Annotated in this window: 35 protein-coding genes (1 of these 35 only partly in view); 11 read left to right on the forward strand and 24 right to left on the reverse strand. The window is 43.7% G+C overall.

The genetic code is table 11. From position 1 onward, the window contains the following. The 4 genes in view from OH460_RS16885 to OH460_RS16900 are tightly spaced (at most 14 nt apart) and all read left to right on the forward strand, a layout consistent with a single transcriptional unit that may run on beyond the window. Positions 1-9: the 3' end of a substrate-binding domain-containing protein gene (locus OH460_RS16885; protein WP_269998857.1), read on the forward strand. 789 nt of this gene lie to the left of the window's left edge; only the last 9 of its 798 coding nucleotides appear in the window; its start codon lies beyond the left edge, outside the window; the stop codon is at positions 7-9. A 14-nt stretch (positions 10-23) separates the two neighbouring features. Further along, entirely contained in the window at positions 24-731 is a 708-nt protein-coding gene (locus tag OH460_RS16890) for a hypothetical protein (RefSeq protein WP_269998858.1), read from the forward strand. Positions 732-741: 10 nt separating this feature from the next. Continuing rightward, on the forward strand, positions 742-1,263 hold the full coding sequence (locus OH460_RS16895) for an RNA polymerase sigma factor (protein ID WP_269998860.1): 522 nt from the start codon (positions 742-744) through the stop codon (positions 1,261-1,263). After that, positions 1,248-2,009 carry a hypothetical protein gene (locus tag OH460_RS16900; protein WP_333482711.1) on the forward strand — a complete coding sequence of 254 codons (762 nt, stop codon included), beginning with the start codon at positions 1,248-1,250 and terminating at the stop codon, positions 2,007-2,009. The genes OH460_RS16895 and OH460_RS16900 overlap by 16 nt, the downstream gene beginning before the upstream one ends. 192 nt (positions 2,010-2,201) lie before the next feature. On the opposite strand, the gene OH460_RS16905 is transcribed toward OH460_RS16900, so the two are convergent. The 5 genes from OH460_RS16905 to OH460_RS16925 form a co-directional block, all read right to left on the reverse strand. After that, complete coding sequence (locus tag OH460_RS16905) at positions 2,202-3,194, reverse strand: hypothetical protein (RefSeq protein ID WP_269998865.1); 993 nt, start codon at positions 3,192-3,194, stop codon at positions 2,202-2,204. Between the two features lie 531 nt (positions 3,195-3,725). Continuing rightward, entirely contained in the window at positions 3,726-4,193 is a 468-nt protein-coding gene (gene cap3, locus OH460_RS16910; RefSeq protein WP_269998866.1) for a CBASS system CD-NTase/cGAS isopeptidase Cap3, read from the reverse strand. Beyond that, positions 4,183-5,961 (reverse strand): ThiF family adenylyltransferase, encoded by a 1,779-nt coding sequence (locus tag OH460_RS16915; protein WP_269998868.1) that lies wholly within the window; start codon positions 5,959-5,961, stop codon positions 4,183-4,185. Before OH460_RS16915 ends, cap3 begins: the two co-directional genes overlap by 11 nt. A gap of 5 nt (positions 5,962-5,966) precedes the next feature. Continuing rightward, positions 5,967-7,292, reverse strand: coding sequence for a CBASS cGAMP synthase (locus OH460_RS16920; RefSeq protein WP_269998870.1), 1,326 nt, complete (start codon positions 7,290-7,292; stop codon positions 5,967-5,969). A gap of 14 nt (positions 7,293-7,306) precedes the next feature. Then, entirely contained in the window at positions 7,307-8,383 is a 1,077-nt protein-coding gene (locus OH460_RS16925; RefSeq protein ID WP_269998872.1) for a CBASS cGAMP-activated phospholipase, read from the reverse strand. Between the two features lie 1,202 nt (positions 8,384-9,585). On the opposite strand from OH460_RS16925, the gene OH460_RS16930 reads away from it, so the two are divergent. Then, positions 9,586-9,972: a hypothetical protein gene (locus tag OH460_RS16930; RefSeq protein WP_269998874.1), complete on the forward strand. Its 387-nt coding sequence runs from the start codon at positions 9,586-9,588 to the stop codon at positions 9,970-9,972. A 382-nt stretch (positions 9,973-10,354) separates the two neighbouring features. Here the strand turns inward: OH460_RS16930 and OH460_RS16935 are convergent, their stop codons facing one another. From OH460_RS16935 to ftnA, 9 genes are all read right to left on the reverse strand, one after another. Next, entirely contained in the window at positions 10,355-13,873 is a 3,519-nt protein-coding gene (locus OH460_RS16935; protein ID WP_269998876.1) for an AAA domain-containing protein, read from the reverse strand. Positions 13,874-14,456: 583 nt separating this feature from the next. After that, positions 14,457-14,756 (reverse strand): hypothetical protein, encoded by a 300-nt coding sequence (locus OH460_RS16940; protein WP_269998878.1) that lies wholly within the window; start codon positions 14,754-14,756, stop codon positions 14,457-14,459. 409 nt (positions 14,757-15,165) lie between these two features. Beyond that, entirely contained in the window at positions 15,166-16,566 is a 1,401-nt protein-coding gene (locus tag OH460_RS16945; protein WP_269998880.1) for a TnsD family Tn7-like transposition protein, read from the reverse strand. Between the two features lie 34 nt (positions 16,567-16,600). Continuing rightward, positions 16,601-18,052 (reverse strand): ATP-binding protein, encoded by a 1,452-nt coding sequence (locus tag OH460_RS16950; protein ID WP_269998881.1) that lies wholly within the window; start codon positions 18,050-18,052, stop codon positions 16,601-16,603. After that, entirely contained in the window at positions 18,042-20,222 is a 2,181-nt protein-coding gene (locus OH460_RS16955; RefSeq protein WP_269998883.1) for a transposase, read from the reverse strand. The genes OH460_RS16950 and OH460_RS16955 overlap by 11 nt, the downstream gene beginning before the upstream one ends. Continuing rightward, positions 20,191-21,018, reverse strand: coding sequence for a TnsA endonuclease N-terminal domain-containing protein (locus tag OH460_RS16960; RefSeq protein ID WP_269998885.1), 828 nt, complete (start codon positions 21,016-21,018; stop codon positions 20,191-20,193). Before OH460_RS16960 ends, OH460_RS16955 begins: the two co-directional genes overlap by 32 nt. Positions 21,019-21,143: 125 nt before the next feature. After that, positions 21,144-22,337 carry an NAD(P)/FAD-dependent oxidoreductase gene (locus tag OH460_RS16965; protein WP_269998888.1) on the reverse strand — a complete coding sequence of 398 codons (1,194 nt, stop codon included), beginning with the start codon at positions 22,335-22,337 and terminating at the stop codon, positions 21,144-21,146. A gap of 246 nt (positions 22,338-22,583) precedes the next feature. Next, positions 22,584-22,907, reverse strand: a complete 324-nt coding sequence (uspB, locus tag OH460_RS16970) for a universal stress protein UspB (RefSeq protein ID WP_061033090.1) — start codon at positions 22,905-22,907, stop codon at positions 22,584-22,586. A gap of 68 nt (positions 22,908-22,975) precedes the next feature. After that, positions 22,976-23,503 (reverse strand): non-heme ferritin, encoded by a 528-nt coding sequence (gene ftnA, locus OH460_RS16975; protein ID WP_008218572.1) that lies wholly within the window; start codon positions 23,501-23,503, stop codon positions 22,976-22,978. 189 nt (positions 23,504-23,692) lie between these two features. Here ftnA and uspA point away from each other — a divergent pair, with 189 nt between their 5' ends. Further along, positions 23,693-24,127, forward strand: coding sequence for a universal stress protein UspA (gene uspA / locus OH460_RS16980; protein ID WP_061033089.1), 435 nt, complete (start codon positions 23,693-23,695; stop codon positions 24,125-24,127). A 52-nt stretch (positions 24,128-24,179) separates the two neighbouring features. Beyond that, positions 24,180-25,058 carry a carboxylate/amino acid/amine transporter gene (locus tag OH460_RS16985; RefSeq protein ID WP_269998892.1) on the forward strand — a complete coding sequence of 293 codons (879 nt, stop codon included), beginning with the start codon at positions 24,180-24,182 and terminating at the stop codon, positions 25,056-25,058. A gap of 116 nt (positions 25,059-25,174) precedes the next feature. Here OH460_RS16985 and OH460_RS16990 read toward each other — a convergent pair whose 3' ends face one another. From OH460_RS16990 to OH460_RS17000, 3 genes are all read right to left on the reverse strand, one after another. Beyond that, positions 25,175-25,741 carry a hypothetical protein gene (locus OH460_RS16990; protein WP_186171420.1) on the reverse strand — a complete coding sequence of 189 codons (567 nt, stop codon included), beginning with the start codon at positions 25,739-25,741 and terminating at the stop codon, positions 25,175-25,177. 141 nt (positions 25,742-25,882) lie between these two features. Further along, positions 25,883-26,662: a class I SAM-dependent methyltransferase gene (locus OH460_RS16995; RefSeq protein ID WP_061033086.1), complete on the reverse strand. Its 780-nt coding sequence runs from the start codon at positions 26,660-26,662 to the stop codon at positions 25,883-25,885. Positions 26,663-26,802: 140 nt separating this feature from the next. Next, entirely contained in the window at positions 26,803-29,925 is a 3,123-nt protein-coding gene (locus OH460_RS17000; RefSeq protein WP_269998925.1) for a bifunctional diguanylate cyclase/phosphodiesterase, read from the reverse strand. A 125-nt stretch (positions 29,926-30,050) separates the two neighbouring features. Here OH460_RS17000 and asnC point away from each other — a divergent pair, with 125 nt between their 5' ends. Then, on the forward strand, positions 30,051-30,515 hold the full coding sequence (gene asnC / locus OH460_RS17005; RefSeq protein ID WP_008218581.1) for a transcriptional regulator AsnC: 465 nt from the start codon (positions 30,051-30,053) through the stop codon (positions 30,513-30,515). A 68-nt stretch (positions 30,516-30,583) separates the two neighbouring features. Here asnC and prlC read toward each other — a convergent pair whose 3' ends face one another. Beyond that, complete coding sequence (gene prlC / locus OH460_RS17010) at positions 30,584-32,626, reverse strand: oligopeptidase A (RefSeq protein ID WP_269998899.1); 2,043 nt, start codon at positions 32,624-32,626, stop codon at positions 30,584-30,586. A gap of 278 nt (positions 32,627-32,904) precedes the next feature. Between prlC and OH460_RS17015 the strand changes: the two genes are divergently transcribed. The 3 genes from OH460_RS17015 (at position 32,905) to OH460_RS17025 (ending at position 35,665) form a co-directional block, all read left to right on the forward strand. Then, a complete protein-coding gene (locus OH460_RS17015; RefSeq protein ID WP_004740945.1) occupies positions 32,905-33,744 on the forward strand; it encodes a 23S rRNA (adenine(2030)-N(6))-methyltransferase RlmJ in 840 nt (279 codons plus the stop codon). A 186-nt stretch (positions 33,745-33,930) separates the two neighbouring features. Continuing rightward, positions 33,931-35,286, forward strand: coding sequence for a glutathione-disulfide reductase (gene gorA, locus OH460_RS17020; protein ID WP_269998902.1), 1,356 nt, complete (start codon positions 33,931-33,933; stop codon positions 35,284-35,286). Between the two features lie 115 nt (positions 35,287-35,401). After that, complete coding sequence (locus OH460_RS17025) at positions 35,402-35,665, forward strand: DUF6482 family protein (protein ID WP_008218593.1); 264 nt, start codon at positions 35,402-35,404, stop codon at positions 35,663-35,665. A gap of 65 nt (positions 35,666-35,730) precedes the next feature. On the opposite strand, the gene OH460_RS17030 is transcribed toward OH460_RS17025, so the two are convergent. From OH460_RS17030 to OH460_RS17055, 6 genes are all read right to left on the reverse strand, one after another. Next, the gene (locus tag OH460_RS17030) at positions 35,731-36,972 is read right to left on the reverse strand and encodes an NADH:ubiquinone reductase (Na(+)-transporting) subunit B (RefSeq protein WP_269998905.1); all 1,242 of its coding nucleotides are present in this window, start codon (positions 36,970-36,972) and stop codon (positions 35,731-35,733) included. A gap of 217 nt (positions 36,973-37,189) precedes the next feature. Continuing rightward, positions 37,190-38,161: an SPOR domain-containing protein gene (locus OH460_RS17035; RefSeq protein ID WP_269998907.1), complete on the reverse strand. Its 972-nt coding sequence runs from the start codon at positions 38,159-38,161 to the stop codon at positions 37,190-37,192. Positions 38,162-38,348: 187 nt separating this feature from the next. Then, complete coding sequence (locus OH460_RS17040; RefSeq protein WP_269998909.1) at positions 38,349-39,287, reverse strand: ABC transporter permease; 939 nt, start codon at positions 39,285-39,287, stop codon at positions 38,349-38,351. Positions 39,288-39,289: 2 nt separating this feature from the next. Continuing rightward, the gene (locus OH460_RS17045) at positions 39,290-40,267 is read right to left on the reverse strand and encodes an ABC transporter permease (RefSeq protein WP_239829185.1); all 978 of its coding nucleotides are present in this window, start codon (positions 40,265-40,267) and stop codon (positions 39,290-39,292) included. 177 nt (positions 40,268-40,444) lie between these two features. Beyond that, entirely contained in the window at positions 40,445-41,998 is a 1,554-nt protein-coding gene (locus OH460_RS17050; protein ID WP_102425727.1) for an ABC transporter substrate-binding protein, read from the reverse strand. A 94-nt stretch (positions 41,999-42,092) separates the two neighbouring features. Beyond that, entirely contained in the window at positions 42,093-43,820 is a 1,728-nt protein-coding gene (locus tag OH460_RS17055; RefSeq protein WP_061033079.1) for a dipeptide ABC transporter ATP-binding protein, read from the reverse strand. Between the last annotated feature and the right edge of the window lie 354 nt (positions 43,821-44,174).

Below are 44,174 nucleotides of genomic sequence, written 5' to 3' on the forward strand. Positions count from 1 at the left end.
ACTCGTTAATAAGGAAAACGACTGTGAATAAACTACTATTTTCGGCATTACTGGTCACCTCAACTAGCTTTGCTACGCCAACAACAACTACGTCAGTTGGAGAGGTGTACACCGATGCCTCAGGAAAATCACTTTACACCTTTAGCAAAGATACAGTTGGAAAATCTGTATGTACTGACCAATGTGAGAAGTTATGGCCACCTGTTCTAGTAACCGCACAATCCAGCGAGCACTTCGGTACGCAAGCAGACTTCAGCCAAATAACAAGAGAAGACGGCAACAAACAATGGGCTTTGAACGGAAAACCACTTTATCGCTGGCTTAAAGACTCTCAGAAAGGAGAGATCACAGGTGCAGGCATCAAAGGCGTTTGGCCGCTAGCCCGAGCGGATGATGTCACCATCAGACTGTTCAATGGTGGTAAGCAACGTTATCTGGTCGATAGCCATAATCAGACCCTTTATACCTTTGATAAAGATAAGTCTAACCAATCCGTTTGCTACGATGATTGCGCCTCTAAGTGGCCACCTGCTCTTGTGGATACAGAGATAACTCAAAAGGGGATAGAAAATATAAAGCTGACGGGAAGATTTGGGGTGACTCAGCGCAACGACGACTCATATCAATGGACATATCACAACAAACCACTTTATCGTTGGATAAAAGACCAAAAGCCCGGCGACACTAGCGGCAATGGCGTAAAACAAGTCTGGCACATTGTAGAACAATAATGAGGAAAGCGTGAACACCGATAAACATAAGATAGGTTTACTGCTTTCCCAAGTAGCGCTTCGAGATCAAGCTGCGTTCGAAGCGCTATACCAGTTGACCAGTACCCGGCTTTTCAACGTTATCCTCGGCGTCGTTAAAGACGAACACGTTGCAGCAGATATACTCCAAGAGGGGTTTGTAAAGCTCTGGTACAACAACCAGCAATATCCAGTAAATCACCCTTGGGCTTGGTTATGCCAAAGTATGAGAAACCTCGCTATAGATGAAATTAGAAAGCGGAACAATCGAGGGGAAGAACAACTGGTAAAGCCACCAGAAGAGGTCGCGCTCGAAGTAACATCTGACTCAGGAACCAACTTATCATATTGCCTAAACTCGCTCGCTGAAGAAAAAAGGAATGCGATTATCTTGGCCTATCAGCACGGGATGAGTCATCAAGAGATCGTCCACCATGTGAGCACTCCACTTGGTACAGTGAAATCGTGGATTCGCCGAGGTTTACAGGAGCTAAAACGATGCCTAACCAATTAAAAAACGCACGTTATCAAAATCAAGAGCTAAGGGATAAACTCGCCGGCGAATACGTTCTGGGAACATTAACGCCACTCGTACGAAAGAGATTGGAAACGCTCATGCGATCAGATCCCACTTGGTGGGAACACATCGACCTTTGGCATCAGCATTTGTCTAACTTAAACCCAGCAGTCGACATGGCACATTCTGAAGGCAACTTGAAATCTCCGCCACGCCAAGTATGGAAAAACATCGCATCCCAAACAATCAAACAATCGAAGCAGACTCAAACTATGCGTTGGTGGTGGCTCCCTATTAGCATGGCTTTTTCTCTGCTCATAGGGTTGTCGCTACAACCTTTTGTATCACCAACCTCGCAACCAACAGAAATCGCACAGGTGCGCCCTATTAGTTACTTAGCCATGATGTCTTCTGAGAGCCAAAAAGACCATTTTGCTTTGGTCGCCTATCAAGGAGAAAAGCCCGGGCAATCAAGTATCCGCATGCAGCGAAATCGCGCGATGGCGAAAGTACCTATGGATAGAGCAATGGTGTGGATGAGAGATGGAAATACCGGTGAGCTCAAACTCATTGATAGCCTAGAAAATGTAAATAACGTCCGCTATATGTCGCCAACTGAGTGGCAAACGCTTAAAAACAGTTCTGAACTGCTAGTGACCGCTAATCGCAACCCAAACAGTGAGATTTTATATCGAGGGCGTTGTGTTGAACTAAGCAACCCACCAACAAGCAAAGCATCATAAGCCCTTAGCTTTCGGCAAAGTCTAATACGGTATTAAACAGCAGCGATGGTCGTCATTATGAGTCCATCGCTGTTGCGTATAAATTGTTAGCTGTTTAGGCACAATATAGTTTGTACACTAAATTAGTTTTGGAACAATAAAATTTGTACACTATCTTATCCAATGCCGAGCTTTCTAATCAGGTAAACTACACTAGCAAGGAACAAGCATCTTCACGTCAAAATCATGGATAGCCTTATCCCATAAGACTTTGGAGTTGAAAATCTTTACTTGAGTTCTCTTCTTAATGTATTTGTCAAATGACTTAAAATCATCGTCAAATACAAGCCTCGCACAGTCCCAAAAAGCCTCCAAAGGCACAAAATCCGACTTCCCATAATAATAATTTCGAAGCGCTGTCCTATTTTGAGCATAAGGCGTTAGTTGTCCAAAAGGCGTTTTTGATGCTTTATCTAAATACTCTGTTGAGGATATGTTTAGCGCACATGCAATAATTTTCACTATTAAATCTTTAGAAAACATAGGATAGCCTTTCATAAACAATTCATACTCTGTAACAAAAGGCTTTTTCCAACTGTCTTCATAGCTCACCATATCGCTAAATGAACCTTCCTCTAACATGCTGGCGTTACAAAGCTGACACTTTCCATTGAAAGTCGAATATAACATTTGAATTGTTTTATAGTGCTTTGCACCACATCGATTACAGAAAAGCCTTTTCATAGGAACCTGGTGAGTTCTGCATACATCATAACCACCTAACATCCATACTGTATCGAACCAAAAGAAGCCATGTTCAACAAGTCTATCTTTTAAACATTTATAGCAAAACTTAAAACGACCAGATCCAGAAAAAACAGAGTGAAACTTCCTAGGTAAAACCTTATGAGTATGCTCAATATTAGCCCCGTAGCAATTATCTAGAACTCTCACATATAGCTCTATAGGAAATGTTGGAGAGTATGCCCATAAGGGGGTATGTCGAAAGTAAATATCATCCAAAGATTCATTATGTTGTGAGAAAGATTTCGCCTCATCGACACCGAAAAATGGAAGTAATCGCCACTCTAACGTAAGCCTATGCATAACTTTCTCATGGTCTTTGTTAGTCAGCGGGATCCCTAAAACTATTTTTCTTCGCAGGTAAAAGCTCGACAATAGCTCGCCTTTCATAATGAGCAACATTTAGCCCTCCACAATGAGAAATAACCAATGCCTTGACACATTTCTGGACAAAGATGAGTCAGATAAGATAAAGGCTAGCTAGCTTAAAATAGTGTCAGAAGACAATATAGTTTGAACGAGTCCAACAAAATCTGTTCATTTACAATACAGTTTGTCGCTTTTCCTCTGTCACTCCACTTGGCAGAGGTGATGCGAACCGACTATAGCAAACACGCCTTTGCCCCAATATGTGTTTAGAGCGCAAGAAACCATCATGAGATTTATTTGTGAAACAATCTGTTTCGTGAATCACCTCTGCTCCAACCTAGTTCTGATCTCGTGGCTTTGGCAATAGAACTAACTAATGTGCAAAATATGCACATTGCTTATCAAGCAACTATCGAGGATTCCTCGGTAGTTGAACTGTTGCAATTTTAGCAATAGTTGCCCGAGCAACGAGAAAGCTCAGTGATTGCAGATTCTGCAACAACTCATATCTGCCCCAATCCAAGTTTCAGTACCTTGTAAGATCTATAAACAAAACTCATTCGATTACCTGCGAGAGGAAAGTTTTGATAATCTAGTCTCTTTCATCTTTCCGATCCAAAAATCTTTTATCCCGACAATGAGAACTATCTTAGGTGCCCCACCTTTGAGGTGTGCTGACCATGATGACCTATCTTGTTGCGATGGTTGAGGAAGGTCCTCGGGGTGAGTATGCCACTCTCCGATATAATTAACCGTTCCCCCAGACAACTGGAAACAATTATCTACTTTCTGTTGATGGTGTTTGCCTCGCCTATCCACTAGGTTTCTCTGTCTAAGATCACCAAATCCGGGCTCAGACAGATCAGTAATAACTATATGCTGGCCTCTTTCTTCACCAAGTAGCACACCTGCTGCTTCAGTATCTTGCATTTCAGTTTGTCTATATTTTTCTAGAACGGCTAAAACATGTTCAGTTATTACGACGAGGTGTCCATTGCTATCTTGATACGTAAGCTCTCTCTCAAACTTCATTGCATACCACGCATTGCATTTGAGGCTGCAGTACCTTTCTCTTTCCGGTACGATGGCGAGGGTCTAAGATAAACTCACTGTAAGTCCAAGGTGTGCTTGCATTAAGAGTATTTAGTACGGCCTCCAGCGCCATAGCTGCAGAAATCTGGCTTACTCCAGCGTCATAAACTGTATAAGTACTTCCACAGCTGACTTTTTTTTCTTTAGACAGGTCTAGGTCTTTAAAGCGCATGTCGATATGGTCTTGGTGGATGCTCTTATCAACCGTCATACACCCATAGCAACTCAGACTGTCATCAACTAAAACCTTAGCTGCTCTACCATTACCATCATTGAACACATGAACGATAGTAGGCCGTTTGACTGATATCTGACGAACAACACATGCTAGCCTCTTTGATACAGGGGGACGACCAGTTGCATCAATAACAATATCGTACTTACTAAGCGTTCTTTCATTGATAGGAAAATTACTATCAAATCCAGAAATATTTTTAGCTAAGTGTGTTGAGTTCTTAAGCTTTTTAGCTAGTGCTGAGGCTTTATTGCTCCCAAAGTCTGATACAGAAAGTGTATGCCGAGAAAAGTTATGAGGCTTTAGAGTATCTCTATCGTAGAGATGTAAGCATTTCGCATCTAAGCCAGCTCCATTTCGAACGAGCAACTCTGCTAAATATCCCCCGATTGTACCGCACCCAATTAGAGCTATGCTTTTTGAGCTTAACTCAAACTCCCTCTGTTGATTACGGCTTAATATGGCAGACTTATCCGCTCTAGTAATTGACAACCGAGCGAACTTGGAGCAAAAACCTTTTCTAGACAAAATTCCGATCAGATTTTTGAAAGACGTCTGCTTCCTCTTTCTTCGGGTTTTCCGCGAACTAAACTGGCACTCAATACTATTGACATCTATCTCTAGATAAAGGGAAACCGGATCTTGCTTCTCAATATCAAGCACTACAATATTTCTTTTTGCTTTTGAGTTAGATAGGCATCGAACAAGATGATCTCTTGCGCTGAAATCAACTAGCTCAAGCCAAGATAGCACCTCTTTAAGTTCTTGAGGCGGCCACTCTACACCGGATAACCGACTTGGACGAACCCAGACATAATGAGTTTTTATCGAGGGACTCTCAGGACGAACCAACTCTAAGCCTCTTTGATTTAGCCAGCTTTGTAAGTACTGATTGGTCCGTAAGTCATGCTCTTTCTTGTCAACCTCTACGGTAATATACTCACTTGACCGTAGCTTTTCTTTACCTGTTGCTCTTGCTAACACGGATGTGTAAGTGGAGTGTCTTCGAAGTTCGCTAAGTGAATATAATTCGGCACTAGAAGACCAGTAAGATACAAACTCATCATCAAGCTCCTCGTCCCCCTTAACTTCATTGTCCATAGCATTTACTGCAATATCCAATGTTGTCTTTATCTGAAGATCTATAGTTTTATATAGTTCAACTAAATTATTTGGATTCCAGTCAGCTTCCATTTGTTCGACGTAACACAGGTAGCCTTCATGAGATATATGAGGTATTAGCCGCCCTTGTAGAGCTAGGGGCATATCAATTACAAAGACAGTTGGAAGCTCAATATGTGGGTCGCTCGCTTGTATCATTGCAACTTCAAAAGCACCATACTTGGTATCGTGTCTTTTTATATAAACCCCACCTAAAATGGAGAATTTCTGTAAAAAGGACTCTTTTTTTAAACGGTTTATAGGTCTGTAACTATAACCGAGCTTAAGTAGAGCCTGATGAGTAAGACTCACTATGATTATCCACTCACCATTGAAGAACTGATTTGTGTAGAAGAGTTTACTTTGGTTGGTTCCTGACTAAATGCAGGAGCGGCAGCCTTGTGCTTAATAAGTTCTCTGTCAAAAACTCGCTCTCCGAAAACTAAAGACAACTTAGATAGAGCATCGTTTTTTGATTCAGCTCTTTCTGCTTCTCGTAGTTGTTCAGGTAATAACCTCAACTTACCAACAATGTCTCGCTCCCTATTGGTATGCTGACTTTCTGGCGGAAACAATGGTCTTTCATCAGTATCATCTGGACTTTCAACCCCTTTAAGAAACTCTTGGTACAAGTTGTCAGCAACAACCTTCATTGTCTCTCCCATATCTTGAGAGTCAACAAAGTTTTGCTGCAAAACTTCAACCGTTGCAGCCATCAAACTGATGGATGATGGACCACCTACTTGCCACTGTGCATCACGCCAAGCTTTCATATACCTGCATACTTTTCGCAAATGTTTACCTATACGGCGGCACTCACCTTCAAACCAATCTTCAACAATCTTTGGGTCGCTATTCATCCACTTAGCGCTCCCAGCTTCCCCATCTCTAAGGGCAAGGTTTACATTTTCAGAGTCTAACTTTTCATACTCGAGATCATCTGCCGAATCTTGTATAGAGCCATATAATTCAGTCCCCACTGACTCATACATTCCGCGACGATTAAAAGCCTTAAGTACAGCGACTTCTTTTTCCAAGAACTGCTCTTTTGGGATAGCATACATTGGAACATCAATGTGTGTACGTTCTTGAGGGATTTTTATACGGGCACAAGTTCGTTTGCTATCGAACTCCCAACCAACATTTTCTTCGACTAATGACATGAGGGATGAGTCAACTAGCAGAGTTAAAAGTTGGTGGCCAATCTTTGGCTCTGATTCAAAGAAAGTCATTGGAAGATAAGTCCCATCATCAATGTCCATTTCTTGGCTTGGATGAAAAGGGCGGTTTAAAGTTCTATATTTGAAGCTACCTTGAGTCCAAAATCTAGGCTTTAAGGCGGAAAGTTCCCTTAAAGTATCTTTGTCCATTTGACTCAACAAACTACTTGCTTCAATAATTTTTGGTTGGGTAAGATATTTAAGGTTTGTCTTTAATAAACGAGAGTACAGGTAGTCACTATTTTGGCTAAACACAGCCTGCTCTTTGGCGATAGCCCCAACTTCCTCAAAAACACGTGTAATACGCTTCCGAACTGTATTTCGAAGGTACAATAGCTTTTCATCTTCTTCTTTATTGAGAAGAAGTTTGCCCATTAAGCCGTCTGTTCGATTAGTGTAGTAGTGGTGTAAATTCCAATTCATGCTAATGTTCCCTTTTAATTGGAGGTATCATATCTCGCTTTAAATTTAAATGGTTCAGCTGGTTTAGAAAAAATCAATTCTAGCCGTTTATCTTTTGCAAACTCTTCATTCGCCAACTGCTTGCCTCTAGAAGCCAAATTGTCTAGTGCTTCAATACTAGAGTTATCTAATGTAATATCTCCTGCCGCTTCATTTGGGACTCGGCTATCTAAGCTAATATAATTGCTAATGGCACCATGAACACTCAACTCTCTTGATAGCATAAACTGATGTAAAATCTGATTAGCGGTCATAGTAGTAAGAACTAATCGCTCTCCTAACCCCCACATCCCTAGATAACCCCTTTTTGCCCTCAATAGCTTCGGACTAAGCGCATACTCTTCCCCCATAGTCCCAACATTCAGAACATGAATGTCTGAGTATGAAGCACCTGGAAAATCACTTTTCATATCGCCAAAAACCTCATGCAAACCAACAAAGCTAGGGTTGTTTGCAACTAGCCCCCCATCAGCAAAGTAAGCTTTAAGATCTTCGCAAAAGTATGGTTCAAAATAAGTAGGAGCAGCAGACGTGGCTAGAGCAGCATCCACCAATTTCAAAGGTCCATCACGAGTGAAATCTGGGTTATGTGGGGTCTTAAAAAACTGAGGGCGCCCCGTTGATAAGTTGACGGTAGGAATCATTACACGCCTATCAAGGTCGTTAAATGTTGTACTTTCCCCAATCATTTCAATAATGGCTTCTTTCAGTGGCCCAGTTTTATAAGTGGCACCAAACGCTTTCTTGATTGTTTTTAGTGGATTATTGAACCATTTATACTGAGGAAATATCTTATCGCTTTTACTATAAAAAACGTTTTTTAACTCTCGTGCAGATTTTCCCTCGGCCAATCCTAAAGCGAGAAGTCCTCCAATGGATGTACCTGTGATCAGATCAAAGTAGTCACCAATCTTAATTGTCTTCTCGTTTGAAGACTCTTCAAGGATCCGCTCTAATTCAGCTAACACGCTAATAGTAAAAAGGCCTCGGACGCCCCCGCCATTGAGGCTTAAGACTCGGACTGCATTTGAGGGAAGGAGGTTGTCGCTCATTTCTTTTCCTTTGATTTGATGTTACTTGAATGATTTATAAATGCTATCTGCATTTATAGCATTCATTCCATATATTGACACCCAAACAGCAACTAAACACAATATATGGGACCAAAAGGCATTTTTCAATAGTTTGAAAAGGATAAAATGAACGATAATTCCAAAGAGGGCTCTTTCTTGTTAGCGTCTGCTAACCCTAGGCCGTAGGAGATACATTCTGTTGATATATACAGTGAGCATATTTGTGCATTAATTATCTGAGAATAATTTTGTATTGAATTTATTTAGGACGCTGACGAACCTCATGGATCATCAGGCTTGGTTAGAATTGCATAGACACGATTGTGTGCTTTTCGGTACCAAAAGTTATCCGCACTGCTCTAATTTAGCAAATTCCATAACACAAAGATGTCCAGAACTTTTACAGTTGGCACTTCGTAACTCAGATGTGCCCCTAAACGTGTTTAGATTATAAGAAACTATCAATAGAATAATTGGTGTGTAAGCCTACTGCACCAGTTTTTTAAGTCCCAGATACGACAAAGCCACAGGTAATGCCTATGGCTTTGTAAACAGCTACAGAATGTTTATCATTCAAATCGAAGAGGGAACCGGCGCCGGGTGTTTTATCACCAGAGTATATAGGAGGGAAAGCACCTAGACTTATCATATGTCCTCGGTGGTCTGCTTTGCAATTAAACCAAGTTCAATTCGATACAATTACTTCTGGCCAGACAGTAAATAGTAACTCCAAGAAAAAGCAGGGATACCCGAGGCTCTCAAAGTTAGTTTAAAGCTAAGAACCGTATGTGGCAAGCTTACTTCTGCCCCAAGATGTGTTTAGAGCGCAAGAAACCATCATGAGATTTATTTGTGAAACAAGCTGTTTCCCAATTGTCCAACAGGTTGTTTCGTTAATCACCTCTACTCCAACCCGGTTCTGATCTCGTGGCTTTGCAATAGAACTAGCTAATGTGCAAAATATGCACATTGCTTATCAAGCAACTATCGAGGATTCCTCAGTAGTTGAACTATTGCAATTTTAGCAATAGTTGCCCGTGCAACGAGAAAGCTCAGTGATTGCAGATTCTGCAACAACTCATATCTGCCCCAAAGTTTGTTTCAGCGCATTCGTTCTAACGGCAGTCTAGCTGATTTTGCTATACTGCAACTAATCTAAATATCCTGTCAGGTTGTATGCGATGAGCAAGAAAAAGTTGACCGAAAAAGAGCTGCTAGAAGGGATGACTCCTTATAATACCCACTGTGATTTGCTTGCAAAGAGCGAAACAAAACCTTCGCCGACGGGGGGAGAACGGGTTACAGATGATTTCATGGCTAACCAAAATGAGGTTAGTCATGAACCTAGTTCAGATTTTCTGAACCCTAATATTTTTCTTTCAAACCTCAAGTTAGCACTTGATAGCCTTCCAGATGGTGATATTGAATTTTGTGACTTGGGCAATGAAATTGGTCGAGTCATTGCTAATTTGAACTCATCAAATAAGGCACTCTTACGTGAAGTAATTTATGGTGTTGAACATGGTTTTGACATGATTAGCAAAGAAAGAGGAACTTCGAATGAGTAAGCTTGATGAATGGGTCGACAACAATATGACATTAACCAGTATCATCATAATGATTATGGGCTTAACACTCGGATACATCCTTTTCTAGTATCAATTACTAAGGTTTCGAGGAAAACCTCAGTTGTTGCAAATTCTGCAATAACTCCAATCTTCTAATTGTGCAACAGGCTGTTGCACAAATCAGCCAAAATAAAAAATGCCTCATTGTCATTTTTTTGCTCATAAAATCGCTTGCTCTTCTGGCTTCAAATTTCCCCCATTGAAAGGCATGCGACTCACTTCGTAATTGCTAATTAAAAGAGAATAATTAGCAATTAACTGTCTGAGAGTATGCTGAAAATGATTTTGAGCCACTTCGGGACAAAAGAATGACGCTTTGTATCTACGTCACGGGCTGTTTGTTTGTGTTGCAGCATCGGCTATTTAAGAAGTCGAGTTGAGTTTTGCTCTCCTTCTCTAACTCACCGACATAGATTAATGATGTCTCGATATTGGCGTATTTTCCGCTTCTGCTTGCACTAAACCAATTGAATGACCCCACCGCCATATACCGATCATCAGCAAAAACGCTTTTACTATGGACACCATTTATCACATTGATAACGATACCAAGCTGTTCCAAGATCGCGCAGCAATGTCGAAACGCTTTTATTTTATTGGTATCCGGGTGGTTTGCGACCGTGGTATTGAAATGTCTGTCGGTGTGTATGGTTATCTGGACACCTTTGTGCAGTGCTGTTTTTAGTAGTTCTAACTGCCCTGTTGATTGCAGTTTGTCTAGCTGTAACCAAGGCGAGACGATATCTATTTTTCGTTGTACTTCCCTCAGCAGTTTTGATAAGAACGCATCGTGTTCTTCGGCATTGGTTAGCAGTTTCGGATGACCGCATATTTGTAATAAATCGGGGCGTTGACCAACACTAAACTCCAGCTCATTTCGCTCGTCAGTAAAGAGATACTTGGCGAGTAATCCTCGTGGAGAAGATGATGGCGCAGCTTCAATGATATCCAAATCACCAAAGACCAAAAATGCATCTTTGGCTCGAGAGACAGCGACGTTGAGCATTGACGGATCCATATCGATAAACCCGCCATCGTTGTGTCTGGTATACACTTGGGAAAAAATAATGATTTTGCGTTCAGCTCCTTGAAGAGAGTGAACGGTACCAACGGTTAGTTGGTCATCCCCCTTGCCTGCTTTGATCTCGAACTCACTACATGCGGTCTTGATCTGGTTCACTTGGGCTGAAAATGGAGTAATTATACCCACACACTTGGCCAGTGGTTCGCCGTAGTAACTCTCTATTTCAACCTTATTGGCATGTAACCATGCAGCGATAGTTTCTGCTTCTAACTTATTGCGTCGGCTACCGCTAAATGATTCCGCGATACCGTCGACGTGCAAATGACTGAAAGGAGAGTAGAGGCTATCTTCGGTCGCTTTTCCTCTCTTGGGGATCAGGATACCTTGATAGCAAAGGTCATTGCAGTATGAGATTAACTCATCGTAGCAGCGTCTATGTTCTTGCAAAAACATTCCAGACTCAACTTCCGGCATATAATGAAAGCGGCTTGCTTGTTGCGCTACATGCATCACACTGCCAGTAACTACACTTCGGCCTTGCTCTTGAATGACTGTGTATTCATCATCAGAGCTGATAATTTTATGCTGCCTTAAATTACCCCGGTCAATTGATGAGCACACATTTCTAATCGGCGGGATTTGGTAAATATCACCGATCACCAACGCTTTTTTGGCTAGTGAGAACGAGGCCGCGGCAACTTCTGGAGCTACTTGGCCCGCTTCATCAACGATCAAAAGGTCGATTTCATTAAGCAGATAATCAGTTTCAAATTCTTTATTCCCAACGTGAGACTGGTAAGTCATATGAGAAGGCAGAGAATGGAACGTTGATACAATGCAAGGAGTGAGCATCATTCGACGTTTCCAGCGAGGACGAACTGTTTTCAAACCTGTTTTCCGGGCCTGCTTGTTCAGCTCTTGACCCAAATCTCGGCAACTGAGTAGCCAGCATGCTTCCCAGTAATGGACAGCTAAGCGGAACATTCGAAAACGGATCGTGATATCTAAAACCGAATCGATGTCGGTCAATTGTGGAATAGTTTGTTCTGGAGAGTCTTCAGTAAAGTTATTGATAGAATCAAGCCAATTCAGTTGTGATTGCTCAAACTCTTGATACTGCTCTAACCAAGATTGATACCGATTTTTTTGTTCATCAAAATCATCTTTTTTACTAGAAAACATTTGCTTGAGTAGGTTCTCAAATCGGTCTGATGACAGGTTTTCAATTTGCTCTTCATCGTGCTCAATAAGGTTAAACATGAAGCTCCTACGCTGGAGCTCAAGTTTATTCTTGATTGGCGGTAACCACTTAAACAGAGTTAACCATGTAGATTCATTGCCGAGGTAGCCTCGCCACGCAGTTAACTGTTCTTTGGCGTTATCTTTCAATGCTTGCGCATTAGAAACGGCTTGTTGTTGATCTGCCAATGTTTGTTGGGGGTTGTGCCCCAGCCGAGAATGGATGTTAGTCAGTTGGCGGTTGTAGTGATGCCAATTGTTTTGGATGTAATCTAACTGGTTTTGATGTTGGCACAATTCGGCAAGGAGATGCGCTTTAACTTGCGTTACATCAGCAAAATTCTGTTGTGAAAACGCCTGTTTTGCTCTATCCAAATAATGCGCTTGGGCTTGTTCGACAAAATCCAACTGCTCGACTTTTTCATAGAAATGCTTAGTTTGGTAACTTTTAGCAGCTTCCATTTCTCCATACGCCGATGGCAGGTAGCCACCATAGCTAAAAATGTCAGGTAACCATCGGCCCGATAGTTCGTCGTCGCCTTCATCGAAGTCTTTACCAAAAGCATCAATGATGTTGGTTACTGCTTGATTATTAGTCGATGCTGCAATGATTAATGGCGGCTGACTCTCTTTTAACGCAGATTCGATCCACAGTGACGCGACTACAGATAGAACAAACGTTGTTTTACCCGTGCCAGGAGGACCATTTACCGCAAGAATATCGCCTTCTTGCATAGCTAAGGTATGGGCCAAAGCATCGCATTGCGCTTTAGCTAGCGGGAATTGACTATTTGAGTGGCCAAAACGCGAATTCACTGTATGAGATACATCAATACATTCATCGTGGTTGGTTACTGTTTTTACCGCGTAAGTATCAAGCAGAGGCAAGGTTGTGCTTGAGTTGCTTAGGTTATCGTACAGTTTTAAAATATGTCTTGAAGTACCCGAGCACTCGTTGGTTTTGTTGACTAAGCCACGACTTTCAATGTTTTCGTAGAACTGCTCGATTCGGTTTCTATCGCAGTAATCGGCAAATAGTTTTTGAGTAAGTCCGTAGTAGTTGTGCCAATCTTTTTGATGGTTTTGATACTGTTCTTCTTGTTCGAATTTGGCTGGAATACTTTCATTAGACAGCGCTGGAATTTCACTTGTTGTCAGGAATTCATCGATCTTATCAACGTCAGCGATAGTAAATATGTCATTTCCTTGAGGAGCAAGCAAATCACGAGGTATGAATGGCGCTGTGTGAGGAAATAGTAGCCCTTCACGATTGACCCATAAAGAGCAGACAATCGGTGTCAGTACACCAGGCATACTACCACTGTAATCTTTGCCATGAACTTTCCGAAGATAATAGGTGATTGGTCGATGATGAATTTGTACGGCGGTTAGGGTATCTGGTTCATTGCGAAACAGATCTTCTAGCAATGTAGAATCAGGTTTAAGCTTACCTTCTTTGAACTCGTCGGTTGTCGCTCGCACATAATTCTTCAAATCTTGTTTTTTTAATGCACCTTTCGCGCTGTCGGCATCGGCAAGAGAATTACGCCAATAGTGAATCCAGCCCTGATTATTCATACCCGGTCCTTGAAATTTTCGCGTTAAGCGTGTGATTTTAGTCGAATATTCTATTACCCGTGGAGTATTTTTTGTTAGAACTTTGAGCAATTTCTTACTCGGCGACCTTTGAGCCATGCGGATGATGACTATTTGAGCAGTCTAATAATTGAAGCTGGGGTATTAAAGTCTATTTTCCCAATGTCATATGATTTCAATGATTAATTCTGTGAATATTTGGCTACTGGTGACTTATGGATGGGTAAACAACTTTTAAGCTGTATTAGTGGTTTCTGAAATATATCGCAAACATCACGTTTGTTGGGCAAGTCAAATCCAGAGCGTTGCTGCGTAATTAGTGCGTGAGGTACACGCTTGTCTGTTCTAAACAACTAAATCAGAAAACTTTCACATTTATATTCATCTTAGACTTAAGTAATTGATGAAACTGCAATAAAAAACTAATGTGTTTGTCGTTATTTTTAGCTGCAGATCAAAGTAATCTCTGTCCAAAACCTTGCTAGAGATTCATAACAGACTTTATTGTCATTTCCATCGTGTTTCGGGTAGCAATGCACCTTAAAAATGATCAAACTTTAGCTTTTTATAGCTTACGGATCGCTTGAAAAGGCACGTTTCCGATCAAATTTTGTCTTCCGACAAATGTGAAGTGCTCTTCTTCGTACGCTTCAATCCAAGTCATTAACTTTTCAAGTTCGTCACCTTCGGATGTGCCTGGTTCAGCCACATCAAACAAGGCTTCAATTCTCTTCAAAATGGCTTTATAGTCGCCTTCTGAGGATTCTAGCCCCATTTCATCCCATGAAACTGTTGCAAATTCATCAGCGTTGTCTGGTGTAATGCCCTTAAGCAGTTCTTTTTCTGATAACCTTTTCTTGCTCATAAGTCGTTTCTCGATTCAAAAATGAGTTTAGACAATTTATAGCATAATGGGCTACTAGCCGTAATGTAGAACCTTATTCGAAGCGCACTATGGACATTTTGATTCTGACTGTTCTGTGCAACAGGCTGTTGCACACTTGGAGTCGGTGGTAGCTGTTGTGATTTAGCAACAACTGAACACTCTCCTCGCTCAGGCAAATATTGCAGACCCTCTTGCAACATTGAGTACTAGAATTTGTTTATCGTGATCGGCTCTGGCACACCTCTGGACATTTTCGAGCTACGATGGAACGACAACTGTCAAAATTTTAGATAACCTATAATAGGTTAAACACGCAAATTATTGGCTAGACTAGCTTAGCCACTACACTGAGCTCGGTGTAACCGATAGCGCAAGATTCAGAAGAGGGTCATTTCTGCTTAGTCCGAGGATTCGGATGTGGTTGAGAAGGCTTAGGTAGTACTGACTCAAGCCATTCTGGTTCATGAAGATATAGCCAGTAAAACGCTGCATTACAATCTCGCTTTATCTCTTTTCTAATCTTTAACGGGTCATTGTGTCGGTATCGAAGTATCTGAGATTTGTAGCGTCGCCGTTTCGATTCATGCTTACACTGCCGTCTCCACTTAACCAACCCATTTACGCTAGAAATCAACATTTCGACACTTCCTGTTGATACAGATACACATTTGGCGATCACAGAACGATGGAAACCTTTCCATGCAAGAGCAATAACTTGCTCTCTGACGGATGCTTTTAACTTAATAGGCTCAAACAAATCTTCCATATCCGACGAGTAAGCGACCGACTTCACATAAGTTCTACTCTTGCCAGTTTGCTTACTTATTGAAGAAATTGGTAATCCTTCTTTTAACAACGACAAACATTCTTGTTCTACGCTAGAGATACTAACGACACGACCTTCACTACGTACTTCTGGTGTTGTTTTAGCCCTTATCTTCTGCTTTGATAACCAGTATTCAAATATCAAATACTTAAAAATATGCTGTGAATACTGGTTATACAGCAAATTGGTAATGTACTTATAATCCGATTCGGATGATGGTAGAACGTCTGAAGATAGAAAATGTAATTGGCTTGTAAAAGAATAAAAATCAGAGAGTAACTTTACCCTGCGAATTCGACCACCCTTGGTCACATAGCCAAGATTCGATAATTTTTCTGAGTAACTAGCCGACCTAAATGTAGAAATATTATTTGATTGTTCTCGAAGTACTTGCCGAGAAAACTGCGCCAAACGAAAACTTTCATCGCTACTTTCGTGATACTCGGTTTCAAAAGAAGAAGGATACCCAACTGCTAACTTTAATCGTTTAGGAAGGCGAACATGCACTAGTTGCTGCTGATGATCACAACAAGATCCGATAGCAGGTATTTGATGAACTCGATGCCAATAAGCCACTCCAAATTGTCTGATATCTTCTTGAATGCAGACTGGGCACAGTTTGAGAGTTAATTCGCTATGTTCTCTCACGCACGAGAGCTGGCTTAAACGAATCGCCGAATAATTATCCGTTGAGAATATAGCTTCTGATAATTTGGCTTTGTATTGCGGGTAATAATGCATAAACAATGGAGCAAGTGTTTGCCCCATTAGCAGGTCATTCTTGTTCTCATTGTACAGACTTGAAAGCGAACTTAAACCTGCAGTAAGTATTGGGTTAATACTTGCTCTATGGTCTCCGTATACGCTTTTGAGAAATTCAGATATGGGAACCGCACCTACATTGCAATATCTAATCATTCGACTAAACAGTAGCTCATCAGGTAATGCATCAGGTAAACGCATATCACCTCCGATAGGTTCGCCATACAGCTAAATTCTAACTAAACGTCTCCAATGGGTCGTCACACAAAACACCCGAAGCCCTTAGGCTTTCAAGTGGGTCACTATCCTGAGAAGCCCTCTGGATCAGATTAGTATCTAATATCCGACCACTCAAACCCTCTGAAAAAACAAGTTCCGTTAGTTCGCCAATGAATTCAGGATGATGTGGACGAGTCAAGTCTCCTGGTATCGTTACCGTTTTAGATTTGGTATTGATTACTTCTTTCGTTGAAACATCTTCACGCCGATGGCTGTTCGGTTCAGTATGACCATCTTTTCGATTTCTTTTTAGGATAGAAATCGCGTGTTTCTTTCTCATTTCTTCTGTGAGATTTTTCGTTGCCCGTATAGCAATACTTGCTCCAAGATCAAGAACCTCTTCAGTAATCCTCTCATCTGAAGAACCAATAATTGCCTTTTGAGCTGAATAATAAACTCGAACAGCCAAATCCATATTACCAGCAGACAGTGAGTATAGTTTATTGTTCAAACTTGGGGACAACGGCGTTTCAACATTCGTCCACTGTAAACACCAAAGTTCATCCACGAACAATTCCCACTCTTCATCATTCGTCATTAGTTCTACATCGAAATAGCCACTACTTTCCGCTCGTCGCGCTGATTTAAAACTCTTGCTGAGAAGTTCATCGAACGGAGGATTTGCACAGAAAAGTATCGGAATACCTAAATTGTTAACTAAGTTATGCAAAAAGCCTAAAAGTCGATCGGCACCGCCTGCTTTAGCAAGGTTTAGGTTTTGCATTTCATCAATAACCAAAATCCCGAGGAAATTTGACTTCATTTTTGATTCAATTTGTTGAAGTAAAAGAGCTATCGTCCCCGCAGGTTTTGTTGGAGGGTGTCCTAGTTTTTGATCTATTTGCTCTAAGATGCGATGGCAGAGTCCCTTCACACTTGAGTCATCAGGACAATCTACTTTAATCCAAACAACTTGCGGAATTGCTAATACTTTATTCTGGTAATATCGGTGTTCGATGACATCTGGAAAGCAATTGAGCACTTGTTCAAGCATGCATGTCTTTCCTACACCGCTTTCACCGATGATTGTTATACCGCTGCCCTTCGGTTTAAAAAAACCTGTTCTCGGTTCAACATCAGGGCGGCTATCAGATGAGTAATGAAGATAATTCATCGTCGTTGGTGACAATGGGTTTTTTGCTGAATATCCCTCCTTAATCGCCATTTCAATAGCCCTAAAGACATCCAAATAGAGTGGAAGAGGCTGCCTCAGCTCTTTCAATCGAGTAAGGTACTCTAACCTTTCAATCTCTTCTAATTTCGTTTCATCAAGGTTTCTGTCAGGATAATTACTCAACTTTATAACTAATTCAGAATCACCCACTTTGGGTGGTAACGCTTCGATTAAAGGGTTACCTCGGTGCTCTGGCAAAATGGCTTCATGGTAGCTAGCGTTTTCACATCTCATTATCATTAACCTTTTTTCGCTTTAGCATCGATATTACTTTTTTCTTTTTATTATCAATATACTCACCCGATGAGCCAGATTCCATATTCTGCTCTGTCAGACTAGATTGAGTGTCACCATCCTCAAGTCTTTGTGCGAGAATCGCTTCCCGCCTTCTCGCTTTCATTCCCTTTGTTCTCTCAGATTTTGAGCTAAGTGATGGAGCTAATGCTGCTTCCTCTTTTGCATTTTGGATAGTCTGATTTCTTCTCTGGTGACGCTCTATCGACTTCGCTGTTGGTCTGGCTTTTTTCTGCTCTAATTTAATCCAATCTTCAAAATACAAAATATCTGCTTGGTGCCTATGGGAAAAGTTAGCTGATTCCTTCATCAACTTACACCGTGTAAAACCGCTTTCTTCTTCAAGCCTGACATATATAAAGCTAGAGTTGTCATGATCAATCAGTGCATCGAGAGGCCATGACCCATGATTTCTAGCAATGACCTTCCAATTATCAAAACTAGGATGACCCGAGTCATAGTACATTTGGTCATTGAGTCTAATACCTTTACCCGTCATGGTTACTTTAGTTGCAGGTAAAAGGCGAGCGCGAACATGCGCTTCATCTGCTCTACTCAAAGCATGCTTATGCGCTTTCACATGTAGATTCCAATAATTAAAGGGGGTTGGAGGAAGTCCTGATTCTATAAGTAACGTGCTCTGCTTGGCCAAGTCTTTAAATATTGAGCTGTTATGCTCCAATACTGCATCAATAAGTAGCTTAGTTACGTCCCTAAGTGTTAATGCAGCATCTAATCTCGGGTCCCTATCACCTCTAATGTAGTGTCGTCCCTTAGTTGTCCCCAACAGCTCATGAACCAACTTTTCATTCAAAATATTGAAACGATGCTCAACTATCCCTTTCAACTCAGCTCGGTAAGGCGGCGCAATACTCAAGTGACCAATCAGTGGTACCGCGAGGTTCTCGGCACCTTTGCAAATGAACTCACCTCGATCACAAAGCAGCCGCTGAGGGATGTGATGACAAGGCCAATCAGTTTCATCTATTTCAATACCAAACTCAGCACAATACCCCTTCTTTGAAGTAAAACTGTTAATTAAAGCCTGTCGTCCCGCTCTCCATGAAGCGTACTCCATTGAAACATGAAGCCCAACAATCATCCGGCTCTCTTTATCCACCACACAGTAAACTGTTGGTCTACCTAAAACATGATTCCTCTGAAAGTCCGAAACAATATGAACATCTAAAACCGTTGCATCAAGTTCAAAGCAACTACCAGGAACTTCTGTGTGATCAGTCGCAGCCCCCTTCAAACTACGTCTATTTCGTTCAAAATCCCCCTGATTCGTCTGCTTACGAATTAATGTATGTGCTGGGATTAGTTTCTTAACCCAATAAACAAATGCTCTATAATTTGGCACTCTTGCATCTCTAGACTCAGATTCCGAAACGATTAATTCATCTGCATAGTATTCTTTGAGCATTTTGTCATAGACTCGGCTGTATCGGATTTTTTCTCCTTTGAGACCGAACCGCTTCATTGCTTTTAGAAACAAAGCCTTATCAGCTTCGGTAGTATTCACACCTATAGGAGCATCGATACTAGGAGTTGATAACTGTACTGGTGAGCCACGTTTTACCTTACCAGCAGCCCTAGCTTTCCCTCTCCCTCCTGAGTTCTTGTAGCTTGGTAGAAGTGCATTTCTCTCTTGGCCATACTTCCAGTAGAGATTCAGTGCTCTATATATATTCTGCACATATGTATTGTTCGCCTTTGCGTGCTGAGAAACCAAGGTGCTGCGAGGTTGGTCAACTAGATTGAGCAAAAAATCAGAAGAAGAAACTAAGTCTACGATCAGTGAGTATTTCTCATTTCTTTTGGCGAGATGACTCTCTGAAATATCATCTTCAGATTGCAATTGGTAATAAGGCAATTCATATAGACTTTGCAGAGCTTTACCAAGTTTGATTGCCTCACTAAAAAGATCAAAAGCTAGTTTGATTGGCCGTTGCAAAGCCTTTGATTCGACCAACGGAAACAAGATGATAATACGACCCACGGTATACTGCTGTAAGACTCGGTATAGGCCATCATTGAGACCATCCAAGCTTTCAATTTGCCAAACACTATTTAACTCAACTTGCTGCATGTTGCTTTGAAGTTCCATCTATCTTGATTTCCATGATTTCAATCATCCCTGATAGGACGATAGGGCGAGACAGGTCAACTGTTACTTCTTTGTCAGCCAACAGAGACTTTAACAACATCAATGCATCATCTTGCGAAATGCCAATTTCATGAGAAAATGTTTCACAGATTTCATCCAATTGCATAGTTCCCATCGTCAACAGACGTTTAGCCATATATCTAAATTCATTCGGTGTTGATGGGTACTTCTTGCGTTTAGCGTCTGTAATCCATTGAATATTCTTGGACTTAATCTGATTAAGCTCCGATAGGTAAAATATGTGAAAAGGGACGCCAAGCAACTCCCACCACACACGCTCTATATCTAGTTTTTCGGCTGTTCTTGTGTCTGACAGTTTTTCTCTTGGTTTAACACATACAGCTTCATACCAAACCCTTTGACCATCACTACAGGTTAAAAGGAAGTCGGAGGTCATGATGATCGGATCTTTGGTGACAGGGTGTTTAGGGTGCTCAATACCAAGTGATTGAGCGATTTTTAATGAGAGGGAGAGAGGAAGCAAAGGAAATTGCTCCCGAATATCTATAACTGAATCCGAAAACTCAGCCAAGTAGAAAAAACACGATTCTTGTTCCGATAGGGTATGGTGACTTCGCCCTGATTTTATTCCTTCAATCTTACCGCTATGACCATGAGATTTAACATCTTGAACTCTTATCCAAGGCGTATAAGTGGCTCCCTCACCTAAACCATAATTCTGTTTCAAAGCTCGCTTGAAGTCGGCAAGCTTCTCAAGTTTTCTTCGTCCAGCCACAACATATACTCAATCCAATTCGATACAATATATTATAGCCGAGTGTACAAACTTTATTATTCCAAAATGGAGCTTTGTACAAACTTTATCGACAGTGTACAAACTTTATTGTTCCAAAACATTAGCTACACCCACTGACCAGCAGTAAAGCCTGAACTCCAACACCATTGGAAGTTGTAACCACCAAGCCAGCCAGTTACATCCATCACTTCGCCAATGAAGAACAAGCCTTTGATGTTCTTACATTCCATGGTTTTGGATGACAGGTGATCGGTATCAACACCACCGAGCGTAACTTCCGCAGTACGATAGCCTTCAGTACCATTGGGGGCGATTTTCCAGTTCTCTAGGTGCTCAACAATGCCATTAAGCTGCTTTTCGTTGAACTGCTTAAGCGGTTTGTCTTCCAGCTCTTTACGGTCAATCAATACCTCAACAAAACGCTTAGGTAATACTTTTGCCAATGTGTTCTTTAAGCTCTGATTTGGATGCTTCTCACGAGAGTTCGCCAACAACTCAGTCACATCCGCTTCTGGTGCTAGATTAATCGAAACCGACTGACCCGCTTTCCAGAATGAAGAGATTTGCAGTACAGAAGGGCCAGATAGACCGCGGTGCGTAAACAGCAGCGCTTCTTTAAACAAAGTACCATCTTGCGCCGTGATCTCCGCAGGAATCGCGATACCAGAAAGCTCAGCGAAATCTTCTTTGTCTTCTTTATGTAGCGTGAACGGTACTAAGCCTGCCGTAGTTGGCATCACAGACAAACCAAACTGCTCGGCAATCTTGTAGCCAAATGGCGTGGCGCCCAGTTTAGGCATCGACAAACCACCGGTCGCCACCACTAATGAGTCACACTCAACTTGATCGGTATTGAGGTGCATTTTGAAGCCAGAATCGGTCTTTTCGATGGAATGAACATCGCATCGGTAGCGCTGTTCGACTTTCGCTTGCTGACACTCTTCAAGCAGCATGCTGACGATGTCTTTTGCGGTATGGTCATTCACACAGAACAGCTGCCCATGATCACGCTCTTCGAACTCAATGCCGTACTTACTCACCATAGAGATGAAATCCCAGTTGGTGTATTGAGACAAAGCCGACTTTACGAAGTGAGGGTTATTACACAGGAAGTTGTTCGCTGATACATCGTAATTAGTGAAGTTACAGCGGCCACCACCTGAGATTAAAATTTTTCTGCCTGGCTTTTTCGCATGATCAACCACCAGCACTCGTCGGCCGCGTTTACCAGCTTCCGCGGCACACATTAAGCCTGCGGCGCCCGCACCAATCACGATTACATCAAATTTTTCACTCATTGTGGCTCTGCTTTCTTCACTTTGCATTCCGAGTACGCCCTGTTCTCAAAATGCCATCAATAAAAAAGGATGTGCGTTAACAGCACATCCTTACTAATTGCTCGCTATTTTAGCGGCAATTTTAAACTTTGCAATTGGTGTTCAATCGTACAAATCTCAGCCAGCTGCTATTGCGCGAGAAGCTTGTCTAACATTGCTAAGCTCGCCAAACGAACAACCTACGCTCTAATCACACGTATCGCCCACCTAAACGATAAACGCAGACAATAACGTCACACCCAGCAGAGCAGAAGAGAGTATGAACAACTGTCTTACACGATCACACTTGGAAGTGAACACTTCGTCGTGGTGATGGTGGTACTCTTTGCTTTTGATGTAACTAAACAAGCGAACTTGTTTGGTCATATTGCCATGAGTTGTGAAGAACCCACCTCCGTCTACTTGTTGATAAAGTAGAGGATGTGCTTCTCGCATAATATAGATGAGTGTTCTTAGCGCAGTAAAATAACGCGCCCAGTTCACACAAGTCACAACCATTAGTGCAAATAGAATAGTGTCGCCGCTGATCATCCTTTCCTCCCTACATCTTCAAAGGAAAACTCAAAAGAAAAAGATAATCAGAGTCTTTTTCTTACAGCCTAGACTGCAGGAGCATCCATGATTGAAGATGAACCATCTTTTGCCAATTGCGCTAAGTCTTTATCAATAAAGAACAGTGCTTTACCGTCTTCACCAACAAGCTCTAGCTTATCCAATACACCTTTAAACAACTTCTCTTCTTCGTGTTGCTCTGCAACGTACCATTGCAGGAAGTTAAAGGTTGAGTAGTCTTGTGTGCTGAAAGCAACGTGAGCCAGCTTATTGATCTTTTCAGTAATCATCTGCTCGTGTTCGTAGGTTTCACGGAATACTGCGCCAAGGCTTTCAAATTCATGTTTTGGTGCTTCAATCGCACCCAGAATTGGCATTGCACCTGTTTCACTTACGTAAGTAAAAAGACGCTGCATGTGTTCCATTTCTTCTACCGCATGAGCACGCAGAAACTCTGCTGCACCTTCAAATCCTTTGTCTTCACACCAAGCACTCATTTGTAAGTATAGATTGGATGAGAAAAATTCTAGATTAATTTGATCGTTCAGTTGCTCAACCATAGTTTTTGACAGCATTTAAGACTCCTAAGTACATCCTCAATTTTCTTTACTATATCACTATTTTATTAATATCTCGCTGACCATTAGTTAACCGATATTTCGAACCTTCACTACGCAAGACGATGGATATGAGATCACTTCAGCAAAAAAAGGCATCGCATAGTGCTAATCTTTAATCAGACAATGAATAAAGGAGGTAGCGATATGAGTTACAAACATATTTTGGTCGCGGTCGATTTATCAGATGACAGCAAATTAATTGTGGATAAAGCGGTAGCATTGGCAAAGCCATTAGAAGCCAAAGTCTCTTTTATCCATATCGATATTAACTATGCCGAGCTCTATACCGGGCTGATTGACATCAACATGGCAGAGACCCAACACAACGCGATGGAAGCGTCTCGTATTCAGCTACAAAACTTTGCAGAGCATGCTCAATACCCGATCACTCACACGCTTGTGGGTAGCGGCGATTTGAGCCATGAGTTGTGCGATACCATCACCGAATACAACGTTGATTTAGTGGTGTGTGGGCACCATCAAGATTTTTGGAGCAAGCTGCTCTCTTCAACACGACAACTGATCAACGCCTCTCCGGTGGATATGCTGGTCGTGCCTCTAAGAGATTCAGAAGACTAATGATTTAAGGTTAGGTAACATACAGCTCATATCTTATTAACGAAGTTTTACTATGAGCTATTTAGCTGGTGTTACCCTCCTATGGGCCTTCTCTTTTAGCCTGATCGGCGTCTACCTTGCTGGTCAGGTTGATTCTTGGTTCTCTGTTCTGATGCGTGTTGCTCTGGCAGGTATCGTGTTTCTTCCTTTCCTGAAATTCCGTGGTATCCCTGGGAAATTGATCGGTAAATTGATGGCAATTGGTGGTATTCAGCTTGGCCTGATGTACTGCTTCTATTACCAATCTTTCTTGCTACTATCCGTACCGGAAGTGCTGCTATTTACCGTCTTTACTCCAATCTATGTCACGCTGATTTATGACTTCCTCAAAGGGCAATTCTCACCTTGGTACTTAGTCACGGCTGCGATTGCGGTATTAGGCGCGGTATTCATTAAGTTCGCCGGCATCAACGACAACTTTTTAGTGGGCTTCCTAGTCGTACAAGGCGCAAACCTCTGCTTTGCGATTGGTCAGGTGGGCTACAAAGTGGTGATGGAGAAGGAATCAACAGAGCTTCCTCAACATACGGTATTTGACTATTTCTACCTCGGCGCTCTGTGCGTTGCTTCGGTTGCGTTCATGCTTCTAGGCAACCCTGAAAAACTACCAACCACTTCACTTCAATGGGGAATCCTTATCTACCTAGGCTTAATTGCTTCTGGGTTGGGTTACTTTATGTGGAACAAAGGTGCATGCATGGTAAACGCAGGTGCACTTGCCGTAATGAATAACGTGTTGGTGCCTGCTGGTTTGGTGGTGAACATCCTGATCTGGAACCGAGACGTTGATTTGGTACGACTATCGATTGGCGGCGGGGTTATCTTGCTTTCTCTCATCGTGAATGAGACGTGGGTGAAAAAGCGTGTCGCGAGATCGGCGGCCAACGCCTAACAATTTTTATGCGCCAGCGCGGCCAAGTGCTCTTCGGAGACAAAAAGCAAAAGAGCGACCTAAGGTCGCTCTTTTTAGATCTGGCTAACATGTTGAATAATGTTCAACAGCTGGTGTTAGTGAATGTGATTCACAACCACAGCCTGGTTTTCCGTGAAGGCTACATCATCAAGTCGTAGATTGATGCGTTCCAATTCACTTTCCAGCTTCTGGCTTTTCTTAAACAGCTTTTGCTGCTTCTTAATCATCTTCGCCAGCTTCTTATTGTATTTCTCTTGTTTCTTAGCCGCTTTCTTCGCTCGCTTCAGTTCTGATTTCTCATCACCACTCGCGTTAGCAATGCGTTTTTTCAGTTTGGCTTTTTTCGGTGACGCTTGTTTGTCTGCGTCTCCAAGAGCAGCGGCTGGGTCAAACAGTTGTACTGATGAATCTGGGACCTCTGCCAAGGTGACTTCAGGCTTTGGTAGCGTTTCGGCTAACAGACCACAAGCCGCCTTTTCTTCAATCGGCTTATTCTGGCAGCCAAGCGGTGGGATTGCTGTTGGTTTGCATAGGTTCGCTTCGTCCGCCGATGAACGTGCACAAGAGCGACACACAAACTTAGGTTCAGTAACCAAGCTGTGGATCTCGCCTAGGTGTTCGGTAATATCTCGACGGTTTAACTTACAAAAGCGTTTAGCCATGCTGCAACTCCAGCTAAGAATAATAATGATTCTTAGTTAGATATACATCCGTAACGCGACTATCGCAAGTGTTAAATAGCAATTTATCGTATTTATGACGGGAAATTTTCTTAGCGTGTATCTAAGTTATTGATGCTTCAATTAAGTCATTGATGCTTTCACATACACGTCAAAACGGTTCTTTTTGGTTTCGATCGCCATACTCGGTTTTTGCTCATCTAACCAAGCCGCATAATCGGGTCTTTTGACGACAACTCGCTTTGATGCGAGCTTCATCGCAGGTGCCAATAGAGCATCAGCATCTAAGTCTGCACCGACCAAAGATTGGAATACGCGCATCTCTTTTTTGACTAGAGCCGATTTCTTTTTGTTCTCTGGGTGTGGGTACATTGGATCTAGATACACCACATCCGGTTGCTCAAAGTTAGGATCGTCACTAAGTTTATCCAGCGCATCGTGGCTTGAAGCGTGAATCAACTTCATACGTTCGCTAACCCAGCCACCGATATCAGGGTCTTGCTGCGCACGCTGTAATCCATCATCAAGCAGCGCTGCAACAACAGGGTGACGCTCGACCATCTGCACCTTACAACCTAGAGAAGCCAGTACAAATGCATCGCGCCCTAGGCCAGCCGTACCATCAAGAATGGTTGGCGTAGCGCCTTTATTTAAACCTGCCGCCTTGGCGATAGCTTGGCCTTTGCCACCACCAAACTTACGTCGATGACCAACCGCGCCGCCAACTAAATCAACGAAGATAGCGCCTAGTTTGGGCTCGTCTACTTTGCGCAGCTCAAGTCGCTCGCTAGTCAGCACCAAAGCAAATTCGCTGTTTTCATCGTGAGATAAATTCCAACGGGTCGCTAAGTCATTCAGATGATCGATTTGGGTAGCATCTTCGCAAATCAGTTGTAGTTGCAAGGTCGTCTCCAACAGACAGTAGTATTAAAAACAAAAGAGGCAACCAGTTTACCTGATTGCCTCAACAATACATATTAGCGGTGCAAACTATTAGCACCGAAAGTAGCGAGATTAAAACAAGGCCCGTACACAAGGCCTAGTTAGTTTGCATTTTCTAGCACTCGCTCTTGCTGAAGCTCATCAACCAGCTCAGCAAGCGGCTTAGGTCGGCCAATGATGTAGCCCTGTGCATAGTTCACACCAAGCTCAATCAGCTTGTCGATGATCTGGGTGTTTTCAACGAACTCAGCCACGGTGTGCTTACCCATCTGCTTGGCTAGATCATTGATAGAGCGAACCATCACATGGTCCATCTCATTGACATCAATATCACGCACGAACAAGCCATCGATCTTAACGATATCGACTGGCAGCTTCTTCAAGTAACCAAACGACGATAACCCAGACCCGAAGTCATCGAGCGCAATCATACAACCTAGGTCTTTAATTCGAGTGAAGAACTTGATCGCCTGTTTCATGTTACTCATCGCCGCTGTTTCGGTGATCTCTAAGCAGATCTTATGACACGGAATCGGCGAGTTACTCAAGCTTTCAATCAAGAACTCAACAAACTCCCGGTTACCCATCGAGTGACCAGAAAGGTTGATAGAACACATCCCTAAATCATCAATCAGATGTGGGCGTTGCTCTAACCAACTCAATGTTTGACCGATCACTTGGCGGTCAATCAAATGCGCAATGTTGTAGCGCTCAGAAGCTGGCATGAAGATCCCAGGAGAGATGTATTCCCCATCGACGTTCTTAATGCGGACCAAGATCTCGAAGTGCATTTTGTCACTGTCTTCATCTAAGCCTAAAATACGCTGTGCAAACAACTCCAAGCGATCATTAGCTAAAGCTTCATGTACTAAATTGACGCACTCCATCTCTAGGTGACGTCGACGCAAGTCTTCATCATCTTGATGGTAAAGGTGATAGCGGTTACGTCCTTCCTCTTTGGCTGCATGACATGCCGCGTCTGCCTGAGCATGCACCATTTGTGGTGAAGCCGCGGTATGGTCAATCAATCGAATACCGATAGAGCAGGTTAAATTGAGTCGGATGTCATCCCACAAGAATGGATTGTCGCCCATCATCGAGATAATACTGCGACACACATTCACCGCATCTCGCTCAGTACAGTCTTTGATGAGTACCGCAAACTCGTCACCACCCATACGCGCCAATACCGCATTGTATGGCAGTACCTCTTCCAATAACTGCGCGCTAAACAAGATCGCAGCATCGCCCGCTTCATGCCCGGCGGTATCGTTCAGTACTTTCAGCTGGTCTAGGTCTAAGAACAGCATTGCGTGGGTACGCATGTGGCTCTCAACTTCTTTGAGTGCCTTTTGCAGTTCTTGCTCAAAGTGGTTGCGGTTAAAGGTATCAGTCAGCAAGTCATAGCGCGCCTGATACTCCAATTTTTCAGAAAGCTCATGTGTCTCGGTGATGTCTTCACCCACAATCAACAACTGATCAGACTCCACCAGCGGACGAATATTTTCTCGAATCCAGATCGTACTGCCATCAGCATGACGATATTCAATATCACGACGCCAGACACCACGAATCTTATGCTGTGGTTGCAACAAGATATGACGTGGAATCATCGCGTTCTCATCGACGTAGAACTCTCTAGGACGATGACCTAAAAGTTCATCCAATGGGTAACCAAGCAGCTCTTCGGCAAACTGGTTCACTTGTTGGATGCGGTTGTTACCATCCAAGGTAATCATCATTACGGGTTGCTTGTCGTAATAGAGCTTTAGGTTCGCTTCTCGCTGGAATAGTTTATTCTCAGCCAGCTTACGTGAAGTCACATCGCGCGCCTCAAACAAGAACTGAATATCACCTTCTTCACTACCCGGCATCGGCTTTAATGAGATATCCAATACCATGGCACCGCGATCTCGGCACCAAACCTCAGCTTCAAAGCGCAAAGATGGGTGATCATCTCGCTCAACAAAATACTCTTTCAACACCTCACTGGCAGAATCTTCCCAGTGCTGATGTTCTTGTAAAGGTGTTCCTAGCTTATAGCCCTGATTGTAGAGCAGTTCATGCAGCTTGCTGTTACTTGACAGCAATACACCGTCTTTGTCGATAATGCCCATAAACTGAAGGCTCTGGTCGAATATCGACTCCAACAGTCGTTGGCTTTGGCGGCTTGCACGTTCGCTTTTCTTAAGACGGTTGAGGTAATACACCAAGGTGGCGATCACGCACGACATACCAAGGAACATTAAACCTATGGTGCGAATTTCATCGCGGTAGCGCGTCAGGAAAGACTTAGGCTTGTTGAGGAATGTCACTGCAGCTTCATTCTCAGCGCCGAGATCCCAACGCGATATTTGTTGATAGTCGAGCTTAATCTCCGGTGCACCAGCGACTACAGGAGGTAACGGGTCATTAGGATTCGCCAACACCTGCAACAAAACGCGCCCAGTGTTACGCCCTTGAGTTTCACCGCTTTGAATCACCCCGCCAATGGCCCCAAAACCTAGGCCTAAGTCGTGCACCATATACAGCGGCATTTGCGTTTTAATGTTCAGTTGTCGCCAATCTTCATCACTGCTCACTTCACCTTTCGCATCTCGGTAATACGCCCAAAACAGCAAGCTTTTCCCTAGGTCTGCACGCTGCGAGAAAGTCGTCAATTCTTGGTATGAGTCTGGAACATAATGTTCAATCAAATCTGCAAATTGAGGGTTAGTTTCAATAAACAGATCGATTTGCGCACGAATGGCCTCACCAGTCACCGAATGATCGGTCACCATGTAGACTTTTTTCACGGTCGTCTGGAGGCGCTTGATCAGTTCGATGTTACCAACCAGATCGATGTCTTCAGTGATACCGGTTGCGTTCAAACCTTCGATCATTTTAGGAGAGAAGTTGTTGATGCCACCAAAGATGACCGGGGTTCCATCGAGATCTGACGCTAAACGCTTCATCAGGTTTAGGGCGTTGTTATCACTCACCACAACCGCTGCAAACTCTTCGTGCATTAATTTGGTGTGGTAAAGCTGGTACACGCGCTCTAGGTATTCAGGATTTTGAGAGCGTTTGCTGTCGAGGTAAACGACGCGGTAAGACAACCCGTCGCGATCGAGTTCTTCGGATAACCCTTTATGGAAATCATCCGTCCAGAAAAAACCTTGATGGTAGGAGTGGATAACCAATACATCTTTTGTCTGCGCCGAAGCGAATACGCTCCAACACATCGCAATAAATAACACCCAAAATCGCACTGAATTCACCCTAACACCATTGTTGCTGCTAATATTATCACCCTTGGCTATGATATGTACTCTAGCCGATATATTTTCATTAAATCTAAGGGTTACGCATGTCCACAACCACCGCTCGTCTCGATGACCTAGACCGTGCCATTCTGAAAACCTTGATGGAAGATGCTCGTACGCCTTACGCCGAGATGGCCAAGCAGTTTGACGTAAGCCCTGCGACTATTCACGTCCGTATCGAGAAAATGAGATCGGCCGACATTATTGAGCGTACCGAGGTGGTGGTAAACACGAAAAAGCTAGGTTACGACGTATGTTGCTTTATTGGTATCAACCTGAATGCAGCCAAAGATTACCACTCGGCAATCGCCAAACTGAATGCTCTAGATGAAGTAGTTGAAGCCTACTACACCACTGGTGCCTACAATATTTTCGTTAAGTTGATGTGTAAGTCGATTGAAGAGCTGCAGTTCGTCCTGATCGATAAGTTGCAGGCAATTGATGAAGTGCAATCAACCGAGACGCTAATCTCACTGCAAAACCCAATCAATCGTAATGTGAACCCATAGTCGCTTGATAAACAGATACAAAAAGAGCCTCTCTAGGAGGCTCTTTTTACATTCTAACCAGCACAATATTACGCGCTGATACCTGCATGGCGCAGCATCGCATCGATTTGCGGCTCACGACCACGGAAGCGTTTGAATAGCTCCATTGGCTCTTCACTGCCACCCATTTCTAGGATGTTATTCAGGAAGCGGTTACCCGTTTCAGTGTTGAAGATACCCTCTTCTTCAAATGCTGAGAACGCATCTGCTGATAGCACTTCAGCCCAAAGGTAGCTGTAGTAACCCGCGCTATAACCACCAGCGAAGATGTGGCTAAAGCTGTGTGAGAAACGGTTCCAATCAAGGCTTGGCAGTACTGCCACTTTAGACTTCACATCAGCCAGTGTTTCAAGTACGCGCGCACCCACTTCTGGGTCGTAAGTAGTGTGTAGCGTAAAGTCGAACAGGCCGAATTCTAGCTGACGCAAAATAAACATCGCTGATTGGAAGTTCTTCGCCGCTAGCATCTTCTCTAGCATCTCTTTAGGTAGCGCTTCACCGGTCTCGAAATGACCAGAGATGAACGCCAATGCCTCTTCTTCCCAACACCAGTTTTCTAGGAACTGACTTGGCAACTCAACCGCATCCCAAGGCACCCCATTGATACCGGCAACCGCGCCAGCTTCTACTTGAGTCAGCATGTGGTGGATACCATGGCCGAACTCATGGAACAGAGTCACAACCTCATCGTGGGTAAACAGCGCAGGCTTATCGCCAACTGGTTTATTGAAGTTACACGTTAGGTAAGCGACTGGCGTTTGTAGTTCACCTGCAGCGGTAATACGGCGACCGCGGCAGTCATCCATCCATGCACCACCACGCTTGTGTTCACGAGCGTACAAATCTAGGTAGAAGCTGCCACGCAGTGTGCCATTAGCATCAAAGATATCAAAGAAGCGTACCGACTCATGCCATGTGTCGACGCCTTCACGCTCTTTCACTGTCATACCAAATACACGATTCAGTACTTCAAACAGGCCCGATACCGCTTTCGATTCAGGGAAGTAAGGACGCAGCTCTTCATCTGAGATTTGGAAAAGGTGCTGTTTCTGTTTTTCGCTGTAGTAAGGGATATCCCAAAGCTCTAGCTCAGACACACCAAACTCTTTTTCAGCGAACTGGCGCAGCTCTTCCACTTCACGCTCACCTTGAGGTTTCGCTTTCACCGCTAAATCATTCAAGAAACCTAAAACCTGATCTGGCGTCTCTGCCATTTTAGTTGCCAGAGATTTCTCGCTGTAAGTGCCAAAGCCAAGCATACGTGCGATCTCATGACGCAATTTAAGCTGCTCGGTGATGATCTCAGTGTTGTCCCACTTGCCTGCGTTTGGACCACGGTCTGAAGCGCGAGTAACATAAGCTTCGTACAGCTCTTTACGCAGCTCTTGGTTATCACAGTAGGTCATTACTGGTAGGTATGATGGGATATCTAAAGTCAGCAGGTAACCTTCTTGCTCTTTAGCTTCTGCCGCCGCTTTAGCCGCCGCCAATGCTGATTCAGGCATGCCTGCCAATTCAGCAACATCAGTGACCTGCTTGCTCCACCCCATGGTTGCATCAAGTACGTTGTTTGAGAATTGAGAGCCCAGTTCAGACTGACGCTTGCTGATCTCGCCATAGCGGTGTTGCTCGTCAGCGGGTAAGCCAATGCCCGACAATTCGAAATCACGCAGTGCATCAGTAATAGTTTTTTGTTGAGCTTGATTTAATCCAGAGAATGCTTCGCTCGCCTTGATCGCTTTGTACGCTTCAAACAGACCTTTGTGTTGACCAACCCACGTGCCGTACTCAGACAACAGAGGCAAACAGCTTTCATACGCTTCACGCAGCTCGTCACTGTTCACAACCGAGTTCATGTGGCTTACTGGTGACCAAACACGGCCTAAACGATCATCCACTTCTTCAATTGGAGCAACTAGGTTGTCCCAGCTTGGCGAAGTATTACCTTCAAGTACTTGTTCTATCTTGTTGCGACACGCTTCAATCACTTGCTCAACCGCTGGCTTAACATGCTCAGGTTTGATTTGTGAAAACGGAGGTAAGTCCGTGAAGGTTAATAGCGGATTAGACATATAAACATTCCTTTGGCGTTAGAGACTTTCGTCTTTTTTGTAATGAGGTCGTCTTACAGTCATCAGGCTAAGCAGCGCCCTAAAAAATCACCTGCGAATAGTTATTAAATAGTGCCCATAAAGGCAAATTTCAATAGTAGAACCAATAACTAACTGCAGATAGCTGACGACTGTCCCCGAATTGTTCGAGAATTTATGGTCCATTGAGGGTTATAATAATCAGATTAACCCACCTACACTAACCACACTCTAAAACGAGAGTGTTACGAGAGTTTAATTTGTTAAGTTATCGCCACAGCTTCCACGCAGGCAATCATGCCGACGTAGTAAAGCATATCGTACAGAGCCTTATTCTTAATTCTTTGAAACAGAAGGATAAGCCTTTTGTTTACCATGACACTCACTCTGGTGTAGGTCGTTACGACTTAACGCATGAATGGTCTGAAAAAACCGGTGAATACAAACAAGGTATCGCTCGCGTCTGGGAACAGCAAAATCTTCCTGAAGACATTCAAAGCTACCTTGAGTCTATCTCAACGCTAAACAACGGCGACAAGCTGCGCTACTACCCAGGTTCGCCACGTGTTGCACGTGCCCACCTGCGTGACCAGGACCGTATGGTACTGACCGAGCTTCACCCAGCTGATCACCCGCTGCTTGAGCAAGAGTTCCACCGCGATCGTCAGGTATCGATCTACAAAGAAGATGGCTTTAAGCGTCTAAAAGCAAGCCTTCCACCTAAAGAGCGCCGCGGCTTAGTACTGATCGATCCACCGTACGAGCTTGCAAAAGAGTACCGTGATGTAGTGACAGCCATTGCTCAAAGCCATAAGCGCTGGGCAACCGGCATCTACGCCATTTGGTACCCAGTAGTGAACCGTTGTGACATCGAAGACATGATCGAAGGCTTAGAAAGCTTGGGCATCAACAAGATTCTACAGATCGAACTTGGCGTATCACCAGACACCAACGAGCGTGGCATGACAGCATCAGGCATGATTGTTATCAACCCACCTTGGAAGCTAGAAAGCCAAATGAACGAGATTCTTCCATTCTTGAAGGAAGCAATTGCACCAGCAACCGGTCACTACAAAGTAGAGTGGATCGTACCTGAGTAATCTCGACGCACATCGAAGCTCAAGAAGCAGAAAAAAGACTGTGATGTGGACGAATAAATTTCAAGCAGGGAGATTGAGTTCAACCAATCTGCCCTCAATATAATAATTAGACAATTTTAGAATCTATAGGACGTAGGTATCCAGTGTGCTCACTGTGACTACAACCCTCAATAAATGGAGAAAGTAATGGCGACTCATTTTGATTACATCTGTATCGGTGGCGGTTCAGGCGGCATCGCATCAGCAAACCGCGCGGCAATGCACGGTGCAAAAGTTGCACTTATCGAAGCTCAAGACCTTGGTGGTACTTGTGTAAACGTTGGTTGTGTTCCTAAAAAGGTAATGTGGCACGGCGCTCAAGTCGCTGAAGCGATCAACCTATACTCTGAAGACTACGGCTTTGATGTTGAAGTGAAGAAGTTCAACTGGAGCAAACTGATTGAGAACCGCCAAGCGTACATTGGTCGTATCCACCAATCTTACGATCGCGTACTTGGTAACAACAAAGTAAACGTAATCAAAGGCTTTGCTAAGTTCGTTAACGAAAAAACGGTTGAAGTTAACGGCGAACACTACACAGCAGATCACATCCTGATCGCGGTAGGTGGTCGTCCAACGATTCCAAACATCCCAGGTGCAGAATACGGCATCGATTCAAATGGCTTTTTCGAGCTGATGGAGCAACCAAAACGCGTTGCTGTTATCGGCGCGGGTTACATCGCAGTTGAGATCGCTGGCGTTCTAAGCGCACTTGGCACAGAAACACACCTATTCTGCCGTAAAGAATCTCCACTACGTAGCTTCGATCCAATGATCATCGAAACGCTAGTAGAAGTAATGGAAGCAGAAGGTCCAACACTTCACACGCACTCTGTGCCTAAAGAAGTTGTAAAAGAAGCGGATGGCACGCTGACTCTGCACCTAGAGAATGGCAACACTCAAAACGTTGACCACCTAATCTGGGCTATCGGCCGTCACCCAGCGACTGACGCTATTAACCTAGCATCAACTGGCGTTGAGACAAACGACCGTGGCTACATCAAGGTAGACGAATTCCAAGCGACTAACGTTCCTGGCATCTACTGTGTTGGTGACATCATGGAAGGCGGTATCGAGCTAACTCCTGTAGCGGTTAAAGCAGGTCGTCAGCTTTCTGAGCGCCTATTCAACGGTCAAACTAACGCGAAAATGGACTACAACCTAGTTCCTACTGTTGTATTCAGCCACCCACCTATCGGCACTATTGGTCTAACGACTCAAGAAGCTGAAGAGAAGTACGGCAAAGACAACATCAAGGTTTACACATCGGGCTTCACTGCGATGTACACAGCAGTAACCAAGCACCGTCAACCTTGTAAGATGAAGCTAGTATGTGCTGGCGAAGAAGAGACAGTAGTCGGCCTACACGGCATCGGCTTCACGGTTGATGAGATGATTCAAGGCTTCGGCGTTGCAATGAAGATGGGCGCAACCAAAGCAGACTTCGACTCTGTTGTGGCAATCCACCCAACGGGCAGCGAAGAATTCGTAACTATGCGTTAATCAACGCCTTTAGTTAATACTTTTAAAAAGCAGTCCTTGGGACTGCTTTTTTTATGCCCGCTTTGAACCTTGGTTCTCGATTCGACGTAACACCAATATTCACCTAACTAGAAAAATGGAGTTTGTGATGAATCTACTAATCGAATCATTTGAAGGCGGGATTTACCTAGCTTACCAGGTCATTGGCGAGCAAAAGCGGTTAATTAAAGACGACCACCAGCACCCGATGAAGTTTTTGAGTGTCAATCAAGCGCGTGACCACTTTAGTGATCAAGGTGTATCGTCAGCAACGCTGATACATAACAGCGCTTACGATGAGATGTGTGGTGAACACTGTGGCAGTACTCAACCATTTGAGATTGATTTGAAGTGGAGTTGAATGGGTTTTATGTTTCTTTATCAATAGAAAGGCTTGCACATCGGCAAGCCTTTTTCTTTAGTGCATTAACGTGCCATGCGTTTTTGCCTACGCTTAATATTTTGTTCTTTCACAATGAAATCAAATAACGGAGCAAACAGGTTCGCAAATAAGATAGCGAGCATGATGCCTTCTGGATACGCGGGATTGAGCACTCGAATACCGACCGTCATCACACCTATCAGAATCCCGTAGGCCCATTTACTGTTATTAGTGAAGGCGGCAGATACCGGGTCGGTCGCCATGAAGAAGGTGCCAAACGCGACGCCACCTAATACAAAGTGCCAGTAGAACGGCATCGAAAACATTGAGTTAGTATCTGAACCAATCAAGTTTAGTAAGCTCGAGGTCGCCACAAGCCCAACAATCACACCAGCTACAATGCGCCAAGACGCAATCTTCATGACAATAAGAATCACACCGGTCAACATAATGAGTAGTGAAGACACTTCACCCATCGAGCCGGGAATATTACCGATAAAGGCATCCATCCAAGTGATGGCCTCACCTGTCATGTTATTGATCAGCGACGAGCCACCACCTTCATACCATTGGCTGAGCGGTGTCGCTCCTGAATAGCCGTCAGCGGCAACCCATACCAAGCCTCCGGACATATTGGCAGGATAAGCAAAGTAAAGAAACGCTCGCCCCGCCAGTGCAGGGTTGAGGAAGTTTCGCCCTGTACCTCCGAACAACTCCTTGGCAACAACAATACCAAAGGTGATACCCAAAGCGGCTTGCCACAGCGGGATAGTTGGCGGAAGAATAAGTGCAAACAGTACCGAGCTTACAAAAAAGCCTTCATTCACCTCGTGTTTTCGCACAACGGCAAATAAAACTTCCCAGAAGCCCCCCACCACAAATACGGTGGCATAAACAGGTAAGAAGTAGAGCGCCCCCAAGAACATCTGACTTCCCCAGCCGCTTGCTACCAAGGACGGTGCATCACCAAACGCCCACGATAAGCGCCAACTACTGTCGATGATAGAAGCAAGCTCAGCACCGGAATAGGTAGCGGTTAACCCCATCACGGATTGATGACCTACGTTGTACATACCCCAAAACATCGCGGGGAAAGTGGCTAGCCACACCAGAATCATAATCCGTTTTAGGTCAATGCTGTCCCGGACATGGGTTATACCTCGGTTCACATTCCCTGGCGTGTAAAATATGGTCGCAAATGCCTCATACACTGGGTAGAGCTTTTCGTACTTCCCCCCCGCTTCGAAGCTAGGAGCCACATCTTCTAATCGTTTTTTCAAACTCATAATCTCAATCACCTTGTTGCTGAGTTATGGTTTTCTACGCATCAACTGCACTATTTGAGCAATTTTTAGTGCTTTTTGATCAAATTCATTTAAAGATGTCTGCCATCGGCTACCTATAGACTACTTAACAGCACGTCCTAACCTTTAAATAACAAGGCCTAAAAACAACAAAGCCCCAGCAATCGCTGAGGCTTAAGTAAGGTTTCAATCCAACGTGTTACTTCACACACATCACGTTAAGTAGTGAAGAGCCTTTGAGTTGGTTTACGTTACCATTAGTGAACAGGCCTTTCTTATCCGCTCCCCAATAAGGTAGATGCATTGGCCAATTCTGGTTTTCCATCACTTTTGAACCTAGGATGCTCTGCCATTGCTTTTCAGTCATCAGCTTCATGTTGATCTTATTACATACCAGCTCTGCACTACCGTAATCCAAACGACTCCAAGGCTTACCTTGCTCCATGTAAAACTGCTGCTCATGGTCTAGCAGGTAAGGGATCGCATATTGGCTACCGGCAACATTTGCCGTCACGCGAACTTCAATCTCTAGATCGTTATCTGAATTCTTGCCACCACTTGGCAATGCCTGAATGGCAGCCGCACTGGTCACTGCTGCCGCTGACTTCGCAGCTACGGGTTTCGCCGCAGGCTTAGTTGCAGGTTTTACAGGAGCCTTAACCGGTGTCGGTTTTGCTGCTTTAGGCTCGGCCGCTTTTGCCACGATAGGTTGTGATGAGGTCTGCGACTTATCAACCATACGAATAAAGGCTTCGCCATAACCTGGCACCTTACGAACCTGAGCTAGATCTTTTCTTGCATCTGAAAATGTAGAGTAAGGACCAATCAAACAACGATAATCACCACCCTCAGGTTTCATCCATACGTTGGTCGAAATTTTGCCATAAAGAGGTTTTGCTTGGCTCAGTGACAAAGGCTTGTTCAGCAAGCCACATTGAACCCAAAACAGCTCGTTATCTGAATGACGTTTAGGCGCTTTATTCCCCCAAACACCCTTACCGATCGGACATGATTGCTCTAGCTGTGGTAATTGATTGGTACTTGCCTGAGTAGCATCACATAAAACCGATTCTGCATTAACTTGGCTCGATACCAAGAGGGATGCAGCAATAAGCCCCATACGATAATTTCTAGTCACAGCGCGACATACATCATTCATTGTCAATTTCATAACCACCACTTAAACCCTCACGGGTTAATTGTTACCGAATTAATGTCGATAAAACATGAATTCCATTTTAAGTATTATTGACACTATCAATGATACTTAGTTCAAGATCCATTAAGCAAAAAAAGAGCCGTAATTGCTTACGGCTCTTAGTTTAGTGATTTTTTTTACTAAAAATCAAACCAAGCTATCACCCTTTATAAATTTTAGGGTTAAACACGTCACGTAACCAGTCACCCAGCAGGTTTATCACCAGTACTAGCGTCACCAATACGACACCAGGGAAGGCTGTAATCCACCACGCACCAGAGAAAATGTAGTTAAAACCTGTACTGATTAGTGCACCCAGTGACGGTTGGTCTATCGGTAGGCCCAAACCTAGGAAAGAAAGTGCCGCTTCTGACATGATGGCATTTGCCACCTGTACCGTAGAGATAACCAAAATTGGCGATAAACAGTTCGGTAGAATATGACGGAACATAATGCGTGGTGCTCTGAAGCCCATCACGCGTGCCGCTTCTACATACTCTTTCTTCTTCTCAGCCAATACTGATGCACGAATCGTACGAGCATATTGTGGCCATTCGGCAATACCGATAATCACCACCAGCATCACTACCGCATATTGCGCGTAGAAGTCACTGCCGAAACTCGCCTTAAAGATAGCCGAGACAATGATCGCAACCATCATGGTTGAGAACGAAAGCTGAACATCAGCAAAACGCATCAAGAAGCTATCGATACGACCACCGAAGTAACCCGCAGACAGACCAATAATGATACCTAGAGTCAGTTGTAGACCAACGGCTAGGAAACCAATCGTCAGTGATAAGCGAGAGCCGTAAAGCATGGTCGATAGAATGTCACGACCCTGCTCATCGGTACCCAGTAGGAAACGCTCTTCGCCATCTTCCATCCAAGACGGTGGTAGCTCAGAGTCCATGATGTCGATAGACGTCACGTCATACGGGTCTGTTGGCGCTAGAATAGGTGCCGCCAATGCCATCACCAAGAAAGCAGTGAAAACAGCAAAGCTGAACATTGCCACTTTATCACGTAAGAAGTAGTACAGAATGTCTGACTGCTTAAATCGCTCCCAACGAGATGGAGCTGTTGTAGTTTGTTCCATGATTATGCTCCTTTCCCTGTGATGTTCACTGTTGGGTTAATGATGCCGTATAGCAGGTCAACAATGGTGTTCGTTACTACGAAGATAAGACCAACGAAAATAACGTATGCGGTAATCAGTGGTGTATCCACTCGGTTAATCGCTTCAAGGAATAGGAAGCCGGTGCCCGGCCACTGGAATACGGTTTCAGTAAGAATGGTGTAAGCCACCATAGTACCAATCTGAACACCACCTACCGTTAGTACAGGTAGCATTGTGTTTTTCAGAGCGTGTTGGTAGTAAATCTTGTTCAGCGCTAAGCCTTTCGCTTTACCAAACTTGATGTACTCAGAGCTAAGAACTTCGAGCATTTCAGAGCGAACTAGACGAATGAACAGAGGCAGCATGATAGATGCTAGAGCAATACTCGGCAGCACTAAGTGCGCAAGGCCATCTATCGTTAAGAAGCCAGACTCCCAACCAAACCAGTTTGCCGTTTCACCACGGCCAAACGACGGCAGCCAACCTAATTCAATGGAGAATACATACATCAACATGATTGCGGTTAAGAAAACAGGCACAGAAATGCCGACACTACTGCCCGCCATCACCAGTTTAGTGAAGAAGCTTTTTGGGTGTATTGCAGAATAAACGCCAAGTGGAATCGACAGACAAACGATGATCAGAGAAGCGCCAAACACAAGTTCAAGCGTTGCTACTAGCTTATCTAAGATTACGTCCACAGCTGGGCGTTTAAAGAAATATGAAGTACCAAGATCACCTTGTAGAGCAGCGCCTACAAAGCGAGTGTATTTTGTAATGAAGGGATCATTTAAGCCGAGTTCATCACGCAGCGCTTGACGCTCCGATTCTGACACAGATTGACCGACTAACTCACGCAACGGGTCGCCCAGGTTATCCTGAATGGCAAACGCCACCAAACTGATCACAAACATCACTATCAGTGCCTGAAACAGGCGCTTGACCAGAAACGTAACCATTCCTTGCCCCTTATCTATCCATGACTATCTAATCGAAATCCGCGACTAGATAACAAAAATTCAGTCTTAAAAAAGGTATTTAGCCAGACTGAAGGAAGACCAAATACCTAAACTTAAATCTATTTCTTAATAATTAGAGAGCCTGAAAGCTCAGGCTCTCGATTCTAGCAAGCTAGATTATTTTACAACTAGGTCGCCGAAGTAAGGCATAACCATTGGGTTTACGATGTCTGCAGCACCTACGTTAGACTTCGCGCCCCACGCTTCACTTTGCCAGTGTAGCGGTACGAATGCAGCGTCGTTGTATAGTGTTGCTTCAACGCCTTTCAGCATCTTAGAACGTTTAACTGGGTCAGTTTCAGTGTTAGAAGCTTCTACAATCGCATCCATTTCTGGGTTTGAGTAACCAGAACAGTTGTATTGACCACGACCAGTTTCTTCGTTACGAGTCATTGTTAGGAACTCGTTGAAGTTCGCTGAATCTTCAGTATCTGAGTGCCAGCCGATCATCATCATGTCAGCAGAACATAGATCAAACTCAGGCCAGTACTGTGCTTTAGGCATAGTCTTAAGATCAACTTTGATACCAATCTTAGATAGCATTGCCGCAGACGCTTGCGCTACTTTCGCATCGTTCACGTAACGGTTGTTTGGTGCCATCATAGTTAGCGTAAAGCCATCTTCGTAGCCCGCTTCTTTCATCAGCTCTTTCGCTTTCTTAAGATCGTAACGAGGAACTAGCTCTTCGTTGTGACCCGCGTAGCCTGTTGGGCTTTGCTGACCAGCAGCTGTTGCGAAGCCTTTCATGATCTTCTTAACGATGCCTTCGTTGTTGATTGCGTGAACAATCGCCTGACGAACGCGAACATCTTTAAGTGCTTCGTTGCTGTTTTGGTTCATTTGGAACGTGATGATACGAGTACCAGGTAGCGTTACCAGATCGATGTTCTTAGCGTTCTTAACACGCTTGTGATCGTTTGGTGCTACTGGGTGAATCATATCTACGTCACCAGAAAGAAGTGCAGCAACACGTGTTGCGTCTTCTTTGATTGGTACAAGTGTTAGCTTGTCTACGTTACCTTCAGACTCTGTGTCCCAGTAATCGTTGAAACGTTCGAACGTTACTTTAACGCCTTGCTCACGCTGCGTTACGATGAAAGGACCAGTACCTGAAACGTTAGTCGAAGCGAACGAGTTACCGTGCTTAACTAGCTCAGACTTGTCTTTACCTTCCGCTGTCTTACCAGAGTAGAACTTGCTGTCCATTGGGAAGATGTAAGTTGCTGTTTGTAGTACTAGTGGGTAAGCCGCTTTTGATACTAGCTCAACTGTGTAGTCATCCACTTTTACCATTTTTTCGTATGGCGTGAAGATTGACTTAAAGTCTGGAGAAGCTTGTAGACGTTCAAAAGTCCACACAACATCATCAGCAGTCAGTTCGTTACCAGAGTGGAATTTCACACCTTTGCGTAGGTTGAAACGGAAAGTCGTTTCATCAACACGCTCCCAGCTAGATGCTAGGCGGCCTTCGAAATCCATCTCTTGAGTGAAACGTACTAGAGGGTCAAACACCATGTGAGACATTTGCAGTGTGCCACCAGACAGCTGCTCGTGCGGGTCAAGTGATACTGGGTCAGCTGCGTAGCCAACGGTAATATCTGCTGCTGCTGCACTAAAGCTTAGGCCAGCTGCCATCAAAGCTACTGCTAATTTGCTTTTCATGGTTTTCATTGCATAACTCCTTCATGCGGGAATCCAGATCCCTAGTTGTTGTATTTGCGTCTGTTTATTGTTGTTAGCAAGCTAAACTCCAGCCTGCTGATTTTTATACCGCGGCTTGTGCCACTGCTTTTTCTTCTCTTAAACCTGTAAATTCAGGCATTAAAGAAATCAGTTGTTTGCTGTATTCATGCTGAGGTGATTGGAACAGCTGCTCTGTAGGCGCAACTTCCAATAGTGTCCCCATCTGCATCACACCAACACGGTCACACATTTGGCGAATAACCGGTAAATCGTGACTGATGAACAGCATGGTTAGGTTTAGCTCGTCTTGTAAGTCTTTTAGTAAGTTAAGGATTTGAGCCTGTACCGACACATCCAGTGCCGATGTTGGTTCATCACAAATCAAAAGACGTGGGCGAGTCGCCAAAGCGCGAGCGATAGAAATACGCTGACGTTGACCACCTGAGAATTCGTGTGGGTACTTCACCCCAGCCATTTTTCCTAAACCAACGTGCTCTAACAGGTCGTTCACGATCTGACGAGTTTCATTTTCGTTGCGAGTAAGCTTATGGAATCGAATAGGTTCCGCAATGATGTCGAATATCTTCATTCGAGGGTTCATTGATGTGTAAGGGTTTTGGAAGACCATCTGCATTTGACGACGCATAGGGCGACGCTCTTTTTCAGATTTCAGGCCAGTCAGGTCAACGCCTTCAAACGTTACCTTGCCCGAGTTTGGTGCGTACAAACCAGCAATGACACGAGCAATCGTTGATTTACCAGAGCCGGATTCACCCACCAAACCAAATGTCTCGCCTTCATGTACTTCAAAGCTCACGTTGTTCGACGCTTGTACGTACTCACGACGGCTCTCAAAGAATGAATCTTTAGTGGTGAAACGCAGGTTTACGTTTTCAACATTTAATAGTGGACCAGTGTAATCTCGGTGATCTTGGCTTTGACCCAACCAGTGATTTTTCACATCAAGTGGTTCCATCTCGTGTGCTTCTTCTATGTAGCTCACAAGTGGGAAACGGTCGAGTTTGCGGTCTGAACGCGGAACCGCAGAGATCAAGCTGTGTGTGTATGGGTGTTCTGGCGTACCAAGCACTTTGGCTGTTGGGCCAAACTCAACCAAGTCACCACGATACATTACAGCTACGCGATCGGTTACGTTAGATACCACGCCCATGTCGTGCGTTACCAACATACAACCTACGTTTTTCTTAATACATAGATCGCGAATCAAACCTAAAATTTGGTCTTGGATAGATACATCCAGTGCGGTGGTTGGTTCATCTGCGATGATAAGGTCAGGTTCACCTGCCAATGCAATCGCAATAACCACACGCTGACGCATACCGCCAGAGAATTGGTGAGGATACTGTTTTAAGCGGTTTTCCGGCTGTGGAATACCTACTTGATTCATCAAGTCGAGGGAACGCTCATAGGCTTCTTGATCGGAAACCTTCATGTTGGCGTGAATCGTTTCTTTTAACTGCTGTTCTACGGTGAATAGAGGGTTAAGAGACGTCATTGGATCTTGGAAGATAAAACCAATCTTTGAGCCGCGAACAGAACGCATCTGTTCAGGAGATAAGCCAGAGACTTTTTCGCCATCCAGAAATACCTCGCCGCTAGCAATGCGGCCGGGAGGGCTCAGCAAATCGATCACAGCATTACCTACCGTTGACTTACCAGCACCAGATTCGCCTACAACACCAACAATCTCACCACGTTCAATATTGAACGAAAGCGATTTAACTGCGGCGTGAACTCCATGACGAGATGGGTATTCGATACGAAGATTTTTTACTTCTAAAAGTGACATTACCAGACCTCTACTGCTTTGGCAGCTTTCTGCCCTGTCTGCAAAATTGAATCCATTCTTACCAGAATATTGTTCTGATATTTTATACGGTTGACAATTTGGCAAATAATTCACAGAAAAGCAACAAAAATAGGATAAAAAGTCGACATTAAACGCTTAACAAGCAAAACCACCACATAACTATTCACTACAAGAGCATATAGTAAGAAAAAACAGCATCATACTAGTGGTAATAAATACTCACAAACCCCTTACCACAACTTACTTGTAGAGCTAAAGCCATGGTAGAGAGCAGATCTCACTACCAATCACTAAAAACAAATAATTATTCCAAAAAACAATTAACACTATAGA

Source organism: Vibrio sp. Makdt (genome assembly GCF_027587015.1).
GTDB classification, from domain to species: Bacteria; Pseudomonadota; Gammaproteobacteria; order Enterobacterales; family Vibrionaceae; genus Vibrio; species Vibrio chagasii_B.

Bases quoted from the DNA above. Each gene is read 5' to 3' on its own strand.
- OH460_RS17000 (WP_269998925.1), bottom strand. From the start codon at position 29,925: ATGTGTTGGAGCGTATTCGCTTCGGCGCAGACAAAAGATGTATTGGTT.
- prlC (WP_269998899.1), bottom strand. From the start codon at position 32,626: ATGTCTAATCCGCTATTAACCTTCACGGACTTACCTCCGTTTTCACAA.
- OH460_RS16900 (WP_333482711.1), top strand. From the start codon at position 1,248: ATGCCTAACCAATTAAAAAACGCACGTTATCAAAATCAAGAGCTAAGG.
- OH460_RS16935 (WP_269998876.1), bottom strand. From the start codon at position 13,873: ATGAATAATCAGGGCTGGATTCACTATTGGCGTAATTCTCTTGCCGAT.
- OH460_RS16905 (WP_269998865.1), bottom strand. From the start codon at position 3,194: ATGTTGCTCATTATGAAAGGCGAGCTATTGTCGAGCTTTTACCTGCGA.
- OH460_RS17055 (WP_061033079.1), bottom strand. From the start codon at position 43,820: ATGTCACTTTTAGAAGTAAAAAATCTTCGTATCGAATACCCATCTCGT.
- uspA (WP_061033089.1), top strand. From the start codon at position 23,693: ATGAGTTACAAACATATTTTGGTCGCGGTCGATTTATCAGATGACAGC.
- OH460_RS16940 (WP_269998878.1), bottom strand. From the start codon at position 14,756: ATGAGCAAGAAAAGGTTATCAGAAAAAGAACTGCTTAAGGGCATTACA.
- OH460_RS17035 (WP_269998907.1), bottom strand. From the start codon at position 38,161: ATGAAATTGACAATGAATGATGTATGTCGCGCTGTGACTAGAAATTAT.
- OH460_RS17050 (WP_102425727.1), bottom strand. From the start codon at position 41,998: ATGAAAACCATGAAAAGCAAATTAGCAGTAGCTTTGATGGCAGCTGGC.
- OH460_RS16925 (WP_269998872.1), bottom strand. From the start codon at position 8,383: ATGAGCGACAACCTCCTTCCCTCAAATGCAGTCCGAGTCTTAAGCCTC.
- OH460_RS16955 (WP_269998883.1), bottom strand. From the start codon at position 20,222: ATGGAACTTCAAAGCAACATGCAGCAAGTTGAGTTAAATAGTGTTTGG.
- OH460_RS17045 (WP_239829185.1), bottom strand. From the start codon at position 40,267: ATGGTTACGTTTCTGGTCAAGCGCCTGTTTCAGGCACTGATAGTGATG.
- cap3 (WP_269998866.1), bottom strand. From the start codon at position 4,193: ATGAAGTTTGAGAGAGAGCTTACGTATCAAGATAGCAATGGACACCTC.
- asnC (WP_008218581.1), top strand. From the start codon at position 30,051: ATGTCCACAACCACCGCTCGTCTCGATGACCTAGACCGTGCCATTCTG.
- OH460_RS16950 (WP_269998881.1), bottom strand. From the start codon at position 18,052: ATGAGATGTGAAAACGCTAGCTACCATGAAGCCATTTTGCCAGAGCAC.
- OH460_RS16985 (WP_269998892.1), top strand. From the start codon at position 24,180: ATGAGCTATTTAGCTGGTGTTACCCTCCTATGGGCCTTCTCTTTTAGC.
- OH460_RS16920 (WP_269998870.1), bottom strand. From the start codon at position 7,292: ATGAATTGGAATTTACACCACTACTACACTAATCGAACAGACGGCTTA.
- OH460_RS17030 (WP_269998905.1), bottom strand. From the start codon at position 36,972: ATGAGTTTGAAAAAACGATTAGAAGATGTGGCTCCTAGCTTCGAAGCG.
- ftnA (WP_008218572.1), bottom strand. From the start codon at position 23,503: ATGCTGTCAAAAACTATGGTTGAGCAACTGAACGATCAAATTAATCTA.
- OH460_RS17040 (WP_269998909.1), bottom strand. From the start codon at position 39,287: ATGGAACAAACTACAACAGCTCCATCTCGTTGGGAGCGATTTAAGCAG.
- gorA (WP_269998902.1), top strand. From the start codon at position 33,931: ATGGCGACTCATTTTGATTACATCTGTATCGGTGGCGGTTCAGGCGGC.
- OH460_RS16965 (WP_269998888.1), bottom strand. From the start codon at position 22,337: ATGAGTGAAAAATTTGATGTAATCGTGATTGGTGCGGGCGCCGCAGGC.
- OH460_RS17025 (WP_008218593.1), top strand. From the start codon at position 35,402: ATGGAGTTTGTGATGAATCTACTAATCGAATCATTTGAAGGCGGGATT.
- OH460_RS16990 (WP_186171420.1), bottom strand. From the start codon at position 25,741: ATGGCTAAACGCTTTTGTAAGTTAAACCGTCGAGATATTACCGAACAC.
- OH460_RS16945 (WP_269998880.1), bottom strand. From the start codon at position 16,566: ATGCGTTTACCTGATGCATTACCTGATGAGCTACTGTTTAGTCGAATG.
- uspB (WP_061033090.1), bottom strand. From the start codon at position 22,907: ATGATCAGCGGCGACACTATTCTATTTGCACTAATGGTTGTGACTTGT.
- OH460_RS16930 (WP_269998874.1), top strand. From the start codon at position 9,586: ATGAGCAAGAAAAAGTTGACCGAAAAAGAGCTGCTAGAAGGGATGACT.